The organism is Bacillus manliponensis, from assembly GCF_000712595.1.
In the GTDB taxonomy this organism is placed as follows: Bacteria; Bacillota; Bacilli; order Bacillales; family Bacillaceae_G; genus Bacillus_A; species Bacillus_A manliponensis.
Genome location: NZ_JOTN01000005.1, coordinates 1 through 57,671 on the forward strand (window position 1 = coordinate 1; position 57,671 = coordinate 57,671).

Annotated in this window: 57 protein-coding genes, 3 pseudogenes and 2 other annotated features (1 of these 62 running past the window's edge); of the genes and pseudogenes, 34 read left to right on the forward strand and 26 right to left on the reverse strand. The window is 35.3% G+C overall.

From position 1 onward, the window contains the following. Positions 1–1,640 (forward strand): copper-translocating P-type ATPase (locus BAMA_RS07480; protein ID WP_034637883.1); only part of this gene is annotated, 1,640 nt, incomplete at its 5' end. Between the two features lie 62 nt (positions 1,641–1,702). Here BAMA_RS07480 and BAMA_RS07485 read toward each other — a convergent pair. Next, positions 1,703–3,103: a M28 family peptidase gene (locus BAMA_RS07485; protein ID WP_034637886.1), complete on the reverse strand. Its 1,401-nt coding sequence runs from the start codon at positions 3,101–3,103 to the stop codon at positions 1,703–1,705. Between the two features lie 220 nt (positions 3,104–3,323). On the opposite strand from BAMA_RS07485, the gene BAMA_RS24450 reads away from it, so the two are divergent. From BAMA_RS24450 to BAMA_RS23875, 4 genes and pseudogenes are all read left to right on the forward strand, one after another. Continuing rightward, positions 3,324–3,476 (forward strand): hypothetical protein, encoded by a 153-nt coding sequence (locus tag BAMA_RS24450; RefSeq protein WP_157405965.1) that lies wholly within the window; start codon positions 3,324–3,326, stop codon positions 3,474–3,476. Next, positions 3,473–3,985, forward strand: coding sequence for a DNA topology modulation protein (locus tag BAMA_RS07490; RefSeq protein ID WP_034637889.1), 513 nt, complete (start codon positions 3,473–3,475; stop codon positions 3,983–3,985). Before BAMA_RS24450 ends, BAMA_RS07490 begins: the two co-directional genes overlap by 4 nt. 36 nt (positions 3,986–4,021) lie before the next feature. Then, the gene (locus tag BAMA_RS07495; protein WP_034637892.1) at positions 4,022–4,768 is read left to right on the forward strand and encodes a metallophosphoesterase family protein; all 747 of its coding nucleotides are present in this window, start codon (positions 4,022–4,024) and stop codon (positions 4,766–4,768) included. 40 nt (positions 4,769–4,808) lie between these two features. Beyond that, positions 4,809–4,949 (forward strand): annotated as a pseudogene (locus tag BAMA_RS23875) (dihydrofolate reductase); the annotation flags it as partial. Positions 4,950–5,103: 154 nt separating this feature from the next. Here the strand turns inward: BAMA_RS23875 and BAMA_RS24870 are convergent. The 3 genes from BAMA_RS24870 to BAMA_RS25140 form a co-directional block, all read right to left on the reverse strand. Further along, complete coding sequence (locus BAMA_RS24870) at positions 5,104–5,265, reverse strand: hypothetical protein (RefSeq protein ID WP_200874666.1); 162 nt, start codon at positions 5,263–5,265, stop codon at positions 5,104–5,106. A 694-nt stretch (positions 5,266–5,959) separates the two neighbouring features. Beyond that, on the reverse strand, positions 5,960–6,595 hold the full coding sequence (gene ycaC / locus BAMA_RS07500) for an isochorismate family cysteine hydrolase YcaC (RefSeq protein ID WP_034637893.1): 636 nt from the start codon (positions 6,593–6,595) through the stop codon (positions 5,960–5,962). A 480-nt stretch (positions 6,596–7,075) separates the two neighbouring features. Beyond that, positions 7,076–7,663, reverse strand: coding sequence for an MFS transporter (locus BAMA_RS25140; protein ID WP_235184431.1), 588 nt, complete (start codon positions 7,661–7,663; stop codon positions 7,076–7,078). A gap of 167 nt (positions 7,664–7,830) precedes the next feature. Here BAMA_RS25140 and BAMA_RS07510 point away from each other — a divergent pair, with 167 nt between their 5' ends. Continuing rightward, positions 7,831–8,286 carry a VOC family protein gene (locus BAMA_RS07510; protein WP_034637896.1) on the forward strand — a complete coding sequence of 152 codons (456 nt, stop codon included), beginning with the start codon at positions 7,831–7,833 and terminating at the stop codon, positions 8,284–8,286. Between the two features lie 184 nt (positions 8,287–8,470). Further along, positions 8,471–8,836, forward strand: a complete 366-nt coding sequence (locus tag BAMA_RS07515; protein WP_034637899.1) for a YxeA family protein — start codon at positions 8,471–8,473, stop codon at positions 8,834–8,836. A gap of 48 nt (positions 8,837–8,884) precedes the next feature. On the opposite strand, the gene BAMA_RS07520 is transcribed toward BAMA_RS07515, so the two are convergent. Then, complete coding sequence (locus BAMA_RS07520) at positions 8,885–9,442, reverse strand: cysteine hydrolase family protein (protein ID WP_034637901.1); 558 nt, start codon at positions 9,440–9,442, stop codon at positions 8,885–8,887. Positions 9,443–9,665: 223 nt separating this feature from the next. Between BAMA_RS07520 and BAMA_RS07525 the strand changes: the two genes are divergently transcribed. Further along, positions 9,666–9,968 (forward strand): ArsR/SmtB family transcription factor, encoded by a 303-nt coding sequence (locus tag BAMA_RS07525; RefSeq protein WP_034637904.1) that lies wholly within the window; start codon positions 9,666–9,668, stop codon positions 9,966–9,968. 101 nt (positions 9,969–10,069) lie between these two features. Then, complete coding sequence (locus tag BAMA_RS07530; RefSeq protein WP_084157931.1) at positions 10,070–11,470, forward strand: aldehyde dehydrogenase; 1,401 nt, start codon at positions 10,070–10,072, stop codon at positions 11,468–11,470. Between the two features lie 229 nt (positions 11,471–11,699). Here the strand turns inward: BAMA_RS07530 and BAMA_RS07535 are convergent, their stop codons facing one another. Then, on the reverse strand, positions 11,700–11,927 hold the full coding sequence (locus tag BAMA_RS07535) for a bacteriocin immunity protein (RefSeq protein ID WP_034637909.1): 228 nt from the start codon (positions 11,925–11,927) through the stop codon (positions 11,700–11,702). Between the two features lie 581 nt (positions 11,928–12,508). On the opposite strand from BAMA_RS07535, the gene arsR reads away from it, so the two are divergent. The 5 genes from arsR to BAMA_RS07560 all read left to right on the forward strand — a co-directional run bounded on the left by arsR (position 12,509) and on the right by BAMA_RS07560 (position 15,448). After that, the gene (gene arsR, locus BAMA_RS07540; RefSeq protein WP_415782905.1) at positions 12,509–12,814 is read left to right on the forward strand and encodes an arsenical resistance operon transcriptional regulator ArsR; all 306 of its coding nucleotides are present in this window, start codon (positions 12,509–12,511) and stop codon (positions 12,812–12,814) included. A gap of 65 nt (positions 12,815–12,879) precedes the next feature. Continuing rightward, the gene (locus BAMA_RS07545) at positions 12,880–13,317 is read left to right on the forward strand and encodes an ArsI/CadI family heavy metal resistance metalloenzyme (RefSeq protein WP_034637913.1); all 438 of its coding nucleotides are present in this window, start codon (positions 12,880–12,882) and stop codon (positions 13,315–13,317) included. Between the two features lie 17 nt (positions 13,318–13,334). Next, positions 13,335–14,375 (forward strand): ACR3 family arsenite efflux transporter, encoded by a 1,041-nt coding sequence (arsB, locus tag BAMA_RS07550; protein ID WP_034637915.1) that lies wholly within the window; start codon positions 13,335–13,337, stop codon positions 14,373–14,375. A 26-nt stretch (positions 14,376–14,401) separates the two neighbouring features. Continuing rightward, positions 14,402–14,806: an arsenate reductase (thioredoxin) gene (gene arsC / locus BAMA_RS07555; protein WP_034637917.1), complete on the forward strand. Its 405-nt coding sequence runs from the start codon at positions 14,402–14,404 to the stop codon at positions 14,804–14,806. Between the two features lie 345 nt (positions 14,807–15,151). Beyond that, the gene (locus BAMA_RS07560) at positions 15,152–15,448 is read left to right on the forward strand and encodes a YfzA family protein (protein ID WP_034637918.1); all 297 of its coding nucleotides are present in this window, start codon (positions 15,152–15,154) and stop codon (positions 15,446–15,448) included. A 54-nt stretch (positions 15,449–15,502) separates the two neighbouring features. Here the strand turns inward: BAMA_RS07560 and BAMA_RS07565 are convergent, their stop codons facing one another. The 5 genes from BAMA_RS07565 to BAMA_RS07585 form a co-directional block, all read right to left on the reverse strand. Further along, a complete protein-coding gene (locus BAMA_RS07565) occupies positions 15,503–15,715 on the reverse strand; it encodes a hypothetical protein (RefSeq protein WP_034637919.1) in 213 nt (70 codons plus the stop codon). Between the two features lie 267 nt (positions 15,716–15,982). After that, entirely contained in the window at positions 15,983–16,309 is a 327-nt protein-coding gene (locus tag BAMA_RS07570) for a hypothetical protein (protein WP_034637921.1), read from the reverse strand. A 386-nt stretch (positions 16,310–16,695) separates the two neighbouring features. Further along, entirely contained in the window at positions 16,696–17,046 is a 351-nt protein-coding gene (locus tag BAMA_RS07575) for a hypothetical protein (RefSeq protein WP_034637923.1), read from the reverse strand. An 83-nt stretch (positions 17,047–17,129) separates the two neighbouring features. Next, complete coding sequence (locus BAMA_RS07580) at positions 17,130–18,107, reverse strand: ornithine cyclodeaminase family protein (protein WP_034637924.1); 978 nt, start codon at positions 18,105–18,107, stop codon at positions 17,130–17,132. 21 nt (positions 18,108–18,128) lie between these two features. Next, positions 18,129–19,427 carry an MFS transporter gene (locus BAMA_RS07585; RefSeq protein ID WP_034637927.1) on the reverse strand — a complete coding sequence of 433 codons (1,299 nt, stop codon included), beginning with the start codon at positions 19,425–19,427 and terminating at the stop codon, positions 18,129–18,131. A gap of 190 nt (positions 19,428–19,617) precedes the next feature. Here BAMA_RS07585 and BAMA_RS24725 point away from each other — a divergent pair, with 190 nt between their 5' ends. Further along, positions 19,618–20,157, forward strand: a complete 540-nt coding sequence (locus tag BAMA_RS24725; RefSeq protein WP_034637928.1) for a DUF5643 domain-containing protein — start codon at positions 19,618–19,620, stop codon at positions 20,155–20,157. 40 nt (positions 20,158–20,197) lie between these two features. On the opposite strand, the gene BAMA_RS07595 is transcribed toward BAMA_RS24725, so the two are convergent. The 3 genes from BAMA_RS07595 to BAMA_RS07605 form a co-directional block, all read right to left on the reverse strand. Next, a complete protein-coding gene (locus BAMA_RS07595) occupies positions 20,198–20,941 on the reverse strand; it encodes a class I SAM-dependent methyltransferase (RefSeq protein ID WP_051758890.1) in 744 nt (247 codons plus the stop codon). 65 nt (positions 20,942–21,006) lie between these two features. After that, positions 21,007–21,483, reverse strand: a complete 477-nt coding sequence (locus BAMA_RS07600) for a DinB family protein (protein ID WP_034637932.1) — start codon at positions 21,481–21,483, stop codon at positions 21,007–21,009. Between the two features lie 270 nt (positions 21,484–21,753). Continuing rightward, positions 21,754–24,537: a dynamin family protein gene (locus BAMA_RS07605; RefSeq protein WP_034637933.1), complete on the reverse strand. Its 2,784-nt coding sequence runs from the start codon at positions 24,535–24,537 to the stop codon at positions 21,754–21,756. 833 nt (positions 24,538–25,370) lie between these two features. On the opposite strand from BAMA_RS07605, the gene BAMA_RS07610 reads away from it, so the two are divergent. Further along, positions 25,371–26,639 carry an MFS transporter gene (locus BAMA_RS07610; protein WP_034637934.1) on the forward strand — a complete coding sequence of 423 codons (1,269 nt, stop codon included), beginning with the start codon at positions 25,371–25,373 and terminating at the stop codon, positions 26,637–26,639. Positions 26,640–26,744: 105 nt separating this feature from the next. Here the strand turns inward: BAMA_RS07610 and BAMA_RS07615 are convergent, their stop codons facing one another. The 4 genes and pseudogenes from BAMA_RS07615 to BAMA_RS07635 form a co-directional block, all read right to left on the reverse strand. Further along, positions 26,745–27,179: a disulfide oxidoreductase gene (locus BAMA_RS07615; protein WP_034637936.1), complete on the reverse strand. Its 435-nt coding sequence runs from the start codon at positions 27,177–27,179 to the stop codon at positions 26,745–26,747. Then, a complete protein-coding gene (locus BAMA_RS07620) occupies positions 27,176–27,862 on the reverse strand; it encodes a DsbA family protein (RefSeq protein ID WP_034637937.1) in 687 nt (228 codons plus the stop codon). Before BAMA_RS07620 ends, BAMA_RS07615 begins: the two co-directional genes overlap by 4 nt. Before the next feature lie 182 nt (positions 27,863–28,044). After that, positions 28,045–30,375, reverse strand: a pseudogene (locus BAMA_RS07625) (heavy metal translocating P-type ATPase); the annotation flags it as partial. Positions 30,376–30,501: 126 nt separating this feature from the next. Beyond that, positions 30,502–30,834 (reverse strand): ArsR/SmtB family transcription factor, encoded by a 333-nt coding sequence (locus BAMA_RS07635; RefSeq protein ID WP_034637943.1) that lies wholly within the window; start codon positions 30,832–30,834, stop codon positions 30,502–30,504. Between the two features lie 502 nt (positions 30,835–31,336). Here BAMA_RS07635 and BAMA_RS07640 point away from each other — a divergent pair. From BAMA_RS07640 to BAMA_RS07650, 3 genes are all read left to right on the forward strand, one after another. Then, on the forward strand, positions 31,337–31,813 hold the full coding sequence (locus BAMA_RS07640; RefSeq protein WP_034637945.1) for a DUF2975 domain-containing protein: 477 nt from the start codon (positions 31,337–31,339) through the stop codon (positions 31,811–31,813). Between the two features lie 10 nt (positions 31,814–31,823). After that, positions 31,824–32,039, forward strand: coding sequence for a helix-turn-helix domain-containing protein (locus BAMA_RS07645; RefSeq protein WP_034637947.1), 216 nt, complete (start codon positions 31,824–31,826; stop codon positions 32,037–32,039). A 160-nt stretch (positions 32,040–32,199) separates the two neighbouring features. Further along, a complete protein-coding gene (locus BAMA_RS07650; protein ID WP_034637950.1) occupies positions 32,200–33,345 on the forward strand; it encodes an MFS transporter in 1,146 nt (381 codons plus the stop codon). A 269-nt stretch (positions 33,346–33,614) separates the two neighbouring features. Here BAMA_RS07650 and BAMA_RS07655 read toward each other — a convergent pair whose 3' ends face one another. Both BAMA_RS07655 and BAMA_RS07660 read right to left on the reverse strand, forming a co-directional pair. Continuing rightward, the gene (locus tag BAMA_RS07655; RefSeq protein WP_034638361.1) at positions 33,615–34,808 is read right to left on the reverse strand and encodes a YhgE/Pip domain-containing protein; all 1,194 of its coding nucleotides are present in this window, start codon (positions 34,806–34,808) and stop codon (positions 33,615–33,617) included. Between the two features lie 37 nt (positions 34,809–34,845). After that, complete coding sequence (locus tag BAMA_RS07660; RefSeq protein WP_034637951.1) at positions 34,846–35,505, reverse strand: TetR/AcrR family transcriptional regulator; 660 nt, start codon at positions 35,503–35,505, stop codon at positions 34,846–34,848. 381 nt (positions 35,506–35,886) lie between these two features. On the opposite strand from BAMA_RS07660, the gene mle reads away from it, so the two are divergent. After that, positions 35,887–36,750, forward strand: a complete 864-nt coding sequence (mle, locus tag BAMA_RS07665) for an alpha/beta fold macrolide esterase (protein ID WP_034637953.1) — start codon at positions 35,887–35,889, stop codon at positions 36,748–36,750. Positions 36,751–36,913: 163 nt separating this feature from the next. On the opposite strand, the gene BAMA_RS07670 is transcribed toward mle, so the two are convergent. Continuing rightward, entirely contained in the window at positions 36,914–37,297 is a 384-nt protein-coding gene (locus tag BAMA_RS07670; RefSeq protein WP_235184432.1) for a VOC family protein, read from the reverse strand. A 1,064-nt stretch (positions 37,298–38,361) separates the two neighbouring features. On the opposite strand from BAMA_RS07670, the gene hflX reads away from it, so the two are divergent. The 4 genes from hflX (at position 38,362) to BAMA_RS07690 (ending at position 44,162) form a co-directional block, all read left to right on the forward strand. Further along, positions 38,362–39,621, forward strand: a complete 1,260-nt coding sequence (gene hflX, locus BAMA_RS07675) for a GTPase HflX (RefSeq protein WP_034637954.1) — start codon at positions 38,362–38,364, stop codon at positions 39,619–39,621. Between the two features lie 318 nt (positions 39,622–39,939). Next, positions 39,940–41,154: an MFS transporter gene (locus tag BAMA_RS07680; RefSeq protein WP_034637956.1), complete on the forward strand. Its 1,215-nt coding sequence runs from the start codon at positions 39,940–39,942 to the stop codon at positions 41,152–41,154. A gap of 10 nt (positions 41,155–41,164) precedes the next feature. Continuing rightward, a complete protein-coding gene (cysK, locus tag BAMA_RS07685; protein WP_034637958.1) occupies positions 41,165–42,082 on the forward strand; it encodes a cysteine synthase A in 918 nt (305 codons plus the stop codon). 71 nt (positions 42,083–42,153) lie between these two features. After that, positions 42,154–42,375, forward strand: a binding site (T-box leader). Between the two features lie 449 nt (positions 42,376–42,824). Then, positions 42,825–44,162, forward strand: coding sequence for a sodium-dependent transporter (locus BAMA_RS07690; protein WP_034637960.1), 1,338 nt, complete (start codon positions 42,825–42,827; stop codon positions 44,160–44,162). A gap of 274 nt (positions 44,163–44,436) precedes the next feature. Here the strand turns inward: BAMA_RS07690 and BAMA_RS07695 are convergent, their stop codons facing one another. Further along, positions 44,437–44,856, reverse strand: coding sequence for a GNAT family N-acetyltransferase (locus BAMA_RS07695; protein ID WP_034637962.1), 420 nt, complete (start codon positions 44,854–44,856; stop codon positions 44,437–44,439). 460 nt (positions 44,857–45,316) lie between these two features. On the opposite strand from BAMA_RS07695, the gene BAMA_RS07700 reads away from it, so the two are divergent. Together BAMA_RS07700 and BAMA_RS07705 are read left to right on the forward strand one after the other, a co-directional pair. Continuing rightward, positions 45,317–45,583, forward strand: a complete 267-nt coding sequence (locus BAMA_RS07700; protein ID WP_034637964.1) for a CD3324 family protein — start codon at positions 45,317–45,319, stop codon at positions 45,581–45,583. A gap of 141 nt (positions 45,584–45,724) precedes the next feature. Then, positions 45,725–46,363: a FusB/FusC family EF-G-binding protein gene (locus BAMA_RS07705; protein WP_034637968.1), complete on the forward strand. Its 639-nt coding sequence runs from the start codon at positions 45,725–45,727 to the stop codon at positions 46,361–46,363. A 93-nt stretch (positions 46,364–46,456) separates the two neighbouring features. Here BAMA_RS07705 and BAMA_RS07710 read toward each other — a convergent pair. Then, positions 46,457–46,769, reverse strand: a pseudogene (locus tag BAMA_RS07710) (hypothetical protein). Between the two features lie 204 nt (positions 46,770–46,973). Here BAMA_RS07710 and BAMA_RS07715 point away from each other — a divergent pair. Further along, positions 46,974–47,303, forward strand: a complete 330-nt coding sequence (locus BAMA_RS07715) for a PadR family transcriptional regulator (RefSeq protein WP_034638363.1) — start codon at positions 46,974–46,976, stop codon at positions 47,301–47,303. 1 nt (position 47,304) lies between these two features. Beyond that, positions 47,305–48,060, forward strand: coding sequence for an NADH dehydrogenase (locus BAMA_RS07720; RefSeq protein ID WP_034637970.1), 756 nt, complete (start codon positions 47,305–47,307; stop codon positions 48,058–48,060). Between the two features lie 320 nt (positions 48,061–48,380). On the opposite strand, the gene msrA is transcribed toward BAMA_RS07720, so the two are convergent. Continuing rightward, positions 48,381–48,917, reverse strand: coding sequence for a peptide-methionine (S)-S-oxide reductase MsrA (gene msrA, locus BAMA_RS07725; protein ID WP_034637972.1), 537 nt, complete (start codon positions 48,915–48,917; stop codon positions 48,381–48,383). A 163-nt stretch (positions 48,918–49,080) separates the two neighbouring features. Further along, positions 49,081–49,326 (forward strand) — a binding site (T-box leader). 106 nt (positions 49,327–49,432) lie between these two features. Here msrA and ilvA point away from each other — a divergent pair. Further along, positions 49,433–50,695, forward strand: a complete 1,263-nt coding sequence (gene ilvA, locus BAMA_RS07730; RefSeq protein ID WP_034638364.1) for a threonine ammonia-lyase IlvA — start codon at positions 49,433–49,435, stop codon at positions 50,693–50,695. 30 nt (positions 50,696–50,725) lie between these two features. Here the strand turns inward: ilvA and BAMA_RS07735 are convergent, their stop codons facing one another. Next, positions 50,726–51,877, reverse strand: coding sequence for a CapA family protein (locus BAMA_RS07735; RefSeq protein ID WP_051758891.1), 1,152 nt, complete (start codon positions 51,875–51,877; stop codon positions 50,726–50,728). Between the two features lie 234 nt (positions 51,878–52,111). Here BAMA_RS07735 and BAMA_RS07740 point away from each other — a divergent pair, with 234 nt between their 5' ends. The 5 genes from BAMA_RS07740 (at position 52,112) to BAMA_RS07760 (ending at position 57,178) form a co-directional block, all read left to right on the forward strand. Further along, on the forward strand, positions 52,112–52,825 hold the full coding sequence (locus BAMA_RS07740) for a DUF554 domain-containing protein (RefSeq protein ID WP_034637974.1): 714 nt from the start codon (positions 52,112–52,114) through the stop codon (positions 52,823–52,825). 83 nt (positions 52,826–52,908) lie between these two features. Further along, positions 52,909–53,832: an alpha/beta hydrolase gene (locus BAMA_RS07745; RefSeq protein ID WP_034637975.1), complete on the forward strand. Its 924-nt coding sequence runs from the start codon at positions 52,909–52,911 to the stop codon at positions 53,830–53,832. 156 nt (positions 53,833–53,988) lie between these two features. Beyond that, the gene (locus BAMA_RS07750; RefSeq protein WP_034637977.1) at positions 53,989–54,879 is read left to right on the forward strand and encodes an ABC transporter ATP-binding protein; all 891 of its coding nucleotides are present in this window, start codon (positions 53,989–53,991) and stop codon (positions 54,877–54,879) included. After that, entirely contained in the window at positions 54,863–56,407 is a 1,545-nt protein-coding gene (locus BAMA_RS07755; RefSeq protein ID WP_034638366.1) for a hypothetical protein, read from the forward strand. The genes BAMA_RS07750 and BAMA_RS07755 overlap by 17 nt, the downstream gene beginning before the upstream one ends. Next, positions 56,408–57,178 carry a DUF4097 family beta strand repeat-containing protein gene (locus tag BAMA_RS07760; protein WP_034637978.1) on the forward strand — a complete coding sequence of 257 codons (771 nt, stop codon included), beginning with the start codon at positions 56,408–56,410 and terminating at the stop codon, positions 57,176–57,178. A gap of 78 nt (positions 57,179–57,256) precedes the next feature. On the opposite strand, the gene BAMA_RS07765 is transcribed toward BAMA_RS07760, so the two are convergent. Beyond that, positions 57,257–57,671: the 3' portion of an MFS transporter gene (locus tag BAMA_RS07765; RefSeq protein WP_034637981.1), read on the reverse strand. 818 nt of this gene lie beyond the right edge of the window; 415 of the gene's 1,233 nt are visible here — the last part of the coding sequence; its start codon lies off the right edge, out of view; the stop codon is at positions 57,257–57,259.

The window sequence follows — 57,671 nt, forward strand, 5'->3', positions numbered from 1 at the left end:
CAGTTGGTTTATATTTTGAAACAAGTGCGGTTCTAATTACATTAATTTTACTTGGTAAGTTATTTGAGTCACTCGCAAAAGGGAAGTCATCAGAAGCAATTAAAAAATTAATGGGATTACAAGCAAAGACAGCGACAGTTATTCGAAATGATCAAGAAATGAGCATTCCATTAGAAGAAGTTGTTACAGGTGATATCGTAATTGTAAAACCAGGTGAGAAAATACCTGTAGATGGTATCGTAATAGAGGGAGCATCAGCGGTTGATGAATCGATGTTAACTGGGGAAAGTATCCCCGTTGAAAAACAAATTGGTGATGAAGTCATTGGGGCCACTGTAAATAAAAATGGTTCTTTAAAAGTAGAAGCGAAAAAGGTTGGAAAAGATACAGCGCTTGCGCAAATTATTAAAGTTGTTGAAGATGCACAAGGATCAAAAGCACCAATTCAGCGAGTAGCAGATGTGATTTCTGGTATTTTCGTTCCAATTGTTGTTGGGATTGCAATTGTTACTTTTATCGTTTGGTTTACAATTGTTGAGCCTGGTAACTTTGCGAGTGCTTTAGAAAAGTTAATTGCTGTTCTTGTTATTGCTTGTCCGTGTGCGTTAGGGCTTGCGACGCCAACATCAATTATGGCTGGATCTGGGCGTGCTGCTGAATACGGCATTTTATTTAAAGGCGGAGAGCATTTAGAAGGTACTCAAAAAATTAATACAGTGTTAGTTGATAAAACAGGTACAGTTACAAAAGGAAAACCAGAACTAACAGATGTATCAGTAGAAAATATTGATGAAGAACAATTTTTATATTTTGTCGGAAGTGCTGAAAGAAATTCAGAACATCCACTTGCAGAAGCAATTGTTGAAGGTGTGAAACAAAAAGGTATTACATTAGGGAATACGACAGAGTTCGAAGCGATACCTGGCTACGGCATACGAGCAGTTATGGAAGAGCATGAAATTGTTATTGGTACAAGGAAGTTAATGGAGAAATATCATGTGAAAGCAACGCACGCTTATTCCTTTATGGAACAGCTTGAAAACGAAGGGAAAACAGCAATGTTAGTTGGTATTGACGGCGCATATGCTGGAGTTGTTGCAGTTGCAGATACAATTAAAGAAACATCAAAAGAAGCAGTTTCGAAATTAAAAGAAATGGGCATTCAAGTTGTTATGATTACAGGTGACAATGAAAGAACAGCACATGCAATTGCAAAACAAGTAGGAATTGATCACGTTCGCGCGGGAGTATTGCCAGAAGATAAAGCGAATGAAGTGAAAAAGTTCCAAGTAGAAGGAAAACATGTCGCAATGGTTGGTGACGGCATTAACGATGCGCCGGCTCTTGCAGTTGCTGACATCGGTATGGCGATGGGAACAGGTACAGACGTAGCAATGGAAGCTGCCGATGTAACACTTATGCGCGGTGATTTACGAAGCATTGCAGATGCCATCTTTATGAGTAAGAAAACGATGCGCAACATTAAACAAAACTTATTTTGGGCATTAATTTACAACACATTAGGTATTCCAATTGCAGCAGCTGGTTTCCTTGCACCATGGTTAGCAGGAGCAGCAATGGCGTTTAGTTCTGTATCGGTTGTGCTGAATGCACTAAGGCTTCAGCGGGTGAAGTTGTAAGCATGTAATATAGTTAATAAATAAGGGAAGACCCCCATGAAAATGGTGGTCTTCCCTTATGTTTAAGCAGCTTCTTGTTCTTTTTGTATAGTAGCATTTTGGAGAACATTATAGACACCAGTTCCAATTACTTCTAATGCCATTTTCATTCTTTCTGCTGAAATGTTTTCGAGTATATTATCTTGCGGTGTATGGTATACCTTTTCAATATGATAGACAAGTGGAACCCAGCTATCTACTCCCATCCAAATAAATAATGCGGAAGGAATGCCAACTGAAGAAAATGGTACATGATCACTGGAACCAAATTTCCCATGCAAGACAAGCGGATTATTTAATTGTTTTCCAGCTTGTAAAGCCGCATTTGATACAAGGTTAGGAGAGCCATCTGTAGTCATTGCATATAGGTTTTTTGCTTTATCATAACTTGAAGCAACCATATCGGCGTTAAATACACCTAAAATACGGTTTCGTTCTGTTTGCGATAATTTGTTAACGTAGTGTTTAGAACCAATCAGTCCCATTTCTTCAGCGCCAAAAGCGACGAAACGGATTTCTTTATCCGTTTCTACATTTTGAAATACACGTGCTAATTCTAATAATAATCCTGTTCCAGACGCATTATCATTCGCCCCTGGTGCACCGATAACACTATCATAATGAGCGCCTACAATAACAGCTTTTTCATTACCAGTACTATTCTTTGGTTTCTTTTTGGCGATTACATTGAAAGATTGTAAGTTTGCTTCATGTCTTGCTGTTAAAGAAAGAGCGACACTTCCTTTTTGAGCTAATTCTTGTTTAAGTGCATTCCCTTGTGAATAAGCAAGACCAAATACAGGAATGGATTGTTTTTTTGTTAAATAAGGATTAAAAGCTGATCCATGATTTCCACGGCTGTCAATTAAACTATATAAAAGAACGCCTTTTGCCCCTTTTGCTACAGCGTTTTCAACTTGCCTATTATAGCTTGCTTGTGTCGCAGCTTTTTCAAATAAAACAATTTTTCCTTTTGCGTCATTTGGAATATCACTTAGTCTTGTTCCATTCTGAACAAAAATTACAGGTGCTGTAACGGCTTCTTTTGAAATAAGTGCATTTGCTGCAGCTCCTGCTTGCCAAGTTTTTGATTGAGACAGTGGTGAATCGATGAACCCTAAGTATTGATCAGATACAGTAAAAGGCTGATATTCTACTTCATAGCCCATTGCTTTTAATTGCGTCCCAACATATTGAGATGCTTGTTGCTCTGCCGCTGTTCCACCAGGACGAGGCCCAATTGTTTCTGATAGAAAACGAACATGATCAATTGCACGATTCGCATCTACTTGATTTACAATTGAGGAAGACTGTACGACTCCCGGTGAGGAATCAGCTTTTGCCTGTCCAAGTGGTGCTAAGCCCATAGTGAGTGACAGAGCAAGTAAAGTACTTACTACTTTTCTTTTGAAAGATTTTTTCATGTATTCCTCTCCAATTCTTTTATTCTATCTGACTGACAAAAGAAGGAAGATAACGTTTATATTTTACTTGTTTCGATATTTGTTTTCAATTTATTTTAAATATTTAGAAAGTTTTTATCGCATTTTTTATTAAGCTTTTTCTTTTTATATAAACAGTATGGCGAAAATAGTATACTGTAAAGTGGGAATTTTCTTTTAATATTAAAGAGGGGATGAAAGAATGAGAATTGGATTAGGACAAGTACGGTTTCCGAAGTCTGCGTTAGAAGGGGTTCATATTGTAAAGGAAATGATGAGAGAGGCAGCTAACAAAAGTTGTGATATCGTTTGTTTCCCTGAATCGATTATTCCAGGGCTGAGGGAGGATATATGAAGAAAATCGCAATTATCGGTTCCGGTGGTTCAGGTAAATCCACTTTAGCAAAGCATTTAGGTGAAACGTTACATATGAATGTATATCACCTTGATGCCCTCTTTTGGAAGCCAAATTGGGTGGAAACACCAAAAGAAGAGCAAAGGCGTGTGCAGTATGAATTAGTAAAGAAGGAAGAATGGATTTTCGATGGGAACTATAGCGGGACGATGGATATTAGGTTACAAGCAGCAGATACAATTATATTTTTAGATATTCCGAGAATGATATGCATATCTCGTGCTGTAAAACGCGTTTTACAATACCGAAATCAAACGAGACCTGATATGGGAGAAGGTTGTGAAGAGAGATTCTCTTTACAGTTTTTACAATGGATCTGGGGATATCCAAAAACAAAGAAACCAGGAATTTTAAAGAAACTTGAAGAATTGTCAGGGGAGAAAGAGATTATTATTTTTCGGTCTTCAAGAGAGGTTCGAGAGTTTTTGGAAAGTGTGGAGAAGAAGTAGATACATATAGTTAGGTATGGTTTGAGGAGGGGGGACATGTACCGAATTGCAGTTATAACTGACATACATGGAAATGCCCATGCTTTGCATGCTGTATTGTATGATTTAAAAGAAAAAGCAGTTGATCACATATATTGTCTTGGAGATATGATTAGGATAGGACCGTTTGAAAATGAAGTATTATCAACCTTATTTAAGTTAGAAAACATTTCAATGATTACGGGAAACCATGATGAAGCAGTTTTAGCACTTATAAATCATGAACCATATCCGAACAGTAGAGTGCGAGTTATCCCGCACCATGAATGGATTGCAAGTAGAATTGAGAAAGAAAATATAGCGAAATTAGAAGAGTTGCCAAGGCATGTAACACTTAAAGTGTATGAGAAAACGTTATATTTCACACATTACCCAATGAGTTTAGAGCGTAGGAGGGCACATATTAGCGAAGATCCATTCGATTTAACTGGTATGCCTTCTGCAAGAAATTTTGTTTGTATGAACAATTTGAAAAACACTTCACTCATCTGTTTTGGTCATGACCATGACATACATCATTTTTCTAATGGTAGTGCAATATTTTACAATCCGGGCTCACTTGGTTGTTATAACCGTCCGCATGCTCGTTACGGTATTATTGAAATAGATAAGAATGGGTATCGAATAAAGCAACAATTTGTACGATATGAGTTTGAGGGATATGTGAGCAGTTTAAAGCGGCTGGATTTTCCGAGGAAAGAAATAGTGATGGCTATTTATGAAAAAAGTGAAGTTGGTATGTAACAGTTACATACCAACTTTATTTTTAAGAGGAGGTAGTATTTTGAAAATCTCTTTAATCGTTGCAATGGAAAAAAATAGAGTTATTGGTAAAGAGAATGATATGTTATGGAGAATTCCAAAGGGCTGGCAATACGTTCAACAAACAATAAGAGGTCAAATTGTATTAGGAAGAAAAGATCTCATATGAAATTAAATTTATCTCGCATTAACGGGCTGTAAGACTCCCACCTCGAAGCTTGAGGGAAGTGAAGAAGTTTAGGTGGGAGATAAACAGCACGTAAAAGCCCGATTGGTCGGGCTGATAATCAGTGGGGGATGGAGAAAACCTCCACTGATTAAAGTTTCACTTTATCTATCATAGTTTTCGGTACTTCTTGTTCCCCAACCACATCAGCTCTGATTTCTCCTTGTTCTACATAAATACGCTCAATGATTGGTATTGTGACTGTACCGTTCTTTTCTTTTCGCTTTTCTTCGAGATTAATAATGTTGCTCATGTTATCCCTCCTTCTTTGATTATACGAAAGATCTACTAAGTGGTGGGTAGTTCACTTTCATAAAAATGTGCTCAAACATAAAAAAGGCTTGTTCGCTTATAACAATTCATCCTAACCGTACCATATATTATTCATATAACATGTCTACCCTTAGTGAAAAATTTTATTTTTCTAGTCCTTTTAATGTTAAAAAACGTTTTAGGAGTGGTTGTATTATGAATCTCTTTTCTGCAAGAGACCATGTTGTAGCACCTGACATTTCTACCATGCCTTTCATACATGCTTCACCTGCTTATATACACAATCCTATTAGTGCAATCCCTATTAACCTCTATCCCTACAACTTTAGTTTATCCATACCAGTATCCTATAACGGTTTACCAGTATCAGTACTCATCAGTAAATCTTAAAAATTTAAATAGTACATTGAATATTTAGTTGAATTTGGTTGACGGCTCCCTAAAAATAAAAAACTCTCAAAAGAGTGCTTGAAGTGAAGCTGTATTGCAATCCCTATTGTTCTGTAGTTTATTCTACATCATCATCTTCTTCTGTATCTGTATCGTCATTATTTTCTTATTTGCAATTATAGACCTGCAAGGAAAGGGGATCATCTTTGTATATAAAATCTAATTAACAAAAAAGCTTTTGGGATATTCCCAAAGCTTTTTTGTTAATCAATTATGTTATCTATTTATTTACTAAACTCCCTTTGAGCTGCCCTATATGTTCCAATAATATTTTCATAACCAGGAAGATGCTTAGAGATTAAGTTTCCAAATCCTTCAACATCATTCCGCCAGTCGCGTTGTAATTCACATGCAACACTAAACCAGTTCATTAATTGGACGCCTCCATGAGCCATACGCATAAGAGCAGCGTCTGCGACTTGTTTATTAAAAGTCCCTGATGCATCAGTTACTACAAACACCTCATAGCCTGCGTTTATAGCCGATAGTGCTGGGAATGCAACACAAACATCAGTAACGACACCAGCAATAATCACTTGTTTTTTACCTGTTTTTTCAATAGCTCTAACAAATTCTTCATTGTCCCATGCGTTGATTTGTCCAGGTCTAGCTACTTTGGGCGCACTAGGGAAAAGCTCAGTCAACTCTTGCATGAGTGGGCCATTAGGTCCATTTTCAAAGCTAGTTGTTAAAATAACTGGTAAATCAAAAAACTTAGCGGTGTTAGCAAGAGCCATAACATTGTTCTTGAATTCATCAACACCATAGTCACGCACTAAACCAGAAATAAGACCTGTTTGATGATCTACTAAAAGAACGGCAGCATCATCTTTTGAAAGACGAGAATAGAGATCAGACATTTAATAGTCCTCCTTTAAAATAATATAAATCTCGCCATGCCCATCAAACTAAAATCGTGAAGCATGCCCAAAATGCAATTTTTATGAATGCAGCTCATATTTTGGGAACAGTAAACTCATTAATTTGATAGCTATGTGGTACTATCCCTACATGGAATAGATACAAATTCATTGTACAACTAATTTTATTTTTGGATGAGTAGTTAATTTATTTCTCAACTAATAGAGAGGATTTCTAATTAGGAATACCGCCACATGCCCATCAAGCTAATATTTTGAAGTACCCCCAAATGAAATTTTTGTACAAAAAAATTATCCTCAGGATTATAGAGAGTAGCAGATTTAAGTTGATAACTAAAGTATTACATCAATGAAATTAAGATGTTTATCCTTATAAAAACGAAAGAAACCCGAATTGTTGGAGCTTCTTTCATTTTTTAGTTACGAGTCAGGTGTTAGAAGTTATAAAAAAAGAAAAGTTTAAAGCGTTTGTTTTTCTGATAGTTTCTCTTTCTGAGCATTGTATAAGAATAGACTCCGCGTAAAATACCTTCCTGCTAACAGTAGGATAACAAAACCAACTAAATATGAATATAATCCGATAAAACGCCACCTAGTGGATAGCCTACAGGTGCCATTGAACCCTGAATTGTTTAAAACTCTTCCCAAGTATGCACTCTTAATTCTACTTTGCAACAAGGTCTGAAATTGTACGTCCATTATTCTAATCATAAACCATGACAAAGAAAATAAAGTAAGTGTTGTAATAAGGAAAATGGATAATAGCCAATATGAAGCCAACCAAGTACTCCCACCAAGAAGAGTGACAGTAACAAAAATATGTTTCAAACTATAATTGACCAGTTTCCCTGACACCAAACTTCCAGATAATGTTCCAACGGATATGGCTGTCATCCAAAGGTCATATTCCTGCTCTGTGTTTGCTAACACAGGAATTAAGCCCATTGGAATACATATCAACATGTTGATTCCTGTAAAAATAAAAACACGTAATTCTCCAAGTTCCCAAAAATAACGGAGCCCTTGTAGAAATTCTTCCTTATACATAGATGATAATCTAATGGTGTTTTTGGAACAAAGTATTAGTTAAATTGCTTAATAAAATTATTGTAACTCTAGTACTAAAGATGGATGCACCTCATACTTATTTTGTAGGGAATTTTAATCTCATAACAATATATTAATAGTGGGGGAGATTAAAGGGGGTATCATAGATGATTAAAGGGTTATATGAGGTGCATTTACCTGTGCGGAATTTAGAAAATGCGATTGTATTTTACGAAGGATTGGGATTAGAGATTGCACATAAACGAGAAAAATTAGTGTTTTTTTGGATCGAGAAGGGGAAAAGCTGGATTGGTCTATGGGAAACTGAGCAGGTGGACTTGCCATACCATCCATCCTTACGACATATAGCTTTTTATGTGGAAAAAAAAGATATGTTATATGCGAAAAAGTGGCTGAATGAAAAAGGAATTGCTGTTCGTACATCTTTTGGTTTTGATGAGAGCCGTCAGCCACTTGTATTACCAAATAACCCACAAGCTCATGCCGCAATTTATTTTTATGACCCAGACGGTAATTTATTGGAATTAATTACACCCCTTCGGATTGATGTAGAAGAGGATTTTGAAATGATGACGTTTGAAGAATGGTTGGAGTATAAGTAAAGTAAAATATAATGATTATTTACAAGAATAATCAAATTTGAAGTCATCTATCGATTATAGGTCGATGCGGATGGCTTCTTGCATTACCTTACAAAAGTGTAATCTTTTGGTCATGTTTTTGAATTTCATTTTAAGGGAAAAAAGAATATGATTTCGACATAAGGTTACACATGAGGTGAACAAGATGAAACGATATATCGCAATTTTTAGTGTTTTAGTTGTTTTTATGACAATGTTAGTAGGCTGTAATTCTTCCGATTTTGACCCGAATCGAGTAGGGAAAGATCAATATTATGTACAAATTGATGTGGATGGCAAAGAAGTAGAGACAAAAGCAGAAGACGGAAAACGATACACACGTTATGAATATGAATTAGCTGGATTTGATGAAAATGGTAAAGAGAAGGTTATGGAATTTGATGCGAGTAAGAATCTTCGAAAAGAAGCGTTCCTACGTGTATATCATAATGGTAAAGGTGTATTAGCTTGGGAGGAAATGAAAAAGGACGAGCTTCCTAAAAAAGCAAAAGAAAAATTAAGTGTAAAATAGTGGTGGCGAGTCCTTTCAGTATATAAGGACTCGCCACTTTTTACTTCTCTATCGGTAGTTGTTATGAATGGGCTGAAATAAATCTTCCTCAGCATTTCGAACGACGGAAAAATTATCAACATTATAATGCCCGTGGAGTATAGCATTGTGATGGCTTATAATTTGTTTGGCCGATAAAACCGTATTATCTGTTGTGGAATGTCCATCACCAACTAAAGTGACGTCAAAGTGATTAACTGTTGCAGTACGAACCGCTGTGTCAATACAATGCTCTGTTTTGCATCCCATAATGACAAGGTGATTCACTTCATTATCCTGTAAAAAGCTCAATAATGGTGTGCCATAAAAAGAATTAGTAGCTTCTTTATCAAAGATTGTTGCTGAAGATGGAACATTTACTTTTGGGTGTATTTCAAATCCTGGGCTATTTCCTTCAGCGACATCTTTATCTCTGACAAACACGATAAGAGCTTCTGCTTGTAACGCTGTATTGATAACTAAATTAATGCGTTCTAATAATCCTTCTTTATCAAATACACTTTTTTCTTCATGATTCCCTTCAACTAACTCTTGTTGAACATCAATAATAAGTAAGGCTTGTTTCAATAGAAAAACTCCTTTTTATCATGTATTTTTTGTTTATGAATTAACTTCGGTATAGGGCTATAAAACCCTTTTTTCTTGTAGTAAGAATAACGACATGAAGATGTTCGAGAAATATTGATTATCTATGTATTGACGATAAAAGGAGAAGGTATTAGAATAAATGTACAACAAAAGGTTTAAAAGTTTAAACGTTTCATTAACGGTAGTTTAGAAAGGATATACTATGGGAAAACAAGCATTAGATCAATTCCGTACATGTATTCCATTTTTTCAATTGTTATGTGACCCGCATCGTCAAGATATCATTCTTTTACTTAGTGAAAAGAATCCTTTAACGGTTAGTGATATAACAGCGCAATCGAGTTTATCTCGCCCAGCCATTTCACATCATTTAAAATTATTAAGGGATCAAGGATTAGTAACAGTCGAAAAACGTGGAACAGAACGATATTATTCCTTATCATTAGAAAATGCGGTACAGTCTTTGAAAAAATTGCTGTCTCTAATGGAAGATGAGTGCCTTTAGAGTAATCTAGAGGTCTTTATAAATCATTATATGTCCAAATGTTTAAACGTTTAATAATAAGATTCAGAGCTTAATAGCTAATTATTTGTGGTGAGGAGTGTATGAAAATGAAGCAAATAGAGGAAGTACATATTAATCAAATTCTTCAAGAGCATAAACAATTCTTTGATCAAGGGGCGACAAGAACTTTAGAGTTTCGTCTAGAACAGTTAAGGAAGTTAAAAGAGGGCATTCAGCGTTATGAGAAAAAAATAACGATAGCTCTGCAGAACGATTTAGGGAAAAGTGAATTCGAAACATATTTAACAGAAGTAGGTATCGTGTTAGATAGCATTAAAAACACAATGAAACGTCTAAAAAAATGGATGAAACCGCAAAAAGTAAAGACACCTATCACACTATGGCCATCTAAAAGTCATATTATGAAAGAGCCTTATGGAACAGTGTTAATTGTTGGACCTTATAACTATCCTTTTAATTTAATTATTGAACCTCTTATTGGAGCAATTGCTGCTGGGAACTGTGCGGTACTGAAACCTTCTGAAAATACACCAAATATAACGTCTGTAATTAATGAAATGATTAGCGAGATATTTGATAAGAGCTATATCCGTGTCGTTGAAGGGGAAAGAGAAATAACATCTTTACTTATAAATGCACCTTTTGATTATATTTTCTTCACAGGAAGTGTGCAGGTAGGAAAAATCGTTATGGAAGCTGCTGCGAAAAACCTAGTTCCAGTAACGTTAGAACTTGGGGGGAAAAGCCCAGTAATTGTCGATGAAACTGCAAATTTAGATATAGCAGCTAAAAGAATTGTTTGGGGGAAATTTTTAAATACAGGTCAAACTTGTGTTGCGCCAGATTACATCATGGTACATTCAAAAGTGAAAGCAGAATTCATTTCAAAAATGAAGGAAGTCATTGGTAACTATTATGGGGAAAACCCTATGCATAGTAAAGATTACGGTCGTATCGTGAATGAACGCCAGTTTGACCGATTAACTGCTATTATTGAGCAGGATAAAGAGAACATAATATTTGGTGGAAACTCAGTAAAAGAAAATTTATATATAGAACCTACTTTATTAGAAGCGAAATCTTGGTCAGATGCAGCGATGTTAGATGAAATCTTTGGACCTATTTTACCAATTTTAGAATATGACGAGTTAAAAACAGCAATTCAGACGATTAATAATCAACCGAAGCCATTAGCGTTATATGTGTTCACAGAAGATAAAAACTGTGAAAAAGAAGTGTTAAATAGTGTTTCCTTTGGTGGAGGTTGTGTAAACGATACAATTTTACACCTTGCGAATCCGTACTTACCGTTTGGCGGAGTTGGTAGTTCGGGAATAGGTGCTTATCATGGGAAATATAGTTTCGATCTTTTCTCGCATGATAAGAGCATTATGAAGAAAACGACGAAAATAGATATAAATGTTTTGTTCCCACCGTACAATACTAACAAATTGAACTTACTTAAAAAGCTTTTTAAATAGTATTGATAACCTGGGGAACGCTGGGTTGTTATATCGGATATGAAAAGGAAGATTTTCTAAGAAAGAAGATCTTCCTTTTTTGTTCTTTTTATCCTGCATTAACGCGCTGTGAGACCCCCACCTCAAAAACTTAGAGGATTCAGAGAAGTTTAGGTGAGAGATACACAGACCGTAAAAGCTCGATTAGTTTAACTAACAATTGGAGGGATATTTTTTATAGATATGATAATTAATTTGTAATTTCTTCATCTTTTTTATAGTTCCACACGATCTCTACTACTTCTTCGGGAGTTAATTCTACATCATGCCAAAAGATTAAGTCACTGGGAGATGGATAACATAGACCAATATTATTAAACTGATAAACATATTCAGTATGTTTTTCCTCCGGTAAATCAAGGTTATAGATATTCTTTACAAGCTTAAGTAGTTCTACCTTTGTTAGTTTACACGACATAAATATCATCCTTTCTTATGGTAATAAGTAACATCTAAAATATCTCGATATGTGTTTAGAGTGAAAAATTAGAATTTTCACTTGTATACATTTTTACTTTTACCTCGTATTAATAGCTTGTAAAAGCTTGATTGGGAAACTGCTTCTAAATTTGTGAAAGAGGTGGAGGGCGTAATCTGAGGCTGAATCTAGGCATTCAATACGTTTTTTACACTTTTTATGAAGTTTACACTTTCATTAATTTTTGAAGGTTCATCCACCTTTGAAAGTTTACTTACCTTTGAAAGTTTACTTACTTTTGAAATTTTATCTACCCCTTTTGTTCCTACAACCATGAACAAGGCTTGCATACTCATATTTCCAAACTATTTAGCTCTGCTATTCCAATCTCCATTTACAACTTCTTGATTCCATGAATCCCTAATAGCCTATGTTACAGAATTGAATGTTTCTTGTGGATGAGAAGGAGGGAATATATTAATCAAAAAAAATTGATTTAATGGTTGCGTTGGATAAGTTGTAGCGCATATAATAAAAACATCAAAAAAAATTGATGAATGGGGTTATAAATGATGAATGATATGAAACAACAATTCGAGCAATATGAAAAGAAATTTAAAGCCCTTGCAGATCAAAAGAGATTGGAAATCATGTATGAGCTTTGTCAAAGAGGGAAAACGTGTGTATGTGATTTAACAGGAGTATTTGGAATGACTCAATCCAAACTTTCTTATCATTTAAAGATTCTATTAGATGCAAATTTAATTGTAAAAGAAACACAAGGTACTTGGAGTTACTATGATTTAAATGATGATGAAGTAAACGGTTTATTGTCGGAAGAGCTTTGCTGCATTTTTAGAAAAACGGGCAGAGGAAGTTGCTGCTAGTTTTTTCAACCTATAAATCAATTTTTTTTGATTAATGCTACATACAATTAAGGGGGAAATTTATAATGAAATATGTTCATGTGGGAATCAATGTAACGAATTTAGAAAAGTCTATGGATTTCTATAAAAAAGTATTTGGAGTAAATCCGGTTAAAGTAAAAAATGATTATGCAAAGTTTTTATTGGAAGTCCCAGGGCTTAATTTCACATTAAATGTCCGCGATGAAGTAGCCGGCAATCAAGTAAATCACTTTGGGTTTCAAGTAGAAAATGAGGAAGAAATAGCGATTCATAAGAAGAGATTAGAAAAAGAGGGATTTTTTGCACGCGACGAGATGAATACAACATGTTGTTATGCGGTGCAAGACAAGTTTTGGATCACAGACCCCGACGGAAACGAATGGGAATTTTTCTATACAAAGGCTGACAGCGATGTCCATAAGATAGAATCTACATCTTGTTGTACGGTTCCGAATGGAGAAACGATAAATTCTTGCTGTTAGTGTGAAAGGAGTAATTCATGAAGAGACTATCATTTTTAGATCGATACTTAACGCTTTGGATCTTCTTAGCTATGATTGTAGGAATCGGCATAGGTACGTTATTTCCGAGGTTTACAAGTGGCTTGAATAGTCTACAATTCGGTACAACATCTATCCCATTGGCGATTGGCTTAATCGTTATGTTGTATCCGCCACTAGCGAAGGTTCGCTATGAAGAGATGGGACGTGTGTTTAAGGACGTACAAGTATTAATATTATCACTTGTACAAAACTGGCTAATTGGACCGGTATTAATGTTTGTATTAGCAATCATCTTTTTACCTGATAAACCTGAATACATGGTCGGATTAATAATGATTGGTTTAGCACGATGTATTGCAATGGTGATCGTGTGGAATGACCTTGCAAATGGGGATTCTGAGTATGCTGCCGGTTTAGTTGCGTTTAATTCAGTTTTCCAAATGATATTTTTCCCGATATATGCTTATGTATTTGTAACGGTTATTCCCGAGTGGTTAGGAATTGAGGGTGCTATTGTAGACATTACGATGGTAGAAGTAGCAAAATCAGTCTTTATTTACTTAGGGATTCCGTTTATTGCTGGGATATTAACACGCTTAGTTTTCGTGAAGATAAAAGGACGCGAATGGTATGAAAAAGTATTTATTCCGAAAATCAGTCCACTGACATTAGTAGCCTTATTATTTACAATCATCGTGATGTTCTCTTTAAAAGGAGAAGCTATTGTAAGTGTACCGTTTGATGTTGTCCGTATCGCAATCCCACTACTTATTTACTTTGTTGTAATGTTCTTTGTCTCATTTTATATGGGTAAAAAAATCGGTGCAAGTTATCCAGTAACTACTACTCTTGCTTTCACGGCGGGTAGCAATAACTTCGAGTTAGCAATAGCGGTAGCAGTAGGAGTATTCGGTATTCATTCAGGTGCGGCTTTTGCTGCGGTAATCGGTCCACTTGTTGAAGTACCTGTGATGATTGCATTAGTTAACGTAGCACTTTGGTTTAAACGCAAATACTTTGCAGAACATACCGTTTAATTTAAACAACAAAAGGAGAATACATTATGGAAAATAAAAAAACGATTTATTTTTTATGCACAGGTAACTCTTGCCGTAGTCAAATGGCGGAAGCATGGGGAAAGAAATATTTAGGAGACAAATGGAATGTCTTATCTGCGGGAATTGAAGCGCATGGAGTAAATCCGAACGCAATCAAAGCGATGAAAGAAGTGGGTATCGATATTAATGACCAAACATCGGATATCATTGATAACGATATTTTAAACAAAGCAGATTTAATTGTCACACTTTGTGGTCATGCGAATGATGTATGTCCGACAACACCTTCACATGTAAAACGTGTACATTGGGGATTTGACGATCCGGCAGGAAAAGAATGGGCTGAGTTCCAACGAGTTCGTGATGAAATTGGAGCACGCATTCAACGATTTGCAGAAACAGGTGAATAATGAACCTATAAATAATGACTGTCAGAATTACTGGCGGTCATTATTTTTTTGTATAAGGTAATTTCTCTTTTTTATCTTGTGCATCTGTTGCACGAGATGAAAAAGAGAAGTAACCTGTGACATATGTCATCAACCAATCCGTCAAATTGATGGGTATGACCTTATTCGGACAAACGAGTTTACTATGAGTAAAGTCATGGGTTTTATTGTCTTCCCAAATTAAATTGAAATCAAAAGCATGATTTTCGAATCATTTCATGAGTCAAGCAATTTAATAATATAAGTATTAGTAAACTGTTTGTAATGTTATTTAGTGTATATTGAAAGCAAAGGAGGCGGTGTTATTTGGCTGATAAGCAAAAAGATACAATTCCTTTTTTCAAGAAAACGTGGGTTCTTTTTATTGGGACGTTTTTATTGCTACAGTTAATCTTCATTGCAATAGAAACAATCGGTTGGGCACCTAACTTAAAAGATGGTGATGGGAAGTTATTCGAAAGAATTACCGAATCTGCTATTTTCAGTGAATGGTTCGTCTTTTATGAAGCACCGCAATTCAATGTATTTACTGTCCTTTTTGGCATCATTCTTCTTGTGCCTGGGATAATAGGAGCGATAATAGATATTTTTTCAAGGAAGTAAACTTCTAGTTGATACAGTGGTAATTAAAAAATAAGCAATCATTACGAGTACTTATTAATATTGGAGTAGTGTCCCGAAAACACCTATAAGAATATCACATTTATTTACCATTTGTTCGTTTATTATTTGCTGTGGATCATGACCACGATAAGCAGGTACAACATCTTCTTCCCAACGACTAGGTAAAATAACTACGTTCATTTCTTCAGCATATTGAATGTTCCATTTGAAAATAGAATGAGGAAACGTATTTTTAGTGCTAAACATTTCTAGACTCTAGACGCACTTTCAGCAAGTGAATGATCTTTCCGCGTGACCTCTCAAACGCTTTAGATGGACTCAGTTTTGAGTCGATGTCTGTGTAATTTCTTAAGTTAAAATAATCGTAGTTTCTCTGAGAAAGATAGATTCATAGAAAAGCGCCATCCTTTCTGTATATTTTCACAAATAGGATAGCGCTTTTTATTTTATGGACAGGGTTTATGATAAATCATATTAATCCAAGTACTCCTAAGTGTACGTAATCGGTTATATTTAATCGACATTAGTACTAATTACTTTATATTTCTTTTCATTTGCAACATCTATAATTGCATCAATCTTTTTTTGTTTATTATTCAGCTCGTGTCCTTCGATCCAAACTTTATATCCTAATTCTCCTACCACTCCAACTTCAGTAATAATAACCTTTAACTGTTTTTCCTTTTTAAAATATTCAATAGCGGTTTTCTTTGCCTTTTCCTGAGTTTTTGGAAACTCTTCCTCACTTAAAGGATCTGTAGTTGTTAATGTGATATAAGCAAAAAAGCCCATAATAATTAAAATAATTGTAGAGAGTCCAACTAATAATGATTTTTTCATCTTTTTCATCCTTATCGATTTATTTTTCAAATTGATATTAACACGATATTTATTGTTTTTCAATAAATATTTATCATATTTTATTTATTTTTTGTTGATATTTAGTTTCTTTTTGGGCGGAAAGGGAGAGGTCTACGGTAGATATGCCCGCCAGGCGGGTCTAAAATCCGCGTATCAAAAAGTCACTTTGAGGGTTGAAAGCGACAGTATCTTCGGCAGATTTTACGCTTTTAGACCTGCCATAAGGTATTTGCATTGGTTCGGATATACGTACTCGATTTCACTAATAATTGTCTAGGAAAAATGGGAGTAAAACGTAAGATAGTGGGAGAGATGTGAGGTAATAAATAAAGCTGACCTCATCTAGAAGTCAGCCATTTAAATTATTATAATTCTTTATTTTTCTCTTTCTTAAACTCTTTCTGTTTATCTAGCCAAATATGAATTAAATGTAATAATTCAACTGTTTCTATCTCACAAAATTCGCCCTTACCATCTTCAGCTAAATTGTCTAGGACGGTAGTTGTATCTTTCCGAATTTTTAAACCGCAAATGTTTCCATTTACTACTACGTAATTTTCTTTCCCATTTAAAACACTATGTATTTCTTCTAAAATCCAATCTCCAAACGCAGAAACTTCAACGCCTAAAAAAGTCTCAATAAGTTTAATTTCTTGAGGAAGCCTCATAACTAATTCTCCGTTGGTAAGTACTTCAAAGCTATATGGATATTTCATTACTATTGTACTCCTTTATACTAAAAAAAATTTATTCTGATGGGAAAGCAGAGATGATTTTCCCATTTTCATCTATTCTCATCCTACTTCACAGACAACTTCCCAACAACCTTCTCATAAATAGCACTCGCCACAACCGTATCTAAAAACGCAACCCCAACAGATTTAAACAGGGTGATTTCCTCTGCATCTGTTCGTCCTTCTTTCACCCCAGTAATAACATCACCAAGCTCACAGTATACGTTGGAAAAGTCCCATTGCTTTTCATTTATGGCAACAAGAAAATCACCAGCTTCATGTTGTGCTCCTTCTAACGTATCAACAATGACTTTATCGCTACGCTGCAATGTTGTAACATCAAGTTCTTGCATGTGCGGTTGATAGGAGCCAATTGCGTTAATGTGTGTTCCTTGTTTTAATAGCTTTCCATCAAATACAGGTGTAGTAGAGGTTGTACTACAAATGATAATATCACTTTGCTTAGCAGCTTCATCAGCTGAAGGAATAATTTCGATAGAACCAAGCCAATTTGGATATAGTTCGTGTAGTTGATTTTTCAGTTCATATGCTTTTGCAGATGTACGATTTATTAATAGAATACGAGTAAGATTACAAACTTCCATAACCGCTTGAATTTGACCAAGTGCTTGTGCACCACAGCCAATGATAGCACAAGTATTTGCATCTTGGCGGGCGAAATGTTTTGTTGCGATTCCGCTCATTGCCCCTGTTCGTAGTGTTGTTAAATAAGAAGCTTCAATCGTAGCAACGTGGTCACCACTATTTGTTTCGCTTAGGACAATTAAGCTTTGTAATGATTTTTTTCCTTGTTGCGTATTTTCTGGGAAGATACTTACGATTTTTGTTGATGCAAATTCAATCGGTTCTACATAAGAAGGCATATATAAAGAATTAGCACCTTCTTTGGAGTGGTGTACATTAAGTCTTACAGGTGTTGTGACTTTGTTATCAACATAATATTGAAAAGCTTGTTCAACATCGTGTATACACTCTTTCATTGAATATATTTCCTTCACCATTTCCTCGGTAATATGAATCATTTTAAACTGCCTCCTTATAATTTAAGCTTCAATTTTTTGGTTTACGTCTTGTGCAATTTGTTTTGTTGAAACAAATGCAATCGCAATTAAAGAAATGCAGCATGTAGCGATAATATATATAGCGACAGGAACCCATGAGTTGTCGTACACATTCATTAAGTATGCGGCAATCATTGGAGCTGTACCACCAGCTAATGCTGCTCCGAGTTGATAGCCAAGTGTAACGCCCGTATAACGAATGTTCGTTGCAAAAATCTCAGAGAATAATGTACCTAATACAGCTGTTACAGGAGCCCATAAAATACCTAGTCCAATTACAGTTGCAAGAATGATGGAGAGGGTTGTACCTTGATTTAATAAAATAAAATATGGAACTGCATATAACAGTATTGAAATGGTCCCCCATATGTACATTCTTTTTCTGCCTACTGTATCTGAGATTCTACCCATAACAGGAATCATAATAGTAGCAATGAGCGTTGCGATTGTAACAGCGTTCAGTATCGTTGTATTTGGAACATTAAGTGCAGTTGTTCCGTAAGCAACGATAAATGTTGAGAAAATATAAAAAGGAGCTGTTTCTGCCACTTTTGCACCTGTTGCGATTAATACCGATTTCCAGTGATGACGTAATGTTTCTGCAATCGGGAGCTTTGCAATCGTTCCGCTTTCTTTTGCTTTTTGGAAGTCAGGTGTTTCATCAAGACCATTTCGAATCCATAATCCCAAAAATACTAAAATCGCACTTAGGATAAAAGGTACACGCCATCCCCAAGTTGTGAAATGATCACCTGCAATCATCGTCATCAATGAAATAGAAGAAGTTCCAAGTAACATACCAATTGTAATTCCCATTTGTGGAATACTTCCGAAGAAGCCTTTTCGATTCTTTGGTGCATATTCTACAGCTAGTAGGAGAGCGCCACCCCATTCACCGCCAATGCCAAGTCCTTGTATAATTCGTAATAGAATGAGCAGAATAGGTGCTAATACACCGATAGATTCATAGGAAGGTAGTAGACCGATACAAACAGTTGCACCTCCCATAAGTGAAAGGGTTAAGACAAGTGTTTTCTTTCTTCCAATTTTATCACCAATATGACTAAAAATAATTCCACCAAGTGGACGGATGAAAAAAGGAATACCAAAGGAAAGATAAGAAAGCATGAGAGCGACAAGTGGATCTTCATTTACAAAAAATAATTTGTTAAACACAAGAGCGGCAGCTGTTCCATATAAGAAAAAATCAAACCATTCAATGGAGCTACCAATAAGACTTGCTATTAATGCTTTTTTCTGTACTGCATGTTGTTTGTTCATTCCTTCACCTCTTGATTTTAATTTCTGATTATTATGAATATTTTATATTAGAATTGATTATAAGTCAAAAAATAGAAATCATATTATTTTTTGGTAGATTAGGGAGTGGATAAAAATATTCGTCAAAAATGAACCGTTTTCCCGTTTTGTGGTAATAAGTATATAGAATGAAAAATAAGGAGGAACGCAGTTGGAAGAATCGCAGTTAATTCAAGCGGTGAAACAAGGAGAGAAAGATGCGTTTAATAGGCTTATGCAACCATACATACAAAAAGCATATCGAACTGCTTATTTAATTGTAAATGACAAAGGGTTAGCAGAAGACGCAGTGGATCAGAAAGCACAACTAGTGAATCGTAGTACAGAAGAAGCTGGTGTGAAAGTAACAATTGAAAAATTATCAATTTCGCCGATATCGTTTATTTTGGATTATAAACTAGAGTTTTCTGAAGCTGCTACAAACATATGGGGCGAACCATATGTAGACATAACAATTAAAGATGATTTGGGGAATAATTACATTGGTGAAGGTGATGGGGGAGTAGGTGAGCCATCTTCTTATATGAAATTAAGTAAAACATTTGGAAAGATTAACGACAATGCTACAAAATTGATTGTGACACCTCATGTTAGGACGAGTAATAGCTATGGAGCAGGATATTCACCACTGTTCCAGCCGAGTGGTGGTTATGCTCAGTTAGGTGAGATTGTAATTGAGTTGGAGAAGTGAAGGAAGGGGCTAATTCTATTGAATTGGCCCCTTATTTTTACTATATAAATTGACAAATACATACTTCTGTTTTGTAATGAAAAGTGACTTTTCCGTTTTTTTGATGTCTCAAGAATAGGTTGTGAAGTTCTTGAACAAATTCATCATAATTACTATCTAAATTTGAAGGTGTATAGGATAATGATAGCGCACTTCCTATAACGCCTTCCACCGTAACAGGTTGCCAATTATCATAATATAGTTTTATATAATCTTTTCCGAAAAAGTTAAATTTCTCTTTATCGGGGTCAAAGTTAGAAATTCCAGCGGTTGTCTTAACTTTATATTTGTAGACAGTATTAATATATTCTTGTGTGAATTCACTGTCAGCCTGCATATCGTTCCATAAAATAATAACATAGCCATTTTTTTTCAGAATTCGTTGAAATTCTGTTTTGCATAGTTGTTTATCAAACCAGTGAAACGCCTGTGCAATCGTAATGATATCTACACTATGATCTTTTAAGTGCGTTCTTTCAGCGGGTGCATGTATATATTCAATGTTTGTATTAGTCGAGCAATATCGCTTGCATTCATTTAGCATATCTAAATTTGGTTCAATTGCTAAAACACTACAACCTAATTTGCATAACATCTGAGTAAGCAGTCCTGTTCCTGCACCAATGTCTGCAATTATAGATTGTTCTCCAATTCCCAGTTCTTTCAGTTTATTTATAATTTCTTCTGGATAAGTCGGTCTACCAATCGCATATTCCTTTGCCTTATTAGTAAATTCGTTTTTCATCATTCGTCTCCTGTATTTAATCAATATGTAATGAGCTTACACAAGCATAAAAAATTTTTTGTTTCTTAATCCCATATATCGGGTCGTTCGATTTTCATCGTTCTCATATAGTCTAACAGTTGTCCTGTATGAATCGACTCGTGATAGGCAATTCGTAATAACATATCGCCTAATGTCCTAACATAGCCTACATCCGAACGATCTATTTTTATGTTTGATAGATCATCCTCTTGAATCGTTTTGATATACTGTAAGAATTCTTTACGATAAGGTGCTGCGAAATTTAAATCTTCTTCAACAGTGGTAAATACTTTCTTTTCAAACGGATTGACTATGTTAGATATAGCTGCACTACCTTTGCCGATGAGGATTTGATGATAAAAGAATTCTGACTCTAATACGTGTCTTATCATTTCTGCACAGCTTAATGCTTTACTATCAGGTTTCCAATTTAACTTGTCACTTGGAATAGATGTCCATACTTTTATACTTCGTCTTCTAACTTCCTCAAAATTCAAAATGAAGATATCAAGTTCATTCAAGAAAATCACCTCATATATAAGATTAAAGTGATTTTATCATATTTTTAGAAAAAACAGAACTATTGTTCTTTTTTACTTCCTTTATTTAAAAAAAGTAGGCATTAAATATTTCCTTCATACTATTTGGAAATAACCCATGAGATAATCTCATTACATACTACATGTGAAGGTTTTTATGAATAACTAATTCGCTTTAGAACTGTTTAACGAGGAGGAGAAAGGTAAGCAAACAAAAAAGTAACTCCAACTTTTGCTGGAGTTACTTCATGTTTATTCTACAATTGTTTCAAAATCTGAATCTGCATAGGAATGTTCCTCACTGATATTTAAAATTACTTCATATTGACGTAATCTCAATTCAAAGAGTGTTAAAGGATCATGGTAAATTTCAAGATTCGATTTCATTTTATGCAGTGTATCTTGTTTTTCTTGTATTTCTAAATGAGTGTTTTCTACAGTTTGTTTTAATACGCTAAATGGGTTTCTAAAGAACATGTTAATATCGCGTTCTAGTGCGTTCTCAAATAGCTCAAATTGTAGGAAGAACTTGTTCATAATAGAAGTCGTTACATCGGTATAATCTTCATTTTCTAAATACTGTTTGTATTTGTTGTATAGCATCGTCTTATTTTTAGGAAGAACTCCAAATAACTTACCGGCACTTTTCAGTAAAAATTGTGCTGGTGTAAATCGGCGTAAAATATTTACTTCTTCCATTTGTATTCTAGTTGTCATTCTATCAGTATCTCTGCGCCAGTCATCAAGCACTTTAAAGTCACATTCTAACTGTATTCGATTTTCTCCACATAAAGAATTAAGTCCTTCACTGATTTCTTCTAAGTATGTTTGACTTTGTAGGAACTCGTTATGGGAAGTTTCAATCCAAGCTTGCATAGAGCTAGCAAGCTTAGGTAACACAGTTTTCTCTAAATGTTTTTGAACTCTTTCGTTCATTGCTGCATTGAGTTCAGTATCAATATTCCCAAAATCACTTTCTTCACTAATTAAATCAGAACAACCTTGTAATAGTTTTGGAATATGTTCTGTAATGTCATCCGCAATTTTATTTTTCATTGTACGATATGATTCTGTGATAAAGTCGATTTTTTCCTTTTCAAAAGCAGTAAGGTTATTAATAAAACCATTTAACCTAACTAACATATCTTCATTCCAATTAATAGAATCCACTAGGTTGTTTTCCATCTCAACACGTTTGTCTAAAAGATGTGTAATTGTTTGTCGAATGAAAGATAGTAGCTTTTTAGTACGATCTGCATCGATGTTTTTATGGTTAAAGTTAAAATGAATAAACTCAGTTAACTCATTTAGTTGTTGATTATTTGTATACAATGAAGAGTAAGGGAAAATTCTCGCATGCGGGAAATGTACGTTTATTCTCGCTTGCGTATCATGTATAACTCTTTTTGCTTCTGCTTCACTGTAAATATTATCGATTTTATTTAATAAGAAATGAATTTGTAGATTTGGTGTATGTTCTTGAATACTTAATAGAATGTCACGCTCTTTGTCAGTAAAAGGTGAATCTGCATTCAATACAAATAGTAATTCGTCTACAGAATTTAAATGTTCTAATGTTTCATTTCTAGTGTCGTTGTTTCTATTAAAACTAGGCGTAACAACGAATGTTAGTTTATTTTTACTTAAAAATCTGCATGGTAATTTAAATTCAACACATGCTCTATCTCTATATGATTGGCGATGTAGAGATATTATGTTATGGAAATCAGAGAAATCCTCAGTTGTTGTAATTGCTGCATCTGTTATCGCGTTAATTTCTGTATGAACATCATTTTTAAAGACAACTACATTGGAAATTGAGTTTTCTAATATATTTTCTCCTAGTATAGAGTTAATAAATGAAGATTTTCCGTTTCCTGAAGTTCCAGTTACTAAAAGGCGATTTGTTCTTAAATCTGCAAGTTCATCAACTAACCAACTTAATCGATGACCCATGTCTAAATTATGTTTTTGTGCCCACTGTGTAATAGATTCAAATAGATGTAAACTATACTCTAAGCCATCTGCACGATGAGTAGAATATGACAGTAAGTTTTCTGCACGTTCTATAATTGCTGAATCTATGTGGGAAGGGAAAATTTCATCCCATGCTAAAACCGCCGTAGATGGGAATACAGAATGCGACGGATTGGCTACTTTTAGCCAATTTGTTAAAAGATTCGGAATGATATCGTGTAATTGTCTCAGCATATATTGACCTTGAATTAATTCAAAGTACGTTTCTTCATAAAGAGAAGAAATTTTGTCCCATGTATCGGATGAATGTATATCGATATGTAAGAAAAATTCATTGATTGTTTTCAACCATAATAAGTAATTTTGTTCATTTTTATAGCTGTGCCAAAGTGATGAAACAAATTGTGTGAATTGTACTTGATCTACATTATGTAACGTAACTAATACATTATAAAAATAGTCTGGTGAAGTCTGTTTCGTAAACCCTTTATCAATATATTCTTTTAGAACTTCAAACCATGGGAAAGATTCTGTTCGAATTAACTCATTCACAGCAAGTTCTACTGCACTGTCAAAATCTTGCTGTTCTTCATAAAAGGAACGTGCAATTGTTGTGACATTTGGATAATCAGGATTTAAAGAAACTGCTTGTTTAATAACAGCAAAAGCTGAATCAAGCTTATTTTGCTCGATGTAAAGAGATAGCAATTGCAGGGCAATTTCGCTCATAAGTATGTTGTCATCAGTAGTAATAGAAGTATAAACATTTTCCGCAGCTGATAATTGGTCAAGTTCAAAGTAAGCATCCGCAATATTTTTTTGTGCCCACGGCGCTAATTCGTTACTGACTCTCTCCCATTTGAAAATAGCTGATTCAAAGTCTTGATGGTGATAATAAAATTCACCTTGTGCAAAGCGAATATAAGATCCATCAGACATCTCATTTTTTTGCTCGTTGAAATAAGCTTCTCCAAGTACTTGAAGAGGTGAATGTGTTTCATTTTCCATTAGGAATGTTTCATAATATATCTTTTTTATTAATTTTTTTTCTAATCTCATTTTTTTCCCCCATTATATCTTGAAAAAATACATTTTTTTTCATATTGCAACATTTTTTTATTTATGTTTTTTATTTTAACAAAGAATTTCTTTTGGAAAATTTCATTTTCCTTTCATTTCTTAAGTAGGATTGAATTTTAATGCGAAAAGTTTCAGTTCTTTTTCAATTTCCTTTCAGTTGTGAAACAACATTGAGTGTTCTTAATAAATTGATGCGAATATAATATCTACATGAAGTTGTATAAGGAGAATATTATGAAACCGTATTGAAGTTGTTAGATGAAATACGTGAAACACAGAGGTTAATATGGTTGGTGATAAAGAAAGGGATTGTGTAATAGGTATAACTGAAAGAGAAGAAGCATAATAAGCTTACAATTAAAGTTGTGGGGAAGTATATATAATTTAGAGTGTATTATAAAAATACACAATTTTGCTTCGCTATTGGAGATTTCTTATTGGAATTGTTTAAGTGTAATTTAATTTTAAAAGTAATTACTTGTTTCTGTCTTTGTCCCTATCGTTTTTTTATTGTTTGATTCTTCATTTATGATAAAAATAATTACTAGAAGTGTGAGAACAGTAATACTTAAAATAAAAAATCTTTTCATATATTATGCCTCCTTATTTTAGTATATAAATACAACCTTCTTGGAACTTATTGTAAGGATTTAACTAAGTTATGTCTATATGACTATACTGACTTTAACATGAGAAAATTTATTTCATGTTTGATAACTTCTATTATAGATGAAGGGAATTTAGTTGATTATGAAACATAAATCATAGTACATTTAAATTTGAGGGGATTTTTTGATAAAGAAGGTGTAGACATGTTGAATCAAGCCGATGGTGCTGTGCAGCATCATATGTATACAGCTGAAGAACAACAGAAGTTATATAAACGAACATTAGTCATCGTAAGCATTTCACAAATGTTTGGTGGGGCAGGGTTAGCTGCTGGGATTACGGTAGGTGCGCTTTTAGCACAGCAAATGCTTGGAACAGATGCGTTTGCAGGATTGCCAGCTGCGATTTTTACAATGGGATCGGCAGGTGCGGCTTTTATAGTAGGAAGGCTGTCACAGCGTTACGGACGCCGAATCGGGCTTGCGGCAGGATTTATTGTCGGTGGACTTGGTGCTATTGGTGTTATTATTGCAGCTTTAATAAATAGTATTGTTCTCTTGCTTGCTTCGTTGTTGATTTATGGTGCAGGTACCGCTTCAAACTTGCAAGCTCGTTATGCGGGTACGGATTTAGCAAATGAGAAACAAAGGGCAACTGCAATTAGTATTACAATGGTAATGACAACTTTTGGTGCAGTTGCAGGGCCAAACTTAGTAAGTGTAATGGGAGAATTTGCTCTTTCCATTGGAGTTCCAGAACTAGCGGGTCCATTTATACTATCAGCGGCTGCTTTTTTACTAGCGGGTCTCATTCTTTTCATTATGCTTCGTCCTGACCCATTTATTGTAGCGAAGATAATAGAAACATATAAAGAGAAACAAGGACATAATGGAGGCTCAATACATACAAAATCTACAGCTAATAAAAAGGGCGTTACAGTAGGTGCAATCGTTATGATTCTATCTCAAATTGTCATGGTTGCCATTATGACGATGACTCCAATACATATGAAACACCACGGGCATGGGTTACATGAAGTAGGTCTTGTTATTGCATTTCATGTCGGTGCTATGTATCTTCCGTCACTCGTTACAGGAATACTTGTTGATAAGATTGGCCGAATGGCAATGAGTATTGCTTCTGGAGTAATACTACTTATGTCAGGTGTAGTAGCTGCCTTGGCACCAAGTGACTCTTTAATCCTCTTAATTGTAGCTCTTTCTTTACTTGGATTAGGATGGAATCTTGGTTTAATAAGTGGTACGGCTCAAATCGTTGATGCAACAGAACCATCAATACGGGCAAAGACACAAGGGAAGGTAGATGTTTTTATGGCGCTCGCAGGAGCTTCTGGCGGAGCATTGTCTGGCATGGTTGTAGCGAATTCTAGTTATGCAGCTTTATCATTAGCTGGAGGAGCGTTAGCTTTACTGCTTATTCCAGTTGTGATATGGTCTCGGAAAGGTGAATGAAATGAAGTCCTCCTAATTAACTAGGGGGATTTTTTAGTGTAGATGAATAATTTAAAAAGGGTGTTTTCGGATAACTACTGTTAAAGTGTTAAGGAGTCTTTTTTATTAATCTTGACTGTTTTTTGTGAATAGCATCAATAAAGTAATGAAACTAAAAGCTACGAAAGCTAGAAACGGAATTGTAATAAAGCCTAGCCAATTAATATACTCCGCATTACAGGGAACTCCTTGAACACACGGTTTAATTTCGGCAAAGCCTGGAATCTTTTGTATTGCATAGTGATAAAGCGAAATACTTCCACCGATAAGAGAGAGTGGTAACACATATTTTTTGATTCTTTTTTCGTTATAGAATGTGGCAATACCTAAGAAAATGCTGAGTGGATACATCAAAATTCGTTGATACCAGCATAGTTCACAGGGGATGAATCCACGGATTTCACTAAAGTATAAACTTCCTAATGTGGCAACCATAGAAACAATCCAAGCCATATATAGTGTGTAATCACGCCATTTGAAGCTTCTTTGTGCTGTACTCATTGTTTCTTTTCTTCCAATGCTTTTTCAATTAATCTTTTGATTTCTTCATAATCATATGGATCAGATAGCATCGTATTATTAATAACAATACTTGGTGTTAATGATACGCCATAGTCTTGTACAAGTTGGTTGTCTCTACTTACCTCGTTTTGCATCGTTTGATTGTTTATATCCTCTTCTAACTGAGCTGTATCTATATTTGGTGTATGTGTTCTTGCTATCTCTAATAACTTTTCTGAAGTAATCCATGGATCATCATGATTTTGTGGTTGTGCATTGAATATTTCTTTATGGAATGTCCAATAAGATTGCGGATCTTGTTTATAGACAGATTCAGCAGCTAAAGCAGCTAATTTTGATTCTTCTCCATGGAATAAAACATTAACATAAGAGAATTTGATTTTACCAGTATCTATGTAATCTTTCTGAAGCTCGGGAAAGATTTGTTCTCCCCATGCTTTACAAGCAGGACATTTATAATCTCCAAACTCTACAATAGAAACTGGTGCATTTTCATCTCCTAAAGTAGGTTGATTTCCGATAGAAGGTAGATTTTTACTCACTTTATTTTCTGTTGTTGTTTTTTCTGTATTATTCATGACAACAAAAGCCACAATTACAGCAAAGATAACTAATGTGATGGGTAGTAATAACTTTACGGGAGACAATTGTTTTTTCTTCATGTGAACACCTCAATTTTTATAATGTAATTTTAATAAAATCATGACTTTTTATTCTACCTATATAAATACCAATTTTAAAAAATACTTTTTAGATGGAAGCGAGCCTCTGTCAATGCATAGAAGTTTTCTGCCACATGCGAAGGAATTAAGGTACAGGGCTTAACAGATAGCCCTGTACAAGGTTATTTGTTTTGTAATAAACGCATGCTGTTAAGTATGACGATAAGTGCAGCGCCAGTATCACTCAATACCGCAATCCATAGTGTCAACCAGCCTGGGAAAATAAGAGCTAGGGCAACAAATTTAATAATTAATGAGAACCAAATATTTTGTTTAATAATACGTAATGCTTTTCGACTTAGTTCCATTGTATAAGGGAGTTTCTCAAGGTTATCCGCCATTAGTACAATATCTGCTGTTTCCATTGCAGTATCAGTTCCTGCACCACCCATAGCAATTCCAAGGTTTGCTGTGGCAAGAGCTGGAGCATCATTGATGCCGTCTCCAATCATAGCTACTGTTTTTCCTTCAGATTGAAGTTGTTTCACAGATTTGACTTTATCTTCAGGAAGTAAATTAGCGAAATAACGATCAACTTTTGCTTTTTTCGCAATATGCTTTGCTGTACCTTCATTGTCTCCTGTTAGCATGACGGTTTCTTGAATACCTACTTGTTTTAATTCTTGTATTGTTTCATAAGTGGTTGAACGAATAGAATCTGCAACGGAAATAATCCCTAAAATCGAATGATTTGTACCGATAAGTACTACTGTTTGCCCAATTCGTTGCATTTCTTGAATAGGTTCTTGCCAAACTTGAAGGGGAACTCCTAAATCTTCAAATAAAGCGGTATTCCCAGCATAATAAGTTTCTCCAGCAATATTTACTCGAGCACCTTTTCCTACAATCGTGAAGAAATCTGTAGCTTCTTGAACAGGTATTTGACGTTCTTTTGCGTATGCTGTGATCGCTTTTGCGATTGGATGATTGGAGTATTCTTCAATTGTTGCAGCAATAGACAATAACTCATCTTCAGAACAATCGATACTTCGTTCATGCATTACCTTTGGTTTACCTTCAGTCAATGTTCCGGTTTTATCAAATGCAATAACATTTAGTGAACCTGCTATTTCTAAAGCTGTCCCACCTTTGATGAGCACACCATTTCTTGCAGCGTTGCCAATGGCAGATACAATTGCGACAGGTGTAGAAATAACCAAAGCACAAGGACATGCGACAACAAGAAGTTCTAAACCTCTATAAAACCAATCCATCCATGCTCCCATACCTAGAAGGGGAGGGATTATCATGACAATAATGGCTAATAGAAAGACGATTGGTGTATAAATTTTCGCAAAACGATCTACAAACGCTTCAGTTGGTGCTTTCTGTTCCTGCGCTTCCTCAACAAGATGAATAATGCGTGAAAGGGTAGTATCCTCTACTAATTTAGTAACAATAATTTCTAATGATCCCTCTTCATTAATCGTTCCTGCGTAAACTGAATCACCAACTTTTTTATCAACAGGAATAGATTCGCCTGTAATAGGTGATTGATTCACAGTAGAAGTTCCTTTGACAACTGTACCATCCAACGGGATTTTCTCCCCTGGTTTCACGACAATTGTGGAGTTTACTGTAATATCATCAACAGATTTTTTGAGTAGTCGTGTTCCAACTTTCACCCAAGCCTCTGGTGGTGCTAAATCAATTAATCCACGAATTGATTCACGTGTACGTTCAATAGATTTATTTTGTAACGTTGCTCCTAGTGCAAACAACCAAACAACTGTTGCACCTTCTAACCATTCTCCAATTAAAGCCGCACCAATAGCAGCTGAAACCATGAGAACGTTCATATCTAACGATTTGCTTTTTATAGCGTAAAAAGCACTTTTTGCAGGTTTGTATCCGCCAACTAGAATACTAGCTGCATAAAGAATTGTAATAAGAGAGGAAGGTGTATTTGTAAACCCACCAAAGAATCCGAAAGCTAAAAACAGTCCTGAAAGAATTAAAGTTGTGTCTTTAGATTTTGAAACTGGTGTTGTCTCTCTACGGTTTCCAGCTAAAGAAGCTTCAAAACCAGCATTAGAAACTTCTTTTACAATGTCATTTACGTTTCGATCATGACGAATGTGCATTTTTCCTGTAGCGAAGTTGACGCGAACTTCCTCTACACCAGAAATATTTTGTAGATGTTTTTCAATTGTTAAGGCACATGCTCCGCAATCCATGCCAGTAACTAAATATGTTTGTGCGCCATCTTCTTTTATTTTTGGAATATCAAGAGATGGTGTATCTTCACATGAGCTATCACTACAACAAGAAGTTTTTGATGCTGCTTGTTCTTTTAGGATGGCTGATTCAGATGAGCAGCATGAAGATGTTTTTTCTAGTTGGGATTCACAACTAGAACTAGAATCGTTAGTTCCAATTTCTGTAGTATCAGTACTACTACAACAGGAATTCTTCTTTGTAGTAACGGGAACGATAGGAATCTCGTTTTTAGAAAAGAATGATGGTTGCTGTATTACCTCTTCTTTCGCAAGTTCTTGGGAAGATTCACTGCAAAATGAAGTTTGACAGCAATCGGTTTGTTGTTCTCTTTCTTATTTGTCATGACAAATTTCACCTCTTTAAGTCAAACAAGCATCGTTTTTATCGCATGCCGCTACGTCGTCATGTACTTCATGAAATACAACATCAAACATTGTGAGTAGTTGTTTAATCTGTTCATTACGTAAAGAATAATAGACATATTTTCCTTCTTGCCTACCAAGAATGATGCCACATCCTTTTAGACAGTTGAGGTGTTGCGATATGTTAGATTGATTTCCTTGAATCATTTCTACAATTTCAGATACCGTTTTTTCACCATCTGTCATACATTGAAGAATTTGTAGCCTTGTTTTATCCGCAAATCCTCGAATAAATTTAGCTTTTACATCTAAGCCACTTGAGTTACACAATGATATTCCTCCTTTTGTCGTATTAGTGAATACTAATACGTTTCTTTATTATTCATATTAGCACTGACTAATATGTGTGTCAAAAAGTTAAAAAATAATTTATCCCGCTATTTGCAGGCTGTAAGACTCCCACCCCAAAACTTAGAGGATTCAGAGAAGTTTAGGTGGGAGATAAACAGTCCGTAAAAGCCCGATTGGTTGGGCTAACAATCAGTGGGGGATGGAGAACCTCCCACTGAGTGAAGTTTCACTTTATTTGCTGGGGATTTTTTTGCTTAGAACAATGAAAATGGATTGAAAGGTTTTCTGTATGCTAGGAGAGGGAAGACAATAGCGCTTATAAATTGAATAGTTTAAGTTTTTTAGGGTATTTCTTTGTAATGAAAAGAGTTTTTTTGCCTTTTTCAACAATAAAAACATGATTGAAATAAATAAAGATTTATTGTTAAACGATAAAAAATGTGTTAAATTCAAATGGATAATAAATAAATGAGGTGCTTTTATGAAACATGGTTCAACACTCTTTTTAAAGATAGCTGTTTTCCTTATTGGAACGCCAGTTTTCGCTTTATGTATATTTGGATTACCTTGGTTAGTTAATCATCCAGTAAATCCAGACTATGCCTATATACTATATCCGATTGTAATAGGTATGTGTGTATCAGTAATACCATTTTCTATTGCGTTGTATAAGGCTTTTATGTTGCTAAGTTATATTGATAAAAACAAAGCTTTCTCAAAAATTTCTGTTAGAGCCTTAAAGAATATAAAATATTGTGCAATTGCAATTAGTACCCTATATGTCGTAATGATGCCATTCGTTTATCTTGTAGCAGAGAAAGATGATGCCCCAGGCCTTATCATAATGGGAATGGTCCCTATTTTTGCTTCAATGGTAATTGCGTTCTTTGCTGCTGTCCTTCAAAGGCTGTTACAAGAAGCGATTGATATAAAATCAGAAAATGATTTAACGGTCTGAGGTGAATAATATGGCAATTATAATTAATATTGATGTGATGCTGGCTAAAAGAAAAATGAGTGTAACAGAACTTTCTGAGAGGGTCGGGATAACAATGGCCAATCTTTCTATATTGAAAAATGGAAAAGCAAAAGCAATTCGGTTTTCAACATTAGAGGCAATATGTAAAGCATTAGAATGCCAACCGGGTGATATTTTAGAGTATAGAAGTGAAGAAGAGCTTTAATTAGTAAATATTTGAATAAAACAGGACACAAAAAAAGACTGATATAATTAATCAGTCTTTTTTTGTTGCAAAGTAGAATTTTTGTATGCTTGAAAACTTATATAAAGTCCTTTTGTTCCCTTAGGTGAATATACATGTAAAAATTAATTTAAACGGGGGAATGAAATTGAGGGGAAGGGTCAGTTTAACAGTTGGCTGGATAACGTTGTTTCTCATGGGGACGGACTTGTTTGTTGTATCACCGCTATTGCCATTCATTTCTGAAGCGTATGAGATTAGTCCAACGATGACAGGATGGATGGTCACTGTTTTTGCGGTAACATATGCAATTTCAGCTCCTTTCTTTGGTTGGCTTTCTGACAAAAAAGGGAGAAGAACATTCATTGTGTTTGGTTTGTTGTTGTTTACGATTGCAAACGCCCTTACTGCCTTTGCTCCTTCGTTTTTCTGGCTTATTATGAGTCGTATTTTAGCCGGATTGTCTGTTGCTTCCATCACGCCCTTGATTTACGCAATTATCGGAGATATTGCACCATCAAACAGAAGAGGAACGTGGCTTTCAATTGTTGTTTCCGGACATTTAACAGCGCTTTGGGCAGGAGCGCCAATTGGTACATTATTAGAATATTTTTTAGGGTGGCGCTTTGTGTTTGTTGTGATGGCGGTCGCAGGAGGTATATTGGCGGTAATAAATTTAAAAACGTGGGAGTCTATCCAAAAAAACAATGCTACAAGAAATATATTAGAAGGAAATTTACTCAGGATACTAGGTTCAGTAAGTGTTACAACCGTTTGGGCAATGTCGATGTACGCTCTTTACATATATTTAGGCGCCGCTCTTTACTCTGAAAATAGATTTTCATCATCAGAAATTGCATTGGCTGTTACATTTTACGGTATTGGCGCTGTTCTAGGAAGTCTAACAAGTGGACAGTTAACTGATAAATTTGGAGAAAATAAAATCTCAAAAGCTACGCTAGTTTTTTTATCGGCAATACTTATCTTTTTAGGAGTATTCTTTTCATCTGGTGATTGGGTATATTTCTTTCTCTTTATATGGGCGTTAGTGGGATACGCTAGCTTTACATCTTATCAAGCGCGATTAGCGATGGAGTACCCAAATGAACGAGGGATTGTGATGGCATGGAATAATACCGCTTTATACATTGGTATTACTGTCGGTTCTATGATTGGCGGTTATGTTGTAGCGAATTGGGGTTATTCCTTCTTGCCATATGTGTGTAGTGTTGCGGCGATTATAAGTTTTATGCTCAGTCAACAAAAGATGAAAGAAGTGCTTAAGTGAAATAGATTCATATTTTATCCCGCATTCACGGGCTGTAAGACTCCCACCTCAAAGCTTGAGGGAAGTGAAGAAGTTTAGGTGGGAGATAAACAGCCCATAAATGCCCGATTGGTTCAACTAACAATCAGTAGGGGATGGAGAACCTCCACTGATTGAAGTTTCACTTTATTTTTGTTGCAATAAGGAAGAGGAATGAAAAACCAGTAACAGCCGTTTTCTTAATAGGAAAACGGCTGTTACTGTGATTTTTTAGAATGGAAAACTATTCATTAGCGATCTAGTTTCAGCTGAGAATGTTGTTCTTTTGCTGAATTAAGCTTTAACGCAGAAGTGAGTATGACGAAACTACTTACTAGCCCAATCCAAACAAGGGTTGATATAGAGGAACTCCAAGCTAATCCTTTGCCAAAGAAGAGGAGTTCGCGCAATCCTTCTACCATAAAGCGCATTGGTAACCAAGGATAAACCCAGTCTCTATAAAATGAAGACATCATTTCAGGAGCCATTGCAAGCAATGGTGCACCAAAGAAAAGCAATAAGACAAAGATAGGCATTCCCTTAATTCCTATTAATGAGAGTACAGCTAATATCATTAGGAAAAAGCTAAATGAAGTAATCGATAGGAATAAGGCTGTATCTGTAAATTGCGGGATATTTAATCCTACCAATCCATCTGCCATCCAAGTTAATCCAAATCCAATTGCGAGAGCAACAATCGCACCCATCAAAATTTGTATCATCTTTGCAATAAGATTTTCTTTTCGAGTAATAACCGGTAATTTGCTAATAGCGATATAGATTATAGCTGCGCTTGCCATACTTGCCATCCATAGTGGCTGGAATAATGAAACAGGAGCATTACCGTTTGCACTATTTGTTCCGATTTCATTTACATTTGTAACTTTTTTTGTAATAGGAGTTGCTAAGCTAGAAGCTTGTTTTGGGGTCAAAGTTACGCCTTGCTTTTCAAATCCATCAAACAGCTGGGTACGAACCATGTTGTTCATATTGTCAACGACTCCATTTAACATTTGTCCTGCCATTGTTGAAGCCATTGGATTCATACCTTGATTAATAAATATTTGTACTTCAGGCGAAGAAGGTGTTGGAGTTTGTAAAGATGCCTGTTTCGCACTGAAGTCTTTTGGGATTACTAACGCTGCATAATACTCCTTATTATCTAGCCCTTTTTTTACTGCTGCTGTGTCCTTTACTTTAATCCACTTCACAGCTGGTTCTTTATTGCTTTCTTGTTTGGACATTTCCTCTATCGTTCCAACAATTTTTTTGCCCATATTTACTTTTGACTGGTTAGGAATTTGTACCCCTTGATCTTCGTTAACAATAGCGATAGGTAAATTCTGTGGTTGCGGCTGGACCGATGGGAAAAGCGTTAGTGAAAAAATAAATATGATTGCCAATGCGATTATAGGTGTTAATAATACGAGTTTGTTTTTTAATATATTCATGTGTGAAAGACCTCCATTTCATTAAAAATATTTATACAGATTTTTTTAAGCCATCCATTATAAAGCAAATAACTACATCTAATTCTGCGTCTTCATCCACCACAAAGTTATCAGTAATTAGCACGAAACGTGTAGTAAAGTAGCCATATAGGAAAGTTAGTACCATTCTAAGAGCAACGGGTGTTAGAGGTTGAGTTAAATCTTTGGACGTCTTAAATGTTTCAGTAATTTTACCGAAATGCTTAATTATGTTCTCTGAAACTAAAGGTTTCAGTTCTTGTTTAAACTCTTCGCGATAGATCACTTCTTTTACTAAAATTTGAAATAGTTTTTTATTGTTATTGATGAAATCAATTCGGTTTTTTATAAGGGCTCTTAGGAAGTCTTCAAAAGTCTTTGGATTTTGAGCCATTAAATCATTAAGCACCTCTTGGATCATATAAGGAATGAAGTCTTTAAGAAAAGGTAAAATAACAGAAAGTAAGAGGTTATCTTTCGTTCCATAATGGCGAAATATAGTTGCTTCAGCTGCCCCAGCTTCTGCGGCTATTTCACTAGTCGAAGTGTTAGCAAATCCTTTTTCAGCAAAGATTTTAATAGCTGCTTCCACTATTTTTTGTTGTTTGTCAGTTTGTTTCTTCGATAATCTCGATTGGGCAATCATTTCATCAATAAGATTATTTGTGGTCATATGATTCACTCCTAAAGTAGTAATATAAAAAGTGAGTAATCACTTACTTTTTATATTACTTGATTTTTTTGGAAAGTCAATAAAAAGTGAGTAATCACTTATTTTTTCTTTCACTCGAAATATGTTTTTAATTTGTAATCTGGAATTACTTCATTATGCTAAGGTGCTCATTAGGTTAAGGGATATGTTATACTTAAGTAGGGGACCCCCCCTTATCCGTTCTGTAAGGAGAGTGTGTTTTCATGATTATTAAGTTCATTCGTTTACGCTAATTTCAGGTACAGTTCATCTTTACTCATTCATTTTTCCATAAAATGAATAGGTTTATTTGAGTGTACCTTATTCAAATTTACCAAATTCGAATGAAATGAGGAACGAACTATGACTGAAAAGATATTTGAAATTAACGGAATTAATATATGTACAGAGAGCTTTGGAGATTCAACGCAACCAGCAGTTTTATTGATAAATGGCGCTATGAATTCAATGGTTTATTGGGATGAAGAATTCTGCCAGCGATTAGCTGATGGAGGAAGATATGTGATTCGATTTGATAATCGAGATGTCGGGCGCTCCACGACTTATGAGCCTGGTACTTCTAATTATACTGTAATAGATATGGCAAACGATGCTATAGGGGTATTGGATGCCTATAATATTGATCGAGTGCACATTGTTGGAATGTCGTTAGGTGGTATGATCGCTCAAGTTGTTGCGTTCAATAATCCTCACAAAGTTCTAAGCATGACTGCAATTTCATCAAGTCTTTTTGGATCTGATGACAATGACAGAGGTTTACCTGAGATAGATGAGAGTTTATTTGCTTATCATGCGAAGGGAGCCACATTAGACTGGTCGGATGAAGAATCAGTTATCAACTATTTAGTTGAAGGTTCAAAAATGCTATGTGGTTCAAATCACACATTTGATGAGAAAAGAGCTCGTAAACTAACAACACAAGACTTTAAACGAGCAAATAGCTTACTCAGTATGTTTAATCATGCAATGCTTACAGGCGATGAGTATTATGAAGATAAAATTAAAGAAATAAATGCTCCAGCATTGGTAATCCATGGTACAGACGATATCATTCTTCCTTATGAACATGGCGTAGCACTTTCTAAAGAACTACCCAATGCATCATTATTAACACTAGAAGGGACCGGTCACGAAATTCACTTTGATGACTGGGATAAAATAATTCATGCTATTTTAAAACATACTTCAAGTGTGAGAACATTATAAAACTGGATCATTAAATAACCTATAAAGGGCTATAAACAAAGCCCTTTATACTATATATGTGTTTGTAGAGTTAATAAAAGCCGAAATGCCTATTTTTTATGAAGAAGGTATTTCGGCTTTTTTATCAGATATAGAATCCACTAGGGATCATCCATTTCATATATTATTTAAGTTTGTCTGAGGTTATTCTTAAATAATAGCCATCTGGATCTACAATACGAAAATCTTTCATTCCCCAAGATTGAATTTTAAGTTTAGATTGTATTGGATAATTTTTTCCTAGAACATGCTGATATAATTGTTCAATATCATCAGAAACTATGATTATTTCAACACCTTTACCCTTAGGGGTTAGTCCACCTCTTTTTAAATAATGCTCCTCATCAAGAATATAGTCGGGAGTTAATAGTAAAGAAAAATTCCCTTGTTTCATCATAGCGCTAGTAGCAGTCCTTTTAGAGAATGTAACATTAAGAATCTCCTCGTAAAATTCAATAGAACTCTGTAGTTTTTTAACAAATAATTCTAGGCGGAACTCCAACTGCATTCATCTCACTTTCTAAGACATCTTTTCTTATTAAAGACTAGGATTTTTTTATTTGAACAATAACGCTGAAATACTCTTGTCATTATAATATTAGTAAATATATTTTTAAGCATTCTACTTTTGTACAATATTTCTATCGAACAAAAGTATTAAAAATTTGATTATAAGGGAGGGGTTATTTGAGTGCAAAAATCAAATGAAAATAGAGGGATTAGTCTTAAATACTAAACCCTCTATCCTTTATATAAGAAACCAATAAAGTCATATCAAAAATATACCCCATCAAAAAAGATGAAATCTCTTAAAATTTCTCAATCTTACTCATAACATTTTTTAATAGATCAACAGAGCCTAATACATCAGTATCAAGTTCTAGACTATGGTTTGCATTCGGTATTAATGTAGAAATAATATGTTCATTGTTTCCCACCTTAATGTCCCGTTATTTCAATTATTCTATTTTCATTGCTTTTAATCCTTGTATTGATTTTTATAGGAACTATAATGTAAAAAGCAGCAGTTGCTTTATACATTCAACTGCTGCTTTTTTGATATAGATCTATTTTTAATAACCTATCGAATCGACGTTATAATATTCTTTTAGTATACATTAAATGACGGTGCTTTTATTTTCTTCATCTAAGGAAACGGTAGTTATGTTGCTGAAACCCGATATAAAAAATGTATTCGCATTGTACAAAATAAGAACATATGCTACACTGTATGTAACTTTTAATGAACGGAGGGGTTCCTAGTGATTTTAAACAGATTACGTCCAGATACTTTGTGCTAACAATTGAATAGCGCTGAAAGGCTCTGTCTGTGTGCAGAGTAAACGGGATTGGTCTGTCTCTTACTAGGAACCTTATTTGAATATATACAAAAAGGAGGAGGACGAATATGCCTTCTTTTTGTTTTGTCTAAAAACAAAATATGGTGATGAGGACGATTCTTTTCATTTGTGAATGCGAATCCGTGTATATGTTGTATTCTCATCCGTTTTACAAAAACACAGGCAGCGGCTTGTGTTTTTTATATTACGTAATCGAAATGGAGGAATTCGTGTGGAAGAACTAGTACAAAAAGCGATATTAGTAGGAGTAAATTTAGGTGGTCAAGGTAATTTTGAATATTCAATGGAGGAACTTGCAAATTTAACAGAAGCATGTGATGTAGAGGTTGTTGGTCAAGTGACACAAAATTTGCAACGTGTAAATCCATCTCATTATATTGGAACAGGGAAAATTGAAGAGGTGTCAGCGTTTATAAAAGAAGCGGATGCAAATCTTGTCATTTTTAATGATGAATTATCACCATCACAAATTCGAAATTTAGAAGCGGAATTAGATTGTAAAGTCATCGACCGTACGATTTTAATTTTAGATATTTTTGCGCAGCGTGCGAAAACGAAAGAAGCACAGTTGCAGGTAGAAGTAGCACACCTGCAGTATATGATGCCTCGTTTAATTGGTCTTCGTGAGTCACTTGGAAGACAAAGCGGCGGCGTCGGTACGAAAAATAAAGGGGTCGGTGAGAAGAAGCTAGAGCTAGATCGCCGAAAAATTGAAGAGCAAATCTCAGCTTTAAATAAAGAATTAGAAGCATTAACACATCATAGACAAACGCAAAGAAAGCAGCGTAAGAAAAAGGATATGCCTGTTGTTGCGTTAGTTGGATATACGAATGCTGGTAAGTCAACGATGATGAATGCAATGCTTGAAATGTTTAACGAGTCTATTGAGAAACAAGTATTTGAGAAAGATATGTTATTTGCGACGTTAGAAACATCAGTACGTAACATTCAATTACCAGATCAAAAATCATTCCTACTGACGGATACAGTCGGATTTGTTAGTAAGCTTCCGCATCATCTTGTGAAAGCTTTCCGCTCTACATTAGAAGAAGTGGCTGAAGCCGATTTGCTTATCCATGTGGTTGATTATTCGAACCCAAATTATGAGCAGTTAATTGAGATTACAAATGAAACATTGCGAAAAATTGGTGTTGATAATATTCAAACAATCTATGCTTACAATAAATCAGACATGATGGACATTGAAATTCCGCAAGTGCAAGAAGAACGCGTGTATATGTCAGCGAAAAAGCAAGTTGGTGTTGATGAATTAGTACAACTCATTCGTACACATATTTACACAGACTATACACAGTGTGACATGTTAATCCCATATGATCAAGGACAATTGGTTTCATACTTTAACGAACATGCTCATGTGTTAGAAACGAGTTATGAAAATGAAGGAACAAAAATTACAGTTGAATGTAAAAATAGTGATTTTGAAAAGTATAAGTGTTATGTAATGTAGTAGTAAGGAAGTTGTCTTAACGAATTGTTAAGACAATTTTTTTATCCCGCATTAACGGGCTGTAAGACTCCCACCTCAAAACTTGAGAAAAAGCGAAGAAGTTTAGGTGGGAGATTAACAGCCCATAAAAGCCCGATTGGTTCAACTAACACTCAGTGGGGTCCCCACTGAGTGAAGTTTCACTTTATTTGCAAGTGCTCTTACTGGAAAAAGTGAAGAAAGAGGTATAGAATATAATTTGTTTAAAAAATCAGAAATTATTTCAGCAAGTGTAATAATTTCGTACTACGTTGTTAGAAAAGAAAGAGGGGATGGAGGATGCAAGCTGTTACGAAGCAGGAAGTAACAAGTGTGCCAACGATGTATCGTATTTTATTTGCGATTAGTTTTGGTCATTTTTTAAATGATTCGATGCAGGCGGTTGTACCGGCGTTATTTCCGATTTTAGCAAAGTCGATGAACTTATCTTATATGCAAGTTGGATGGATTGCATTTGCGTTAAATATGATTTCTTCGGTTATGCAGCCTGTTTTCGGGATGTACTCAGATAAGAAGCCGTCACCATTTTTATTACCGCTCGGTATGTTCTCAAGTATGATTGGAATGGTGGGAATTGCGTTTGCGCCGAATTTTATTGTTGTCATTTTATCAGTATTATTTATAGGAATTGGTTCAGCTGTGTTTCATCCAGAAGGGTCACGTGTTGCTTATATGGCTGCTGGTACGAAGCGTGGATTAGCACAGTCTATTTATCAAGTTGGTGGGAATACCGGACATTCGCTTGCGCCGGTATTTACGGCACTTATCTTTGTGCCGCTTGGTCAAATTGGTGCACTTGGGTTTACGGCATTTGCAGCAGTTGGTATCGTACTTCTTATGTTCGTTTCCAATTGGTATAAAAATGAACTAGAGCAAGGGGCAGTTTTACGAAAGAAACGTGCCAAGATAGAAGCGAAAACAGCAATCGTGAGTAAACATATTACATTTGTTATTATACTTCTTGTCTTTTTAACATTTGTTCGCTCATGGTATAGCGCCGGAATCGGAAACTTTTATCAGTTTTATTTAATCGATCATTACGGGTTATCGATTAAAAATGCACAGTATTATGTATTTGCATTTATGGTAGCTGGTGTACTTGGTACATTTTTTGGCGGGCCACTTGCAGACCGTTTTGGAAAGAAGAATTTGATTGTGTTCTCAATGCTTGGTTCTGCTCCACTTGCTTTATTATTACCACACGTTTCACTTATGTGGGTCATCCCATTATTTATAGGAATTGGGTTTATTAGTTCAAGTAGTTTTAGTGTAATCGTTGTCTATGCGCAAGAACTTGTACCAGGAAAAGTTGGGATGGTATCGGGTTTAATTGTTGGCCTTGCATTTGGTCTTGGTGCATTAGGAGCTGTTATACTTGGTACACTAGCGGACGTATATAGTTTATATTTCATCATGGTATTTTGTAGTGTGCTGCCACTTATCGGACTTACTTCGTTGTTGTTACCAAATGACCGTAAACAAATAGTAGAGTAGGAGATAGCGAATGGAACAGTATAATAATATTACAGAGTTAATTGGAAATACGCCAGTTGTAAAGTTAGCACGGATTGTGCCAGATGGAGCGGCAGATGTATATGTAAAGCTTGAAATGTTTAACCCATCTCGAAGTGTAAAAGACCGTGCTGCATACAATTTAATTCAAAGTGCGGAAGAACAAGGGATTATTCGAAAAGGAGATACAATTATTGAACCAACAAGTGGTAATACTGGGATTGGCCTCGCGATGAATGCAGCTGCAAAAGGGTATAAAGTAATTCTTGTTATGCCAGACAACATGTCACAGGAGCGCATTAACTTATTAAAAGCGTATGGAGCAGAAGTGGTACTGACGCCAGCAGAGGAGCGTATGCCGGGTGCAATTAAAAAAGCGCTTCAGCTGCAAGAGGGAATTCCAAATAGCTTTATTCCGCAGCAATTTGAAAATAGAGCAAACCCTGACATACATCGCTACACAACAGCAGTCGAAATTTATAATCAAATGGAAGGGCAGCTTGATGCCTTTGTTGCGACGGCTGGAACAGGTGGCACAATTACAGGAACAGGTGAAGCGTTAAAAGAAAAACTACCAAACTTGTATATTGCGGTTGTTGAACCAAAGGGGTCTCCTGTATTATCAGGTGGTGTACCTGGCCCACATAAACTAGTTGGAACAAGTCCGGGATTTATTCCGAAAAACTTAAATACAGCTATTTACGATGAAATCTTCCAAATTGCTGATGAAGAGGCGCTGCATACGATGCGCTCTCTAGCAAAACAAGAAGGGATTTTAGTTGGACCATCTTCAGGTGCAAGTGTATTTGCAGCAATTACACTTGCCGAGCGGTTAGGTGCTGGTAAGAAAGTGTTATGTATTGCACCAGATACAGGAGAGCGTTATTTAAGCATGGGGCTGTTTGAATGAATAGAAAAAATATTTGACATATAAAAAAATGTATGATAAAACTAGTAATGATTAATTCGGAAAACATATATTGTTAGGCGATGAAAGGAAGCAGTAGTGAAAATCTCCCTATTTCAGAGAGCTGATGGTTGGTGTGAATCAGTATATAGATTGTTCATGAAATTCGTCCTGGAGCATCTTTCATAAATCTCAGTGTATGAGGAAGTGAAAGACGGTAGCTATACCGTTATCAAATGAAGTGGTGAAGAATATTTTCACAACTAGGGTGGTACCGCGATATAATCGTCCCTACGTATTTACGTAGGGACGTTTTTTATTCCGTTCTATCTTTGTTGTGTCTTCATAACTAGGGTGGTACCGCGATATATAATCGTCCCTACGTATTTACGTAGGGGCATTTTTTATTTCGGTAGTATAATAGTTTTCTTCACAACTAGGGTGGTACCGCGATATATGATCGTCCCTACGTTTACGTAGGGGCGTTTTTTTATTCCGCATTAACAGGATGTAAGACTCCCACCTCAAAACGTAAGAAAAAGCGAAGAAGTTTAGGTGGGAGATTAACAGCCCGTAAAAGCCCGATTGGTCGGGCTAACAATCAGTAGGGGAAATATTCTTATTGATTGAATTTTCAATTTATTTTTCGGAAGGGTGTGATTATAGAAGGAAAAAGGTGTCATAAAAGTAGAATAGTAGTAGAAATGAAGTGCGAAATTTGGAGAAAAAGAGAGGAGAGATAACAATGAATGCACAACAATGGACATCAAAACTTGGTTTCATTTTAGCTGCGGCAGGATCAGCAATTGGTCTTGGTGCAATTTGGAAGTTCCCGTATATGGCTGGTATCGGAGGGGGTGGAGCATTTTTCCTTATTTTTATCGCTTTCACATTGTTTGTTGGTTTGCCTCTGTTATTAGCTGAATTTGTTATTGGAAGAAGTACGCAAAAGGAAGCGGTGCAAGCGTATGAAGAAATTGCCCCGCGCACAGCATGGCCATGGCTTGGACGTCTTGGGATCATTACATGTTTTATTTTATTATCCTTCTATAGCGTTGTAGGTGGCTGGATTTTATTATATTTATGGAATGCCATTACAGGAAAGCTTTGGGCTGGTGATGGTGCATATGATGCTGTTTTTGGTGAAATTATCTCAAATCCTTATTTAGCGGTAGGTGCACAGCTCTTATTCCTTCTTATTACGATTTTTATTGTAAGTAAAGGTGTGCAAGATGGGGTAGAAAAAGTAAACAAATATTTAATGCCGGCGCTGTTTGTATTATTTTTCGTATTAATTATTCGTGCACTTACATTAGATGGTGCAGGTGAAGGGATTCGCTTTTTCTTGCAGCCTGATTTCTCAAATGTCACATCTGAAGTTATATTATATGCGATGGGGCAATCATTCTTCTCATTATCTGTTGGGGTAGCTGTTATGGTAACGTACAGTTCATATTTACCGAAAGAAGAGAGTTTGCCTCGTTCAGCATTTTCAATTGTTGGTTTAACATTGATTATTACGCTATTCGCAGGTCTTGCAATTTTCCCAGTTGTATTTGCATTTGGAATGGAGCCAGCACAAGGACCTGGACTATTATTTATCGTATTACCAGCTGTTTTCAGTAAAATGGCATTTGGAGAATTTTTCTTTGTTGTATTCTTACTATTATTCTTCTTCGCAACTGTAACATCAGCAATTTCAATGTTAGAAATTAGCGTTGCATCTCTTGTATCAAAGAATAAAGAAAAACGCGGAAAAATTGCGGCTATCGTTGGGATTTGTATTTTCATCGTTGGAATTCCATCAGCATTATCATTTGGTGTATTAAGCGATGTGAAGTTATTTGATAAAACGATTTTCGATTTAGCAGACTTTGCGGTAAGTAACGTATTAATGCCGCTTGGTGTATTGCTCGTTGCTATATTTGTTCCGCTGAAAATGAAAAAAGAAGCGCTAATGAACGAACTTGGTGTAACAAAAAACAAAGGATACAAATTGTTTTTAGTATGGTTATACTTACTTCGCTACGTAGCACCGATTGTAATTGTAATTGTGTTTTTAGATGTAATTGGAATTATTTAAAAGGAAAAACTGTAATATATTTCGTTAAGAGGTTCGGTTTTGAAGTGCAAAATTCGGAATTTCAGGGCTCTTAACATGTAAATTCGCGCGAAGAATGACAAACTATTTGGAAAGTAAATTAGCACAAAAAAGCTTGGAGTCATAGCAGTCTCCAAGCTTTTTATTTGTATGGATTTTTTGAAAGAAAGCACCTGATAGCTTAACAAAGTTGTTTGGAGAAAAATGGTTTAACATTGATTGGTTTTTTCTCCGAAAATTATTAAAAATATTATGTCTATTTTTTTGAAATTACAGTAAACATTCCTGTCATATTGGGCGAGAAGTCTTTAAAATTATATTTCTCATAGAACGGTTCTTTACCTTCAGATGCAAACAAACCAACAAATGCCTTGTCTGGGGCATTTTTATTTAAATATTCAACCAAAAGATTCATTATTTCATTCCCAATACCATTTTTCTGATAATCTGGATGGACTACTATATCTTGGATATAGAAATAAATAGCCCCATCGCCAACAATTCTGCCCATACCTACAATCTGTTCATTATCCTTGACTGTGATGCAGTGAATAGAATTTCTTAGGGAAGTATTTACCGCATCAAAATTCATATAATTGGTCCATCCCACAGACTCACACAAATATTTGTATTCCTTCAATGTGGGAATGTTATTTTCAACCTTATAGTTTTTCAAAATGTTCCCTCCAATGTCTCAAATTTTACCAAAGTATAATATGCTTTCATTTATTTTAACATTAATATTCGATAAGCCTGCTTAAAATTAATATGTGAATTAGCACATTGATAATTACTTCCCTCAACCTCTCAAAAGGGTTGCGAATTGAACTGCTAATTGGTATGCCGATTTAGTTTTTGTACTCGAAAACTGAACCTGTTAATATTTCGTAGTGCATTCTTCTTCATACATAAGAGGACATGCAAGTAACAAAAAAATATCATATAATACAGGTAAATAGACAAAGGGGGTGTTGACTGTGGCAATAACGATGCAATTGCCGAATAATGCAGCGTCTCATGCAAAGCCAAATTGGCGATCCTTTGCGTGAGGTAGAACAGAGATTTGAATCGCCGCCATTCATAAGTGAAATTTGGCTTTGCACCTTATTAGAGTTTAAAAATAAGGAGCGAGCATCATGAAATATGTAAATGTAAACACAATTTTACCTGAATCGTTAATTACTGAAATTCAAAAGTATGTGCAAGGTGAAATGATATATATTCCGAAGAAAGAAAAAGAGCATGGGCAGTGGGGAAGCCGTTCTGGAGCGAGAAAGTTGCTCGACGAACGAAATGAAGCAATTAAGCAAGCATTTCAAAACGGTGCACTTATTCCAGAGTTAGCAGATGAGTATTTTCTTTCAGTTGATACAATTAAAAAAATCGTGTATACGAAAAAGTAAGTGATGAACACCGATTTATTCTGCCTGAATAGATCGGTGTTTGTATGTAAAGTTCATTTCTAAATGGTTCTTTCCATTTTCTCTATACGAATTGATGGATACAATAAAAAGAGAATAATTCATTTGTGTGGAGTGATAAAGATGGAAGCTTTTTTAAGAAGTGATCAGTACAATTTTATAAAATCACAAGCGTATATTTTAGCGAACGGACATGCATCAGCGAATGATAGTGGAGTAATTGCCGCAATTAAATCACTGGCGCTGGAAAAGGTAGAAGCAATATTAGGAACGATGACGGATGAGCAAAGAGAACTCATTGAGTTATTAATTACAGTTAAAAATAGAGAAGAAGCGGAGTTGTTTTTATTGAAACTAGCTCCATATGTCATTCCGTTTCAAGACATTTCTCAGCAAACATTAAAAAAATTATTTCCGAAAGCGAAGAAATTACGTTTACCAAACATGGAAGAGGTGAACATGCAAGAAACATCTTATTTAAGTTGGATTGATAAAGGGACAAACCGAAAATATATCATTGTATGTCATAATAATAAACTTATCGGTTTACACGGAACATTTCAGCCGATTCATAAAAAGGGTATTTGTGCATTATGTAATAAACATGCAGAAGTAGGGATGTTTCTTTATGAGAAAAAAGGTGAAGTGTTAGGAACTTTCGTAAAAAGAGGAAATTACATTTGTCAAAATAGCACCCTATGTAATCAATATATAACAGTGCTTGATAAATTGCATGATTTTATTGAGCGACTTAGAAAGTGAAAGATGTTGAAGAGGAGAATATAAGCAAAAACGCTCAAATTTTTGAGCGTTTTTTTGCCGTAATATACAATTTTCATGGAGCTCAATTATACATTACGGAGCAAAGTCAATTTGACCAGTAAGTAGCAAGAAAATGACGAGGATCCAAAATATGAAGAAAGAAGAAGAAAGGATTAAAGATATGATAGGGATTGTATTTTTTTTCTGTTTTCTTCGCTATTCCAGTGATAGAAAGTACGATGCCTATGCCTGTAAGAGAAAGTGTTATAAAATCTCCAATTGGATTACCGACATATGCAATTCTTGTTGGTGTTACAAAAACCATGAAAAAACAAATGATTCCAATGATTAAAGAAGTATAGCTAATGATACCCGTTTTCTTTGTAATAACTGTTTTGGTTTCCAAATAAACACCACCTCTCTGGATAATTTTAACATAAACAACTGATTAATTAGTTAAATTTTACTTTTTATAACTATGAAAATTCTAGTGCCTTGTAATACAAGTTATTATATGTTAGTTTATGGATAGAAAACTTACAATACAAGTTACTAAAAACATTTACCTTGTATTACAAGGTATTAAATTGTATGGAAGTAGGTGAGTTACCTGGCAGACTCTACACAAATGTTAAAAGGGATACTAGATGGTTGTATTTTAGCCATTATTCAAGAGGGCGAGATATATGGTTACGAGTTAGCAGAGAAATTACAAGGATATGGCTTTCATTCATTTAGTGAAGGGACGATTTATCCATTGTTACTGCGTATGCAAAAAGAAGGATTGATTACGAGTGAACTAAGGAAATCAACGGCTGGTCCGAAGCGCAAGTATTATTCGCTCACTAATAAAGGGAGAGAAGAGGTAGCTAATTTTATCGAACGTTGGAATGATTTAAAAGAATCGGTTGAAAATGTGGTTCATAAAAGGGGGAAGTAATGTGTTGTCAGTCGAGTCTGAGAAGTTTTTACTAGAACTAAGAATGTATTTAACAAAATACGGAAAGAAAGACGAAGACATAAATGAAGTGGTAGAAGAGCTAGAAGGTCATTTAATGGAAGCCGAAAAAAGAGGGAAGAGTGTAGAGAGCATTATCGGACAAAGCCCGAAGCAATATATGAAAAGTATTGGAGAAGAATTGCCGATGGATAAGAGGGGGTTACTTGTGTTAATTCCTTCATCTATTCTTCTTTTGCTAGCTTATGTTTGTTATATTCCTGCACTTACAGAAAACTTTAAAATCTCAAAAAATATTTTATTGTTTGGTTCTCCATTTATTATTTTAGTATTAGTAATGTATGCACTTACAGTGTTTAAAGGGGTTCCAAAAGTATATCCTTCACCAAAACACACGTTTCTTCTGTTAGGTGGGGCGAGCATTATTAGTATTATAGGATGGTTAGGACTTTTTTATTGGTTAGATAGTCAAGTGGACACAGATTATTTCGTAGCTACAGCGCAGCAAAATTATATTATTGTAGCTTTATGTATACTCATCTTTATTGCATCAGCACTCTATATGAAATCTTGGTTACTAATTTTAGTGCCCTTTTTTATGAGCATAGGACCAATTGCAGAAAAAGTCATTCCAAAAGAAATAAATAAAGATCCTTTTTATATTTGGTTAACTGTTATTTTATGTACTGTAATTGGGGTTGTTTTGGCGGTGTATTTTTTTAGAAAAAGTAAAAGTTAACGATAGATTATGATGAATAAAGAGATGGCCATTTCGAATATCATAGTTGGATATAATTATATATATCCAGCCTACCCGTTTATCATCAAAGTAGCTGCCACGTATATAAGAATGGAAAACGTACTCGTTTCATCCATTTGTTGTAACTCGGCGCGCGGTAGGAAAAGGCACTGACCATTACTGCACATGGAGGAAACCACTCTTCTACCGAAAAGGAAGGGGGGAGTTTTTTTAACTTGTATTTATACAATCACCTTTTATAGATTTATATTTTACACATTCGAAGTAATCCGCTGTCTGATTAGCCAGACAGCGGATTATTATTTCTTTTCCCAATTCTCCTGTATAAACGCATCACGCCCGGATTCTTTTCGTTCCTGTTTATATTTTTCCGGATTCTTTTTATAAAAGTGTTGATGATATTCTTCTGCTTCATAAAAAGGAGCAGCTGGACGAATTTCTGTAACAATTGGCTTTTTGAACAGTCCACTTTTTTCTAAAGCTAGTTTTGATTGTTCAGCTCGTTCTTTTTGGAATTCGTTATGATAAAAGATTGCTGTACGATACGATGGACCACGGTCGAAAAATTGTCCTTCATCGTCTGTCGGATCAATTTGTGGCCAATATAAATCTAGTAACTTTTGATATGGGAAAATCGAAGGGGCAAATGTAATTTGTACAACTTCTAAATGTCCGGATGTTGCTGATTTTACGTCTTCATATGTTGGGTTTTCGATATGGCCACCACTATAACCAGACACTACTTTATGAATACCAGGGAGTTCATCGAATGGCTTGACCATGCACCAGAAACATCCCCCTGCAAATGTTGCAAGTTCGTATGTTGTTTCTTTCATGTTGTATTCCTCCTAAATATATATTGCATATAGTATCGTATAGATTGTTTGTTCATGCAAATGAAAAGTATTACTTTTCTTATTATTTAAAAATTGCTGTTGTTTTCAGTTGACATTTTGTAGAAGATGGGACTATAATACGTTTAATAATTAGAAAATTAAGAAAAATACAAAGAAGAGGAAAGTAGATGATGAGAAGCGTTTCAGAGAGCCGCCTTATAGCTGGAAGGGTGGTAACGATTGCATCATTAAAAATCACCTCGGAGTACTATTTGCGAAAGGGAAACTGAGTAGAAAATGGCGGGATCGTCTCCGTTAATAGGACGGGAGTCTATTAGGACTTACAGAGCTTATATTTCGCGAGAAGTATAAGGAAGCTGAGTGGTACCGCGAAACTCTCGCCTCAGCAATCGACAATGAGCGATTGCTGAGGCGAGAGTTTTTTATTTTGATGATGTTCTGAAAAAAGTACTGTAGGAATAAGTAGTATAAAAAATGGTGAGGGATGATAAATGATGATGCAAAAGGTGAAAGAAAAAGTGAAGTTAGAAGATATTCTTGTTGCGTATAACCGTTTGAAAGATGTTGTAAATAATACGCCATTGCAGCGAGATCCAGTTTTGTCAGAGCAATATGAATGTAACGTATATGTGAAACGAGAAGACCTGCAAGTCATTCGTTCTTTTAAAATTAGAGGGGCTTATAACTTCATGAAAAACTTATCGAAAGAGCAACTACAAAATGGAATTGTATGTGCAAGTGCTGGTAATCATGCACAAGGTGTTGCTTATACGGCTCGGTTATTACAAGTAGAAGCAAAAATTTTTATGCCAACGACAACACCAAACCAAAAAGTATCACAAGTACAATTCTTTGGTGGCGATTTTGTAGAAATTAAATTAGTAGGGGATACGTTTGATAGTGCGTTTCAAGAAGCAAAGCGATATTGTGAAGAACATACAATGACATTTGTTCACCCGTTTGACGATCCGTATGTGATTGCTGGTCAAGGAACAGTAGCAGTTGAAATGATGCACGATATTGATAAAGATATTGATTATGTATTTACAGCAATTGGTGGTGGCGGATTGGCATCGGGAGTTGGTACATATGTGAAAGGCGTTAGTCCTTTGACAAAAGTGATTGGAGTAGAGCCGGCAGGTGCAGCATCAATGAAAGAAGCTTTTTTACGAGATGAAAATGTAGCGTTAAAACATATTGATAGTTTTGTTGATGGGGCTGCGGTGAAACAAGTTGGGAAATTAACATTTGAAACGTGTAAAGAAGTGCTAGATGACATTGTGCTCGTACAAGAAGGAAAGATTTGTACGACCATTTTAGAGTTATATAAGAAAAATGCGATTGTAGCAGAGCCAGCAGGCGCGTTATCGATTGCGGCACTTGATGTGTATAAAGAAGAGATTAAAGGGAAGACAGTTGTTTGTGTATTAAGTGGTGGAAATAATGATATTGATCGCATGCAGGAGATGAAAGAAAAATCTCTTATGTATGAAGGATTGAAGCATTACTTTATCATTCAATTTCCGCAGCGTTCAGGGGCACTAAGAGAATTTTTAGATAAAGGGCTAGGCCCAGATGATGATATTACACGTTTTGAGTACATTAAAAAGCACAATAAAGAAAATGGTCCTGCTCTTGTTGGGGTTGAACTGAAACGAAAAGAAGATTATGAGCCGTTAATTACGAGATTTAAACAAAATAATATTCAGTTTACAGAGTTAAATAAAAATCCGATGTTATTCGATTTACTCGTATAGAAAAAAGAAAGGGGATTAGCCCCCCTTTCTTTATTGTTTCCGTAAGTCTGTTATATTTCCTGTTTCGTCAATTTGTACATCATCGGAAACAGATTGTAAATATTGAAGCATTTTTTGTTTTTCACCATCTTGAAGCGGTGAAATTTGATCATTACGGATCATATAAGGATTAAAGGACATCGTTATGTTGTCACCTTTAAATGTTAACGTTAGTACGCCTGTTTCAGCACTATGTCCTTTTACATAATTCGGGAATAAGAAGTTTCCTAACGAATATGCAACAGGAACACCGTTATGATATTCAAATCCTTGCAGCCAGTGTGGGTGACTTCCAACAATAGCATCCGCACCGGCTTCAGTCATTTTTTGAACATAGTCTCGCTGGTACTGAGCTGGTCGATTTGTTTTTTCAACGCCCCAATGCATGTAAACAACTAAATAATCAGCGTCTTTCTTTTGTTCTTCAATTGTTCTTGTAACTAAATTTAAATCATAGCCGTTCGCAACGCCAGGCTTATTTTCACCAGCTACCCATGAAGTTGATGGCATAAATCGTACGAATGATAGAAATTTGAACTTCTTACCTTTTATCGTAACATCTTTAGCGCTGTATGCTTCTTTTGCATTCTTTCCAGCACCAGTATACGGTAAATCTAATTTTTCTAGGTGAGAGATTGTATCTAACAAGCCTTCTTGGCCGTAGTCCATCGTATGATTATTCCCGATACTTGCCATATCAAAGCCTGTGTTTTTAATTGCTTTTAATGTAGAAGGATCACTTTTAATCCAAAAAAGTTGCCCGGGTGATTTTTGTTCACGAGTTGTAAATACTGACTCTAAATTTACATATGCGTAGTCAGCGCTTTCAATTTCTTGCTTCACATGTTGAAATGGATAGTCAGCACCTTTATTTTGTACAACGGGGCGAAGTTGCCAGTCAAACATCGTATCACCAGCAAAAGCAATTTTAATTTCAGGATCTTCTTTTGGTTTTGTTTGTTTAACAGGTTTCTTTTTACTTTCCGTTTGTTTCACAGATGCTGTTGTCTTCTCTGTTTTTTCTGGTGTGAGTAAGTATTTTCCTAATAATAGAATAGGAAGGATGAGGACAGTAAGTATAATTGTACGTTTTAGTAATGTCCGTTTCCGGAGCTTCTTTCGGGCATGTTTCTGACTTCTCATAAATCTATTTCTCCTTTTATTCATATAGTCATGTTTTTATAGAGAGGCTGTAGCATTTATAAGTAATAATGGATAAATTTATTACTTTTTCTATATAACGGTAACATAGAATACGAAATATATACAATATGAAAATTGCATTTTGTAAGATGATGAAAAAGTGGTAATTGGGCGTGTTTTCTATATTGTTTTATAATTACATATAGGTTGTAACACGAGAAAAGGAGGCATGAAATGATTCTACTAGGAGCTATTGTCAATGGTCTTTGTATTATATTTGGAACGGTAATTGGCAAGATGTTACGTAGCTTCCCTGAAAATATGAAGGGGACCGTTATGCAGGCAATTGGTTTGGCCGTTAGTGTACTTGGGTTACAAATGGCACTAAAAGGTGAAAATTTTCTTGTTGTTATTATTAGTTTAGTATTAGGAGCGATTGTTGGAGAGTGGTTTGATTTAGAAGGGAAATTAGAAAGTTTAGGAGATTGGTTAGAGAAAAAAGTCGGTACAAGAAGTGAAGGGAATATTTCTCTTGGTTTTGTAACGGCTACATTAATTTTTGTCATTGGTGCAATGGGGGTTATCGGAGCATTAGATAGTGGAATTCGTGGCAATCATGATGTGTTATATACGAAAGCAATCATTGATGGATTCATTTCGCTTATATTAACGACAACACTTGGAATTGGTGTATTATTTTCTGCTGTTCCAGTTATTTTATATGAAGGGTTGATTGCTTTGTTTGCAACACAAATTAATCGCTTCGTTCCAGAAACACTTATGAATGAGTTTATTGTAGAAATGACAGCAACAGGCGGTATCATGATTTTAGCGATTGGTTTAAACTTACTTCGTATTACGAAAATAAAAGTAGCGAATTTACTACCTGCTATTTTAGTTGTTGGAGTTATTGTCTCCGTAATGTACGGATATAAAGTATACGTGTGAAATGTAAAGGGTGTTTGTAATTTGCGCATAATTTCCATATAATGCAATGGTAGAGTAATATAATAGATTCGGAGGATTTTATCATGAAGATAAAGGAAGGATTCGTCACGACAACAGACGGATCAGAAATTTATTTACGTACGTGGTTACCAGAGAATGAGCCACGAGCAGTCATACAAATTGCACACGGAATGACAGAGCATGCGGATGTTTACACAGAGTGTGTAGAAGCATTCCTGCAAGCTGGATTTGCAGTGTATGCTCATGATCACCGCGGGCACGGAAAAACGGTGAAACATGAAGGGGATTATGGACATTATGAACCAAATATTGGTTGGGATACGGTAGTAGATGACGTTATTTTTGTATCAGAACGAATCCGAAATGAACAAACATGTCAGCTCTTTTTATTAGGACATAGTATGGGGTCGTTTTTATCTAGAAGAGCGGTGCAGCTTCGCGGTGAGCTTTATGATGGCTTACTTATTTCAGGTACAGGCGGCGATCCTGGTTTACTAGGCAAACTTGGCTATCTCATTGCAACGGTGGAAATGAAAGTACGTGGTGCAAAAACAAAAAGTCCACTATTAAACTTTTTATCTTTCGGCAATTTCAACTCCCATTTCAAACCAAAACGAACGGACTTTGATTGGCTTTCATCAGATAATGAACAAGTTGATCGGTACATTGATGATTCATTATGTGGTTTCATTTGTACAACGAGCTTTTATCGTGAATTATTCCGCGGTGTATTAACAGTAAATAGAATAGAAGAATTTAAGAAAACGAGAATCGACCTGCCAATTCATATTTTCTCAGGTGACCGTGATCCTGTTGGAAATATGGGGAAAGGTGTGCAAGAAGTGCATGATAAGTATAAAGCATGTGGTATCGAAGACCTTTCTATTCGGTTGTACAAAGACGGTCGACATGAAATGTTTCATGAGGTGAACCGAAATGAAGTGTTTCAAGATTTAATTAGTTGGTTAAATGATCATGTGAAATAGAAAAAACGAGGCTAGCAAAAGCCTCGTTTTTTCTATTTTTATCGGTGATTTTTGACTTTCTATAAGTTTGTTTGTGTATGTTTTACTCTTAGTTTACTTACATTTTACTTTCATTTCCTATACTGATTACAAATAGAAGATAGAGGAGATGAAAGAGTGGAATTGGTAATTGATCATGTAACGAAAGTTTATGGGAAAAAGGTGGCATTAAACGATTGTAGTTTACATTTGAAACAAGGAGTTATTGGTTTGTTAGGTCCAAATGGTGCAGGAAAGTCGACATTGATGCGTATGTTAGCGACAATTGAAAAACCAACGAGTGGTAACGTGATGTGGAATGGAGTTAACATTCAAGAGAATCCACAAACGTTACGAAGAGAGCTTGGGTACTTACCACAGGATTTTGGCGTGTATCCAAATATGAACGCAGTTGAGTTTTTAGAATATATGGCTGCATTAAAGGGATTATCGATGCGCTCTGCGAAAAAACGAATCCGAGAATTAATTGATGCTTTACATTTAACAAATGACTGCAAACGTTTATTAGGAGGATATTCTGGTGGGATGAAGCAGCGCGTTGGGATTGCGCAAGCTTTGTTAAATGATCCAAAGTTATTAATTGTCGATGAACCAACAGTTGGTTTAGATCCTGAAGAACGAATTCGTTTTAGAAATTTATTATCGAATTTATCAGAGAATCGTATTATTATTTTATCCACGCATATCGTCACAGATATTGAATCTATTGCGACAGATATCGCATTGTTAGTAAACGGAAATGCCGCAATACATGTGCCTCCAGCTCAATTATTACAACAAGTAGAAGGGAAAGTATGGGAGTGGATAATTCCGGCTGCGCAGCTTATGCATGTTCAAGAAACATATACGGTGAGCAGTGCGATTCACCATAGTGATGGAGTTCATATGCGTATTGTTTCAAGTCAACAACCTCATATGAATGCTCGGTCGATAAGAGCGACATTAGAAGATGCATACTTATACTACGTTTCTGCAGTGGGAGTTGATTGTGTTGAACAGTGTATATAGACTATATATCATCATAAAACATAATGTAGTGAGACAGATGAGAAGTTACCCGTTTTTCATTGTGATTGGATTAACAATATTTTTAAGTTATGCATGTGTACCCGCAGCTTCTGCTGGATATGAAGTGTTTTATATAGGCGGAGTAAGAGGTGAATATAATTCAAATTGGCTTGGTGGCATGGGAGCGGTGCTTTCTTCAATGCTTATATGGTTATTTGGGTTTTATATGTTGAGAAGTGGTGTTTCAGAAGATGAACGGTTAAGGACAGAGCAGTTAATTGCCTCTTCACCTGTTAGTAACTTTCAGTATATTTTTATGAAAACATTTTCTCATTTTGTTGTATTTGTAATGATTGAAGCGATATTTATCACTGCGTTTATCGTCATGCAATTTGTACGTGGCGAAGATATTTCTTTACAAATTGGTGGTTATTTGTATCCGTTCTTTTATATCGTTCTTCCTTCTTTTACGATGTTAGCTGCACTAACGGTCTTTTTTGATGTTTGTCCCGGTTTAAAGGGAGTTATTGGAAATGTAATATTCTTTTTCTTATGGGTTTTTTTAGGGGTTATTGCACTTGAAAACCCAAATTATTATTCGGACGTGTTTGGTTTACATGTGATTATAACGGATATGTTTCATGATGCGATGGTTACATATGAGTTTTTAAGAGGTAGCGAAGAGGGTGGAAGCTTTGGTTACTATGTGGTAGATGGAGCGGTACAAACGTTTCAGTGGGACGGTGTTACGTGGAGTTATGATATTTTGTTAACTCGTGCTCTATGGCTTTTTGCAGCAATGGTATGTGTTAGTATTACATCCCTGTTGTTTACTAGATTTCGTAATACTCAATCAAAAAATAATCCATTCATAAAAAAGACGAAAGTAAAAGAGATACATAAGAATACACCTTTCATACTTACTACAATTAAAAAAAGAAAAAAAGTGAATATGCTTTCGTTAATAAAAGCAGAAATATTACTGATGTTAAAAGGGTTTACAGTATGGTGGTATATGATTTCAATTGGAATCATTATATTTGGAATGTTTTGTCCGTTATCTGTATCGAAGAGCTGGCTACCAGTTACAATGATTTGGCCAATCGCAGTTTGGTCACAAATGATAACGAAGGCAAAGTTTTATCGAACGGATCAAATGATTTTATCAAGCTGTTCACCATTTTATCAATTTTTTGCAGCGTGGATAGTAGGGATGATTGTGAGTCTTATTATCTCAAGCGGAGTAATTGTGCAATTTCTCTTATTAGGGGAAACAGTGTTACTCATGTCATGGCTCAGTAGTATTGTATTTATTCCAACCTTATCATTGGCTCTTGGTGTATGGAGTGGTTCACGAAAGTTATTTGAGGTTGTGTTTATATTATGGTGGTACTTAGGGCCAGTAAACGGTATTCCGTATTTAGATTTCCTTGGAATTAAAAGTACACAGCCAATACTTTATGTAAGTTTATCTTTTATTCTTTTATGTATTGCTATAGTAGGACGACAAAGGATGGTGAGAAGTTAGATGAAAAAGATAGGAATGGTTTTGCTATTATCAACGTTGTTAGTAGCTTGTCAGGATAAAGGAAGTGAACAGAAAGAAATAGATTCGAACCGTATAAATGAAATTTATATTCAAACTGATGGTCAAAACATTGAATTAAAGTCGGTGAGTGAAGAGGAAATAAAAATAGAGTCACATACATTAAGACATGTAAAAATAGAAGAAAAAGAGAATAAAATAGTAATTGATGCTAGTAAATCGGCGGCAGGAATTACGTTTCAAACACCAACAATTAGTATCTATGTTCCAGAAAAAGTATATAACAAAATTGACGTGAAAACTGTTTCGGGAGATGTCAAAGTAAAAGAAATTGAAGCAAAAATGCTGCAGTTAAAGAATGATTCTGGTGATATGAAAGTGGAAAACTACACAGGTGAAAAAATTGAAGCTATTTCAAAGGCTGGTAAGATTACGTTACATGAAGTAAATGCTGATTTTGGAATCTTTAATGATACAGGTGATGTATCTATATCTGATGTAAAAGAGATGAAAACGAAAAGTAAAGTGGAAACGCAGTCTGGAAATGTGAGTGTAAACTTCGCTAAAGAGCAACATGATATTGAGCTTGATGCTTGGACAGACGCAGGTGCAATTAAACATAATTATAAGACTTCTTCTATAATAAAAGAAACGGATACTATATTGGTGGTGAAAAGGGGGTCTGATACACCACAGTTAACGGTAAAAACTGTGACGGGAGCGATCCACTTTGGTGATGGAAAAGAAGAATAAAGGTGAGAACAGCTTTGATGTTCTCATGTAGAAAAACACGTTCCTCCTTTTATGTAAATAAGAGAGGAACATGTTTTTTTATTTTATTTCAGCTTGTGGCTGAACAACTTCTATATTCTTACTTTCAGACTGGTATGCTAACTTGAGAGATTTATAGCCCAAAATTACGATAATGAAAGCTAGAGCTCCAGCAGCTATAGCGATAAGGAATCCGTTTTGTGCCCCATATCCATCTATAACCCATCCTGCTATAGCTGATCCAATGGAAACCCCTATACCTAATCCTGTAATCGCCCATGTCATTCCTTCTGTTACTTGTGACTTTGGAACGATTTTTTCGACTAATCCCATCGTAATAATCATTGTAGGCGCTACAGACATTCCAGCAAAGAAAACAGCGATGATAAGCTTTGTAATACTATCCACAAAGAATAGTGAAAGCATTGTAATCATCGATATTGTCACTGCCCAGAAAAACTGACGATGAAGTGGC

Coding starts and splice junctions, on each gene's coding strand:
- BAMA_RS07485 (WP_034637886.1), bottom strand. CDS start 3,103: ATGAAAAAATCTTTCAAAAGAAAAGTAGTAAGTACTTTACTTGCTCTG.
- BAMA_RS24450 (WP_157405965.1), top strand. CDS start 3,324: ATGAGAATTGGATTAGGACAAGTACGGTTTCCGAAGTCTGCGTTAGAA.
- BAMA_RS07490 (WP_034637889.1), top strand. CDS start 3,473: ATGAAGAAAATCGCAATTATCGGTTCCGGTGGTTCAGGTAAATCCACT.
- BAMA_RS07495 (WP_034637892.1), top strand. CDS start 4,022: ATGTACCGAATTGCAGTTATAACTGACATACATGGAAATGCCCATGCT.
- BAMA_RS24870 (WP_200874666.1), bottom strand. CDS start 5,265: ATGAGCAACATTATTAATCTCGAAGAAAAGCGAAAAGAAAAGAACGGT.
- ycaC (WP_034637893.1), bottom strand. CDS start 6,595: ATGTCTGATCTCTATTCTCGTCTTTCAAAAGATGATGCTGCCGTTCTT.
- BAMA_RS25140 (WP_235184431.1), bottom strand. CDS start 7,663: ATGTATAAGGAAGAATTTCTACAAGGGCTCCGTTATTTTTGGGAACTT.
- BAMA_RS07510 (WP_034637896.1), top strand. CDS start 7,831: ATGATTAAAGGGTTATATGAGGTGCATTTACCTGTGCGGAATTTAGAA.
- BAMA_RS07515 (WP_034637899.1), top strand. CDS start 8,471: ATGAAACGATATATCGCAATTTTTAGTGTTTTAGTTGTTTTTATGACA.
- BAMA_RS07525 (WP_034637904.1), top strand. CDS start 9,666: ATGGGAAAACAAGCATTAGATCAATTCCGTACATGTATTCCATTTTTT.
- BAMA_RS07530 (WP_084157931.1), top strand. CDS start 10,070: ATGAAAATGAAGCAAATAGAGGAAGTACATATTAATCAAATTCTTCAA.
- BAMA_RS07535 (WP_034637909.1), bottom strand. CDS start 11,927: ATGTCGTGTAAACTAACAAAGGTAGAACTACTTAAGCTTGTAAAGAAT.
- arsR (WP_415782905.1), top strand. CDS start 12,509: ATGAAACAACAATTCGAGCAATATGAAAAGAAATTTAAAGCCCTTGCA.
- BAMA_RS07545 (WP_034637913.1), top strand. CDS start 12,880: ATGAAATATGTTCATGTGGGAATCAATGTAACGAATTTAGAAAAGTCT.
- arsB (WP_034637915.1), top strand. CDS start 13,335: ATGAAGAGACTATCATTTTTAGATCGATACTTAACGCTTTGGATCTTC.
- arsC (WP_034637917.1), top strand. CDS start 14,402: ATGGAAAATAAAAAAACGATTTATTTTTTATGCACAGGTAACTCTTGC.
- BAMA_RS07565 (WP_034637919.1), bottom strand. CDS start 15,715: ATGTTTAGCACTAAAAATACGTTTCCTCATTCTATTTTCAAATGGAAC.
- BAMA_RS07570 (WP_034637921.1), bottom strand. CDS start 16,309: ATGAAAAAATCATTATTAGTTGGACTCTCTACAATTATTTTAATTATT.
- BAMA_RS07575 (WP_034637923.1), bottom strand. CDS start 17,046: ATGAAATATCCATATAGCTTTGAAGTACTTACCAACGGAGAATTAGTT.
- BAMA_RS07580 (WP_034637924.1), bottom strand. CDS start 18,107: ATGATTCATATTACCGAGGAAATGGTGAAGGAAATATATTCAATGAAA.
- BAMA_RS07585 (WP_034637927.1), bottom strand. CDS start 19,427: ATGAACAAACAACATGCAGTACAGAAAAAAGCATTAATAGCAAGTCTT.
- BAMA_RS07595 (WP_051758890.1), bottom strand. CDS start 20,941: ATGAAAAACGAATTTACTAATAAGGCAAAGGAATATGCGATTGGTAGA.
- BAMA_RS07605 (WP_034637933.1), bottom strand. CDS start 24,537: ATGAGATTAGAAAAAAAATTAATAAAAAAGATATATTATGAAACATTC.
- BAMA_RS07610 (WP_034637934.1), top strand. CDS start 25,371: ATGTTGAATCAAGCCGATGGTGCTGTGCAGCATCATATGTATACAGCT.
- BAMA_RS07615 (WP_034637936.1), bottom strand. CDS start 27,179: ATGAGTACAGCACAAAGAAGCTTCAAATGGCGTGATTACACACTATAT.
- BAMA_RS07620 (WP_034637937.1), bottom strand. CDS start 27,862: ATGAAGAAAAAACAATTGTCTCCCGTAAAGTTATTACTACCCATCACA.
- BAMA_RS07640 (WP_034637945.1), top strand. CDS start 31,337: ATGAAACATGGTTCAACACTCTTTTTAAAGATAGCTGTTTTCCTTATT.
- BAMA_RS07645 (WP_034637947.1), top strand. CDS start 31,824: ATGGCAATTATAATTAATATTGATGTGATGCTGGCTAAAAGAAAAATG.
- BAMA_RS07650 (WP_034637950.1), top strand. CDS start 32,200: ATGAAATTGAGGGGAAGGGTCAGTTTAACAGTTGGCTGGATAACGTTG.
- BAMA_RS07660 (WP_034637951.1), bottom strand. CDS start 35,505: ATGACCACAAATAATCTTATTGATGAAATGATTGCCCAATCGAGATTA.
- mle (WP_034637953.1), top strand. CDS start 35,887: ATGACTGAAAAGATATTTGAAATTAACGGAATTAATATATGTACAGAG.
- BAMA_RS07670 (WP_235184432.1), bottom strand. CDS start 37,297: ATGCAGTTGGAGTTCCGCCTAGAATTATTTGTTAAAAAACTACAGAGT.
- BAMA_RS07680 (WP_034637956.1), top strand. CDS start 39,940: ATGCAAGCTGTTACGAAGCAGGAAGTAACAAGTGTGCCAACGATGTAT.
- cysK (WP_034637958.1), top strand. CDS start 41,165: ATGGAACAGTATAATAATATTACAGAGTTAATTGGAAATACGCCAGTT.
- BAMA_RS07690 (WP_034637960.1), top strand. CDS start 42,825: ATGAATGCACAACAATGGACATCAAAACTTGGTTTCATTTTAGCTGCG.
- BAMA_RS07700 (WP_034637964.1), top strand. CDS start 45,317: ATGAAATATGTAAATGTAAACACAATTTTACCTGAATCGTTAATTACT.
- BAMA_RS07705 (WP_034637968.1), top strand. CDS start 45,725: ATGGAAGCTTTTTTAAGAAGTGATCAGTACAATTTTATAAAATCACAA.
- msrA (WP_034637972.1), bottom strand. CDS start 48,917: ATGAAAGAAACAACATACGAACTTGCAACATTTGCAGGGGGATGTTTC.
- ilvA (WP_034638364.1), top strand. CDS start 49,433: ATGATGCAAAAGGTGAAAGAAAAAGTGAAGTTAGAAGATATTCTTGTT.
- BAMA_RS07735 (WP_051758891.1), bottom strand. CDS start 51,877: ATGAGAAGTCAGAAACATGCCCGAAAGAAGCTCCGGAAACGGACATTA.
- BAMA_RS07740 (WP_034637974.1), top strand. CDS start 52,112: ATGATTCTACTAGGAGCTATTGTCAATGGTCTTTGTATTATATTTGGA.
- BAMA_RS07745 (WP_034637975.1), top strand. CDS start 52,909: ATGAAGATAAAGGAAGGATTCGTCACGACAACAGACGGATCAGAAATT.
- BAMA_RS07760 (WP_034637978.1), top strand. CDS start 56,408: ATGAAAAAGATAGGAATGGTTTTGCTATTATCAACGTTGTTAGTAGCT.